Origin of the sequence: Streptomyces sp. NPDC058001 (assembly GCF_042886315.1) — a bacterium.
GTDB lineage: Bacteria > Actinomycetota > Actinomycetes > Streptomycetales > Streptomycetaceae > Streptomyces.
In genome coordinates this window covers 627,471-684,212 of record NZ_JBHVQT010000002.1, presented here as the reverse complement: position 1 = coordinate 684,212, position 56,742 = coordinate 627,471, and the positions used below count along the sequence as shown (strand labels likewise).

Annotated in this window: 50 protein-coding genes and 3 tRNA genes (2 of these 53 running past the window's edge); 34 read left to right on the top strand and 19 right to left on the bottom strand. The window is 71.4% G+C overall.

The features are described from left to right. Together ACFVT5_RS06465 and ACFVT5_RS06460 are read left to right on the top strand one after the other, a co-directional pair. Window positions 1–370, top strand: partial view of an alpha/beta hydrolase gene (locus tag ACFVT5_RS06465; RefSeq protein WP_389882136.1) — the 3' portion only. The gene continues 785 nt to the left of window position 1, outside the view; 370 of the gene's 1,155 nt are visible here — the last part of the coding sequence; its start codon lies beyond the left edge, outside the window; its stop codon occupies window positions 368–370. Continuing rightward, a complete protein-coding gene (locus tag ACFVT5_RS06460; protein ID WP_389881986.1) occupies window positions 367–1,608 on the top strand; it encodes an acyltransferase in 1,242 nt (413 codons plus the stop codon). The genes ACFVT5_RS06465 and ACFVT5_RS06460 overlap by 4 nt, the downstream gene beginning before the upstream one ends. Window positions 1,609–1,654: 46 nt before the next feature. On the opposite strand, the gene ACFVT5_RS06455 is transcribed toward ACFVT5_RS06460, so the two are convergent. Next, on the bottom strand, window positions 1,655–2,665 hold the full coding sequence (locus ACFVT5_RS06455) for an aldo/keto reductase (RefSeq protein ID WP_389881984.1): 1,011 nt from the start codon (window positions 2,663–2,665) through the stop codon (window positions 1,655–1,657). Then, entirely contained in the window at window positions 2,665–3,189 is a 525-nt protein-coding gene (locus tag ACFVT5_RS06450) for a MerR family transcriptional regulator (protein ID WP_389881982.1), read from the bottom strand. The genes ACFVT5_RS06455 and ACFVT5_RS06450 overlap by 1 nt, the downstream gene beginning before the upstream one ends. A gap of 97 nt (window positions 3,190–3,286) precedes the next feature. Between ACFVT5_RS06450 and ACFVT5_RS06445 the strand changes: the two genes are divergently transcribed. Continuing rightward, the gene (locus tag ACFVT5_RS06445) at window positions 3,287–3,772 is read left to right on the top strand and encodes a GNAT family N-acetyltransferase (RefSeq protein ID WP_389881980.1); all 486 of its coding nucleotides are present in this window, start codon (window positions 3,287–3,289) and stop codon (window positions 3,770–3,772) included. Between the two features lie 99 nt (window positions 3,773–3,871). Next, window positions 3,872–4,711 (top strand): serine hydrolase domain-containing protein, encoded by an 840-nt coding sequence (locus ACFVT5_RS06440; RefSeq protein WP_389881978.1) that lies wholly within the window; start codon window positions 3,872–3,874, stop codon window positions 4,709–4,711. A gap of 37 nt (window positions 4,712–4,748) precedes the next feature. On the opposite strand, the gene ACFVT5_RS06435 is transcribed toward ACFVT5_RS06440, so the two are convergent. Beyond that, window positions 4,749–5,528, bottom strand: coding sequence for a pirin family protein (locus ACFVT5_RS06435; protein WP_389882134.1), 780 nt, complete (start codon window positions 5,526–5,528; stop codon window positions 4,749–4,751). Between the two features lie 105 nt (window positions 5,529–5,633). On the opposite strand from ACFVT5_RS06435, the gene fasR reads away from it, so the two are divergent. The 5 genes from fasR (at window position 5,634) to fabF (ending at window position 10,610) form a co-directional block, all read left to right on the top strand. After that, window positions 5,634–6,839, top strand: a complete 1,206-nt coding sequence (fasR, locus tag ACFVT5_RS06430) for a fatty acid biosynthesis transcriptional regulator FasR (RefSeq protein WP_389881976.1) — start codon at window positions 5,634–5,636, stop codon at window positions 6,837–6,839. 89 nt (window positions 6,840–6,928) lie between these two features. Next, window positions 6,929–7,933 carry an ACP S-malonyltransferase gene (locus ACFVT5_RS06425; RefSeq protein WP_389882132.1) on the top strand — a complete coding sequence of 335 codons (1,005 nt, stop codon included), beginning with the start codon at window positions 6,929–6,931 and terminating at the stop codon, window positions 7,931–7,933. Between the two features lie 16 nt (window positions 7,934–7,949). Next, a complete protein-coding gene (locus ACFVT5_RS06420; protein ID WP_389881974.1) occupies window positions 7,950–8,951 on the top strand; it encodes a ketoacyl-ACP synthase III in 1,002 nt (333 codons plus the stop codon). Window positions 8,952–9,023: 72 nt separating this feature from the next. Beyond that, the gene (locus ACFVT5_RS06415) at window positions 9,024–9,272 is read left to right on the top strand and encodes an acyl carrier protein (protein WP_389881972.1); all 249 of its coding nucleotides are present in this window, start codon (window positions 9,024–9,026) and stop codon (window positions 9,270–9,272) included. A 75-nt stretch (window positions 9,273–9,347) separates the two neighbouring features. After that, a complete protein-coding gene (gene fabF, locus ACFVT5_RS06410; RefSeq protein ID WP_389881970.1) occupies window positions 9,348–10,610 on the top strand; it encodes a beta-ketoacyl-ACP synthase II in 1,263 nt (420 codons plus the stop codon). 133 nt (window positions 10,611–10,743) lie between these two features. On the opposite strand, the gene ACFVT5_RS06405 is transcribed toward fabF, so the two are convergent. Further along, window positions 10,744–11,241, bottom strand: a complete 498-nt coding sequence (locus ACFVT5_RS06405) for a DUF3145 domain-containing protein (RefSeq protein ID WP_389881968.1) — start codon at window positions 11,239–11,241, stop codon at window positions 10,744–10,746. A 419-nt stretch (window positions 11,242–11,660) separates the two neighbouring features. Here ACFVT5_RS06405 and ACFVT5_RS06400 point away from each other — a divergent pair, with 419 nt between their 5' ends. After that, entirely contained in the window at window positions 11,661–12,569 is a 909-nt protein-coding gene (locus ACFVT5_RS06400) for an SGNH/GDSL hydrolase family protein (protein WP_389881966.1), read from the top strand. Between the two features lie 72 nt (window positions 12,570–12,641). Next, entirely contained in the window at window positions 12,642–13,625 is a 984-nt protein-coding gene (locus ACFVT5_RS06395) for an aldose epimerase family protein (protein WP_389881964.1), read from the top strand. 61 nt (window positions 13,626–13,686) lie between these two features. Here ACFVT5_RS06395 and ACFVT5_RS06390 read toward each other — a convergent pair whose 3' ends face one another. Beyond that, on the bottom strand, window positions 13,687–16,320 hold the full coding sequence (locus ACFVT5_RS06390; protein ID WP_389881963.1) for a glycoside hydrolase family 3 protein: 2,634 nt from the start codon (window positions 16,318–16,320) through the stop codon (window positions 13,687–13,689). Between the two features lie 181 nt (window positions 16,321–16,501). Here ACFVT5_RS06390 and ACFVT5_RS06385 point away from each other — a divergent pair, with 181 nt between their 5' ends. Together ACFVT5_RS06385 and ACFVT5_RS06380 are read left to right on the top strand one after the other, a co-directional pair. Beyond that, on the top strand, window positions 16,502–17,077 hold the full coding sequence (locus ACFVT5_RS06385; protein ID WP_389881962.1) for a TetR/AcrR family transcriptional regulator: 576 nt from the start codon (window positions 16,502–16,504) through the stop codon (window positions 17,075–17,077). A 202-nt stretch (window positions 17,078–17,279) separates the two neighbouring features. Further along, window positions 17,280–18,515: a pyroglutamyl peptidase gene (locus tag ACFVT5_RS06380; RefSeq protein ID WP_389882130.1), complete on the top strand. Its 1,236-nt coding sequence runs from the start codon at window positions 17,280–17,282 to the stop codon at window positions 18,513–18,515. Here the strand turns inward: ACFVT5_RS06380 and ACFVT5_RS06375 are convergent. The 3 genes from ACFVT5_RS06375 to ACFVT5_RS06365 form a co-directional block, all read right to left on the bottom strand. Continuing rightward, window positions 18,495–19,364 (bottom strand): EI24 domain-containing protein, encoded by an 870-nt coding sequence (locus ACFVT5_RS06375; protein WP_389881961.1) that lies wholly within the window; start codon window positions 19,362–19,364, stop codon window positions 18,495–18,497. The two genes, ACFVT5_RS06380 and ACFVT5_RS06375, sit on opposite strands and share 21 nt — an antisense overlap. 100 nt (window positions 19,365–19,464) lie before the next feature. Further along, window positions 19,465–19,890, bottom strand: a complete 426-nt coding sequence (locus ACFVT5_RS06370) for an organic hydroperoxide resistance protein (RefSeq protein ID WP_389881960.1) — start codon at window positions 19,888–19,890, stop codon at window positions 19,465–19,467. 188 nt (window positions 19,891–20,078) lie between these two features. Then, window positions 20,079–21,116 (bottom strand): NADP-dependent oxidoreductase, encoded by a 1,038-nt coding sequence (locus tag ACFVT5_RS06365; protein ID WP_389881959.1) that lies wholly within the window; start codon window positions 21,114–21,116, stop codon window positions 20,079–20,081. 104 nt (window positions 21,117–21,220) lie between these two features. On the opposite strand from ACFVT5_RS06365, the gene ACFVT5_RS06360 reads away from it, so the two are divergent. Continuing rightward, a complete protein-coding gene (locus tag ACFVT5_RS06360; RefSeq protein ID WP_389881958.1) occupies window positions 21,221–21,661 on the top strand; it encodes a MarR family winged helix-turn-helix transcriptional regulator in 441 nt (146 codons plus the stop codon). Between the two features lie 78 nt (window positions 21,662–21,739). Here ACFVT5_RS06360 and ACFVT5_RS06355 read toward each other — a convergent pair whose 3' ends face one another. Both ACFVT5_RS06355 and ACFVT5_RS06350 read right to left on the bottom strand, forming a co-directional pair. Continuing rightward, complete coding sequence (locus ACFVT5_RS06355) at window positions 21,740–22,171, bottom strand: hypothetical protein (protein WP_389881956.1); 432 nt, start codon at window positions 22,169–22,171, stop codon at window positions 21,740–21,742. 491 nt (window positions 22,172–22,662) lie between these two features. Next, window positions 22,663–24,081 carry a pyridoxal phosphate-dependent aminotransferase gene (locus ACFVT5_RS06350; RefSeq protein WP_389881954.1) on the bottom strand — a complete coding sequence of 473 codons (1,419 nt, stop codon included), beginning with the start codon at window positions 24,079–24,081 and terminating at the stop codon, window positions 22,663–22,665. 242 nt (window positions 24,082–24,323) lie between these two features. Here ACFVT5_RS06350 and ACFVT5_RS06345 point away from each other — a divergent pair, with 242 nt between their 5' ends. From ACFVT5_RS06345 to ACFVT5_RS06335, 3 genes are all read left to right on the top strand, one after another. Continuing rightward, the gene (locus ACFVT5_RS06345) at window positions 24,324–25,361 is read left to right on the top strand and encodes a hypothetical protein (protein WP_389881952.1); all 1,038 of its coding nucleotides are present in this window, start codon (window positions 24,324–24,326) and stop codon (window positions 25,359–25,361) included. Between the two features lie 46 nt (window positions 25,362–25,407). Beyond that, window positions 25,408–25,650, top strand: a complete 243-nt coding sequence (locus tag ACFVT5_RS06340) for a Trm112 family protein (RefSeq protein WP_389881950.1) — start codon at window positions 25,408–25,410, stop codon at window positions 25,648–25,650. 74 nt (window positions 25,651–25,724) lie between these two features. After that, a complete protein-coding gene (locus ACFVT5_RS06335; RefSeq protein WP_389881949.1) occupies window positions 25,725–26,351 on the top strand; it encodes a hypothetical protein in 627 nt (208 codons plus the stop codon). A gap of 6 nt (window positions 26,352–26,357) precedes the next feature. Here the strand turns inward: ACFVT5_RS06335 and ACFVT5_RS06330 are convergent, their stop codons facing one another. After that, on the bottom strand, window positions 26,358–27,275 hold the full coding sequence (locus ACFVT5_RS06330) for a RimK family alpha-L-glutamate ligase (RefSeq protein WP_389881948.1): 918 nt from the start codon (window positions 27,273–27,275) through the stop codon (window positions 26,358–26,360). Window positions 27,276–27,501: 226 nt separating this feature from the next. Between ACFVT5_RS06330 and ACFVT5_RS06325 the strand changes: the two genes are divergently transcribed. From ACFVT5_RS06325 to ACFVT5_RS06315, 3 genes are all read left to right on the top strand, one after another. After that, complete coding sequence (locus ACFVT5_RS06325) at window positions 27,502–28,683, top strand: MerR family transcriptional regulator (RefSeq protein ID WP_389882128.1); 1,182 nt, start codon at window positions 27,502–27,504, stop codon at window positions 28,681–28,683. Between the two features lie 86 nt (window positions 28,684–28,769). Then, the gene (locus ACFVT5_RS06320) at window positions 28,770–30,275 is read left to right on the top strand and encodes an acyl-CoA synthetase (RefSeq protein ID WP_389881946.1); all 1,506 of its coding nucleotides are present in this window, start codon (window positions 28,770–28,772) and stop codon (window positions 30,273–30,275) included. Between the two features lie 4 nt (window positions 30,276–30,279). Continuing rightward, complete coding sequence (locus tag ACFVT5_RS06315) at window positions 30,280–31,662, top strand: carboxyl transferase domain-containing protein (RefSeq protein ID WP_389882126.1); 1,383 nt, start codon at window positions 30,280–30,282, stop codon at window positions 31,660–31,662. Window positions 31,663–32,074: 412 nt separating this feature from the next. Here the strand turns inward: ACFVT5_RS06315 and ACFVT5_RS06310 are convergent, their stop codons facing one another. Beyond that, on the bottom strand, window positions 32,075–35,797 hold the full coding sequence (locus ACFVT5_RS06310) for a S8 family serine peptidase (protein WP_389881945.1): 3,723 nt from the start codon (window positions 35,795–35,797) through the stop codon (window positions 32,075–32,077). A gap of 215 nt (window positions 35,798–36,012) precedes the next feature. Here ACFVT5_RS06310 and ACFVT5_RS06305 point away from each other — a divergent pair, with 215 nt between their 5' ends. The 4 genes from ACFVT5_RS06305 to ACFVT5_RS06290 all read left to right on the top strand — a co-directional run bounded on the left by ACFVT5_RS06305 (window position 36,013) and on the right by ACFVT5_RS06290 (window position 44,494). Next, on the top strand, window positions 36,013–36,441 hold the full coding sequence (locus tag ACFVT5_RS06305; protein WP_389881943.1) for a CU044_2847 family protein: 429 nt from the start codon (window positions 36,013–36,015) through the stop codon (window positions 36,439–36,441). Beyond that, complete coding sequence (locus ACFVT5_RS06300) at window positions 36,438–38,336, top strand: trypsin-like peptidase domain-containing protein (protein WP_389881941.1); 1,899 nt, start codon at window positions 36,438–36,440, stop codon at window positions 38,334–38,336. The genes ACFVT5_RS06305 and ACFVT5_RS06300 overlap by 4 nt, the downstream gene beginning before the upstream one ends. Window positions 38,337–38,412: 76 nt before the next feature. Next, the gene (locus ACFVT5_RS06295; RefSeq protein WP_389881939.1) at window positions 38,413–39,456 is read left to right on the top strand and encodes an AAA family ATPase; all 1,044 of its coding nucleotides are present in this window, start codon (window positions 38,413–38,415) and stop codon (window positions 39,454–39,456) included. Next, entirely contained in the window at window positions 39,446–44,494 is a 5,049-nt protein-coding gene (locus ACFVT5_RS06290; RefSeq protein ID WP_389881937.1) for an SAV_2336 N-terminal domain-related protein, read from the top strand. Before ACFVT5_RS06295 ends, ACFVT5_RS06290 begins: the two co-directional genes overlap by 11 nt. A gap of 16 nt (window positions 44,495–44,510) precedes the next feature. Here the strand turns inward: ACFVT5_RS06290 and ACFVT5_RS06285 are convergent, their stop codons facing one another. After that, on the bottom strand, window positions 44,511–45,734 hold the full coding sequence (locus ACFVT5_RS06285) for an MFS transporter (RefSeq protein WP_389882124.1): 1,224 nt from the start codon (window positions 45,732–45,734) through the stop codon (window positions 44,511–44,513). Between the two features lie 419 nt (window positions 45,735–46,153). Between ACFVT5_RS06285 and ACFVT5_RS06280 the strand changes: the two genes are divergently transcribed. Both ACFVT5_RS06280 and ACFVT5_RS06275 read left to right on the top strand, forming a co-directional pair. After that, entirely contained in the window at window positions 46,154–47,197 is a 1,044-nt protein-coding gene (locus tag ACFVT5_RS06280) for a rod shape-determining protein (protein ID WP_389881935.1), read from the top strand. Between the two features lie 150 nt (window positions 47,198–47,347). After that, on the top strand, window positions 47,348–48,991 hold the full coding sequence (locus ACFVT5_RS06275; RefSeq protein WP_389881933.1) for a GMC oxidoreductase: 1,644 nt from the start codon (window positions 47,348–47,350) through the stop codon (window positions 48,989–48,991). Between the two features lie 79 nt (window positions 48,992–49,070). Here the strand turns inward: ACFVT5_RS06275 and ACFVT5_RS06270 are convergent, their stop codons facing one another. Continuing rightward, a complete protein-coding gene (locus tag ACFVT5_RS06270) occupies window positions 49,071–49,496 on the bottom strand; it encodes a carboxymuconolactone decarboxylase family protein (protein ID WP_389882122.1) in 426 nt (141 codons plus the stop codon). A 50-nt stretch (window positions 49,497–49,546) separates the two neighbouring features. After that, a complete protein-coding gene (locus tag ACFVT5_RS06265) occupies window positions 49,547–50,626 on the bottom strand; it encodes a dihydrodipicolinate reductase (protein ID WP_389881931.1) in 1,080 nt (359 codons plus the stop codon). Between the two features lie 154 nt (window positions 50,627–50,780). On the opposite strand from ACFVT5_RS06265, the gene cutA (ACFVT5_RS06260) reads away from it, so the two are divergent. Next, window positions 50,781–51,092: a divalent-cation tolerance protein CutA gene (gene cutA / locus ACFVT5_RS06260; RefSeq protein WP_389881929.1), complete on the top strand. Its 312-nt coding sequence runs from the start codon at window positions 50,781–50,783 to the stop codon at window positions 51,090–51,092. Between the two features lie 140 nt (window positions 51,093–51,232). Next, on the top strand, window positions 51,233–51,559 hold the full coding sequence (gene cutA, locus ACFVT5_RS06255) for a divalent-cation tolerance protein CutA (protein WP_389881927.1): 327 nt from the start codon (window positions 51,233–51,235) through the stop codon (window positions 51,557–51,559). A 41-nt stretch (window positions 51,560–51,600) separates the two neighbouring features. On the opposite strand, the gene ACFVT5_RS06250 is transcribed toward cutA (ACFVT5_RS06255), so the two are convergent. Then, complete coding sequence (locus tag ACFVT5_RS06250; RefSeq protein WP_389881926.1) at window positions 51,601–52,557, bottom strand: transcriptional regulator; 957 nt, start codon at window positions 52,555–52,557, stop codon at window positions 51,601–51,603. 478 nt (window positions 52,558–53,035) lie between these two features. Here ACFVT5_RS06250 and ACFVT5_RS06245 point away from each other — a divergent pair, with 478 nt between their 5' ends. From ACFVT5_RS06245 to ACFVT5_RS06230, 4 genes are read left to right on the top strand one after another with little or no spacing between them, the layout of a single operon-like run. Then, complete coding sequence (locus ACFVT5_RS06245; protein ID WP_389881924.1) at window positions 53,036–53,455, top strand: hypothetical protein; 420 nt, start codon at window positions 53,036–53,038, stop codon at window positions 53,453–53,455. Continuing rightward, window positions 53,452–53,634, top strand: a complete 183-nt coding sequence (locus tag ACFVT5_RS06240) for a hypothetical protein (protein ID WP_389881922.1) — start codon at window positions 53,452–53,454, stop codon at window positions 53,632–53,634. The genes ACFVT5_RS06245 and ACFVT5_RS06240 overlap by 4 nt, the downstream gene beginning before the upstream one ends. Continuing rightward, entirely contained in the window at window positions 53,631–54,125 is a 495-nt protein-coding gene (locus tag ACFVT5_RS06235; protein WP_389881920.1) for a hypothetical protein, read from the top strand. Before ACFVT5_RS06240 ends, ACFVT5_RS06235 begins: the two co-directional genes overlap by 4 nt. A 28-nt stretch (window positions 54,126–54,153) precedes the next feature. Continuing rightward, the gene (locus ACFVT5_RS06230) at window positions 54,154–54,555 is read left to right on the top strand and encodes a hypothetical protein (RefSeq protein WP_389881918.1); all 402 of its coding nucleotides are present in this window, start codon (window positions 54,154–54,156) and stop codon (window positions 54,553–54,555) included. A gap of 314 nt (window positions 54,556–54,869) precedes the next feature. Here ACFVT5_RS06230 and ACFVT5_RS06225 read toward each other — a convergent pair. From ACFVT5_RS06225 to ACFVT5_RS06215, 3 genes are all read right to left on the bottom strand, one after another. Next, window positions 54,870–54,943 (bottom strand) — tRNA-Ile (locus ACFVT5_RS06225). A 167-nt stretch (window positions 54,944–55,110) separates the two neighbouring features. Continuing rightward, window positions 55,111–55,183: transfer RNA gene (locus tag ACFVT5_RS06220), tRNA-Asn, on the bottom strand. 5 nt (window positions 55,184–55,188) lie between these two features. Next, window positions 55,189–55,261: transfer RNA gene (locus ACFVT5_RS06215), tRNA-Asn, on the bottom strand. Window positions 55,262–55,420: 159 nt separating this feature from the next. Between ACFVT5_RS06215 and ACFVT5_RS06210 the strand changes: the two genes are divergently transcribed. Further along, the gene (locus ACFVT5_RS06210) at window positions 55,421–55,720 is read left to right on the top strand and encodes a YtxH domain-containing protein (RefSeq protein ID WP_389881916.1); all 300 of its coding nucleotides are present in this window, start codon (window positions 55,421–55,423) and stop codon (window positions 55,718–55,720) included. A gap of 96 nt (window positions 55,721–55,816) precedes the next feature. Beyond that, window positions 55,817–56,742, top strand: partial view of an FGGY-family carbohydrate kinase gene (locus ACFVT5_RS06205; RefSeq protein ID WP_389881914.1) — the 5' portion only. The gene runs 535 nt beyond the window's last position; only the first 926 of its 1,461 coding nucleotides appear in the window; the start codon lies at window positions 55,817–55,819; its stop codon lies off the right edge, out of view.

Genomic DNA, 56,742 nt, shown 5'->3' with positions numbered 1-56,742 from the left:
CTACGGATCGGTGGTCTGCGGTCGCGCGGCCTCGCGGATGCCCGCGTCCGACCTGGTCGTCCTCGCGTCGCCGGGCATGCGTGCGGACACGGTCGCCGATCTGCACACGGCCGCGCGGGTCTGGGCGGCGAAGGACGACAGCGACTGGATCAGCAAGGTGCCGAACGTCGAGTTGTTCGGACTCGGTCACGGCGCCGATCCGACGACCCCGGAGTTCGGTGCCCGCCTGGTCCCGGCGAAGAACGCCAGAGGTCACTCGGGGTACTTCGCGCCGGGCACGGACTCACTGCGGACCTTCGCCGACATAGCGACAGGCTCCGCCGTGCGGCACAGCGCCGGTACCGGGGTCCGCGAGGGGGTGCTGTCATGACGGCCACCGGCGCCCTGCGACGCGGCCTTCGCAAGGCGTCGTCCGCCGCGGACACCATCAACGCCAGGACGCCCGCCCACCGGGACCGTGCAATAGACGGCCTGCGAGCACTCGCCCTGCTGGCCGTGCCGACCGGACACTGGCTGCTCGGCGGCTTCACTCTCGGCCCGGAGGGTGCCCTGCACAACGCGAGCCCGCTGTCGGCCTTCGGCTTCCTCGCGCCGGTCAGCTGGATCCTCCAAATGCTCGGTGTCTTCTTCCTGGTCGGCGGCTATGCCTCCGCGCTGTCCTACCGCCGATCGAGGAATCGCGGTGAATCGACGGGGAGTTGGCTGCGCGGGCGGGTGGCCCGGCTGGGGCGGCCGGTGCTGGGGGTGACGGCGGTATGGGCCGCGCTGATACCCGTGCTGTACGCGGCGGGAGTGCCCGGCACGACCCTGCGAACCGGCTCGACACTGGTGATACAGCCGTTGTGGTTCGTGGGCGTCTACACGGTGATCACGGCACTCACCCCGGTGTGCCTCCGTGCGGCGGAACGGCTGGGGGCATGGGCGGCGGCACCGCTCCTCGGGTCCGTGGCCGTGGTCGACCTGCTGCGGTACGGCCCGTCGGGCGACGCCATGCCGTCCTGGCTGAGCCTGCTGAATGTGCTGCCCGGATGGATGTTCGCCTATCAGCTCGGGGTGTGCTGGTCGGAGCGGAAGCTGGGACGGCGGGGCGCCGCAGTACTTCTCGCCGGAGGGGCGGCCCTGTTCGCGGCGCTGCTGCTGGTCTTTCACTACCCGGCGTCGATGGTCGGCGTCCCGGGTGAGGTGCGGACCAACTCGCATCCGCCGTCCCTGCTCGTGCTGGCCCTGGCCGCAGTGCAGTGCGGCGCGGCGATCCTGCTGCGGGACCGTTTGGGCCGGTTGCTGCGCCGACCCGCCCTGTGGGCCCCGGTCGTGGTGATCAACCTGTCTGCGATGACGATCCTGTGCTGGCATCAGACGGCGATGCTCACGGCGGCGGTCCCGGCGTCCCTGGCCGGTTCGGTCCCCGGACTGGTGGGGGCGCCGGACAGCCTCGGCTGGATAGCGGCGCGACTCGCCTGGCTGCCGGTGTTCGCCTTGGTGCTGGTCGTCATAGGCCGGTGGGCCAGGGGGTTCGAGTCGCCGTGGACCAGGGCGACCGGGGCCGTGCGGGCGCTGGCGGGGCTGCTGGCGGCGGGGTTCGCGGTCTTCGCCCTGGGTCTGGCGTGACCGGTCCCTTGGCCCGGCGTGGCCGGCCGGGTCCAGGGTGGCGGGTCTACTCCCGGCCGGCCGAGGTGAACCGCATGTCGGTGTACCGGTCGCCCTTGACCTGGTCGGCGATTCGGTTCAACCGGGCCAGTTCGTCGTCGGTGAGGACGATGCCGGTGGCGGCGGCGTTCTCCTCGACGCGGGTGCGCTTGCGGGTGCCGGGGATGGGGACGACGGGCAGTCCGTGGATCCGGGACTGCTGCTGGACCCAGGCGAGGGCGATCTGGCCGAGGGTCGCGTCATGGGCGGCGGCGACGGCTCGGACGGGCTCCAGGAGGGAGGCGTTGGCGGCGGCGTTGTCGCCGGTGAAGCGGGGCTGTTGACGGCGGAAGTCGTCGGCGGCGAGTTCCTTGTCGGCGCTGACGAACGAGCCGGTGAGAAAGCCTCGGCCGAGGGGCGAGTAGGCGACGAGGGCGACACCGAGGTCGGCGGCGGCGGGCACGACGCCCTGTTCGATGTCCCGGCTGAACAGGGACCACTCGGACTGGACGGCGGCGATGGGGTGCACGGCGTGCGCGGCGCGCAGTTCGGAGCCGGTGACCTCGCTGAGGCCGAGGTGCTTGACCTTGCCGGCCCGGACCAGTTCGGACATGACGCCGACGGTCTCCTCGATCGGGACGTCGAGGGCGCGGCGGTGCATGTAGTAGAGGTCGATGGTGTCGACGCCGAGACGCTGGAGGCTGCCGTCGATGGAGGACCGGATGTAGTCCGGGTCGTTGTTGATGATCCGCCGGGTCGGGTCGGCCGGGTCGGTGGCGAGGGCGAACTTCGTGGCGAGGACGATCTCGTCGCGGTGCACCTTGACAAATGAAGAGAGAAAGCGTTCGTTCTCGCCGGCACCGTAGGCGTCCGCGGTGTCGTAGAGGGTGATGCCGAGATCGAGGGCGTGGTCCAGGGTGGCGCGGGCCTCGTCGGTGTCGGTGGGTCCGTAAGCCCAGCTCATGCCCATGCAGCCGAGCCCTTGGACGCCGACCTCGGGGCCGTCCGTGCCGAGTTGGACGGTGGTGATGCGGCTCATCAGGTGCGGGTCCTCTCGGTGGAGCTGTCGGCGTAGAACGTGATCTTGTGGTCGAGGACGGCGAGGGTGTCCTGAAGCTCGGCGATACGGCCCAGGACATCGCGGCGGGTGGCTTCGAGGAGGTCGCGGCGTTCGGCGAAGGTGCCTTCTCCGGCACGGACGAGTTCGGCGTAGCGAACCATGTCGGCGACCGGCATGCCGGTGAGGCGCAGCTTGCCGACAAAGTCGAGCCAGTCGAGGTCGCGGTTGGTGTAACGGCGCTGACCGGTGTGCGAGCGGTCGATGTGGGGCATCAGCCCGATCCGCTCGTACCAACGCAGGGTGTGCGCGGTCAGGCCCGTGAAGGCGACGGCCTCGCTGATCGTGTAGTGGTCCTGCCCTTGGGGGCGGGGGTGCGGGGCCGGTCCCGCGGCGCAGACATTCTGCGCGGGCTGGTTCTGTCCGGGCCTCGGTCGCGTCCCGGGGCCGGTCCCGGTCCCCGCCGGTGCGGCCTTGGTCTGTGTCGCCGTCTCCATCACCGTCATGACCTCAACGCTAGAACCCTGGAGTGCACTCCAAGCAAGCGCAACCAGGAAGGAAATCGAGGCGACGGGCCTACGGCGGCTCGATAGCGTGCGGATCATGACTGTGGTACGCCGGGCGACATCGCGGGACGCGGACGAGTTGGTACGGCTGCGGAAGGTGATGCTGGACTCGATGACGCCGAGCGACGATGTCGAGTGGCAGGCGTTCGCGGCGGAGGATCTGAGGGCGCGACTGGCCGAGCCGGACGGGGACCTCGGGGTGTTCGTCGTCGATCATCCCGACCGGGAGGGCGCGCTGGCGGCGTGTGTCACGGGCACGGTCGAGCGGCGGCTCGCCGGGCCGGGCAATCTCCGGGGTCTGACCGGACATGTGTTCAATGTGGCGACGGATCCGGGGATGCGACGGCGGGGGTATTCGCGGGCGTGCATGACGGCGTTGCTGGCGTGGTTCCGGGAGCGGGGCGTGGGCAAGATCGATCTGCACGCGTCCGAGGAAGGGGAGCCGTTGTACGCGTCGCTGGGGTTCGCGCGGACACCGGCACCGGCGATGCGGCTCACGATCCGACCGTTCGAGTCCGGCTGACAACTCGGCGACGTCCACCCGCCGACCGGATCCCGGCCCTCGACCCACCCGGTCCGGGCCCCGGAATCCGGGCGGCGGGTGGACGTTAGGCTCGTCGGTATGCAGAGCCTGGCGTTGATCGAGAACTGGCCCGTGCCGACCGCCGCGGCAGCCATCGTCCGTGCGGACGGAACCGTCGCCGGAACACGGGGACCCACCTCGCACCGTTTCGAACTGGCCTCGGTGACGAAGCCGTTGGCGGCGTACGCGGCACTGGTGGCGTACGAGGAGGGCGCGATCGAGCTGGACGAGCCGGCCGGACCCGAGGGCTCGACCGTGCGGCATCTGCTGGCGCACACCAGCGGGCTGGCGTACGACGAGCACAGGGTGACCTCGCCGCCCGGCACGCGTCGGCTGTACTCGAACGCCGGTTTCGAGATGCTGGGTGACCATGTGGCGAAGGCGACGGACATCCCGTTCGGCGAGTATCTGCGGCAGGCGGTGCTCGAACCGCTCGGGATGAGCGGCACGGCGCTGGAGGGGGCCGGGTCGCCGGCGCGGGACGGGGTGTCCACGGTGGACGACCTGGTGAAGTTCGCCACCGAGGTGCAGGCACCGCGGCTCCTGGACCCGCGGACAGTGGCGGAGGCGATGACGGTGCAGTACCCGGGTACGAAGGGGGTGCTGCCGGGGTACGGGCATCAGAATCCGAACGACTGGGGGCTCGGGTTCGAGATCAGGGACTCGAAGTCGCCGCACTGGACAGGGAGTTCGTCGTCGCCGAGGACGTTCGGGCACTTCGGTCAGGCGGGAACGTTCCTGTGGATCGACCCGGAGGCCCGGTGGGCGGACGGGCGAGGTACGGGGGCCGCGTGTGTCGCGCTCACCGACCGGGTGTTCGGGCCGTGGGCGGCCGAGGTGTGGCCGCCGTTCACGGACGCGGTCCTCGCCGAGCTGTGAGCTGACGGGGCGACGGCGGAGGTGGTGACGGTGACGGTCAGCGGGGGCCCATCTCCCAGAGCAGCAGTTCCGCGGGAGTCCGTGCCACGGCCTCCAGCCCCTTCGCGTCACTGATCCGCACGGCGTCACCGGGACGGAGGCTCACCGTCACCGGACCGGCACCCCCGTCGCCCTCCTTGCCCCCCTTGCCCCCGGCGACCCCCTTGCTCGCCTTGGCCCCGGCACCTCCGTCGCCCCCCTCTGTCCCCTCTGTCCCGTCACCCTCGGCACCCCGTATGTCGACCTCCCCCCGCACGACATGCGCGTACACAAAGGCGGCGTCCGGTACGGCGGTGCGTTCGCCGGGGATCAGGCGCCGGACGTGGAGCATCGCGGTGGCCTCGGGGAGGGCGTAGGGCGTGGAGTCGGCGATGCCGTGGACGACCTCGTAGAACGGTTCGCCGCCGGGTTCGCGGGGGGCCAGCCACATCTGGACGAAGACCAGCGGGTCGGGGCCCTCGTTGCGTTCGATGTGGCGGACGCCGCCGCCGGAGCTGAGGCGCTGGACGTCGCCGGGGCGGACGACGGAGGTGTGGCCCGTGGAGTCGCGGTGGGTGAGTTCGCCCTCGACCACCCAGGTGACGATCTCGGTGTGGCTGTGCGGGTGTTCGTCGAAGCCGACGCCGGGCGGGAGCCGCTCCTCGTTGCAGGCGATGACCGCGCCGAAGCGGAGGTTGTCGGGGTCGTAGTGGGGCCCGAAGGAGAAGGCGTGCAGGGATTCGATCCCGACCGCCGGGTCGCCCCCCGGGTAGCGCTCGGCGGCGCGCCGTACATCCATCACGGCGTCCACGGTAGCCCGGCGAGGCGGCCGGAGGGGACGCGCGTGGCCAGCACGGTGGACCCGCCGATACGCATGCCCGTCCCGATAAGGCAGTCTTGTCCCGTGCCCGAACCCGAAGTCGGCAAGACCGAGCCCTCAGCCCGCGACATCCACGCGCACGCCGCGACCCTGAAGCGGCTGGAGAAGTCGTCCGGCAGTCTCGCCGCGCAGGCCATCCAGCGGATGGACGAGACCCTGCCGTGGTACCGGGCGATGCCCCCGGAGAACCGTTCGTGGATCGGGCTGGTGGCGCAGGCCGGGATCGCGGCATTCACCGAGTGGTTCCGGCATCCGGACGCGCCGCAGGCGATCTCCACGGATGTGTTCGGTACCGCGCCGCGTGAGCTGACCAGGGCGATCACGCTGCGGCAGACCGTGGAGATGGTGCGGACCACGATCGAGGTGATGGAGTCCGCGATCGAGGAGGTCGCGGCGCCGGGCGACGAGTCGGTGCTGCGCGAGGCGCTGCTGGTGTACGCGCGGGAGATCGCCTTCGCGACGGCGCAGGTATACGCGCAGGCGGCCGAGGCGCGTGGCGCGTGGGACGCCCGACTGGAATCGCTGGTCGTGAACGCGGTGCTGTCCGGGGAGGCCGACGAGGGCGCGGTAAGCAGGGCGGCGGCGCTGGGCTGGAACTCGCCCGAGCATGTGTGCGTGGTGCTGGGCACGGCGCCCGACGGTGACAGCGAGTTGACCGTGGAGGCGATCCGCCGGGCGGCCCGGCACGCGAAGCTCCAGGTGCTGACCGGGGTGCTCGGGGACCGGCTCGTCGTCATCGCCGGTGGCAGTGACAATCCGCTCCAGGTCGCGAAATCGCTGATCGGACCGTATGCGGCGGGGCCCGTGGTGGCCGGTCCGATCGTGCCCGACCTGCTCGCCGCGACCCGGTCCGCGCAGGCGGCGGCAGCGGGGCTGAAGGCGTGCGGGGCGTGGCAGGACGCGCCGAGGCCGGTACTCGCGGACGATCTCCTGCCGGAGCGCGCGATCGCGTCGGACCCGTCGGCGCGCGAGCAGTTGGTGGAGGAGATCTACAGACCGCTGGAAGAGGCGGGGTCGGCTCTGCTGGAGACGCTCAGCGTGTATCTCGAACAGGCGAGCAGTCTCGAAGGCGCCGCGCGGATGCTGTTCGTGCACCCGAACACCGTGCGCTACCGGCTCCGACGTGTGACAGACGTCACCGGGTGGTCACCCTCTGACGTAAGGTCGGCGTTCACGCTGCGGATCGCGCTGATTCTGGGGCGCTTGGCCGACGGGGACTCCCAGAGCTAGCGTTTTGTTGGGGCTCTACAATTCCCCCCGCTGTTCTTCGTCCCTGTCCCCACGGGCGGCCCGTGCCGTCCACAAGAGAGAGTGTGAGTGTGCTCGTACTCGTCGCTCCTGGCCAAGGCGCCCAGACGCCCGGCTTCCTGACTCCCTGGCTCGATCTCCCCGGCGCGGCCGACCGGATCGCCGCCTGGTCGGACGCCATGGGACTCGACCTCGCCCACTACGGCACGCGCGCCGACGCGGACGAGATCCGTGACACCGCCGTGGCGCAGCCGCTCCTTGTCGCGGCCGGAATCCTGTCCGCCATCGCGCTCGCGGAATCCGCACCGGGCACCGACACCCCGTCCGACCCCGGCACCCCGTCCGACCGCCCGGCCGCCCGTCTGGCCGCCCTCGGTATCGGCGCCGTTGCCGGTCACAGCGTCGGTGAGATCAGCGCCGCCACCTTCGCCGGTGTCCTCGACGCGCCCGCCGCGCTCCAACTGGTGCGCACCCGGGGCCTGGCGATGGCCGAGGCCGCGGCCGTCACCGAGACCGGGATGGCGGCTCTGCTCGGCGGCGACCCCGAGACGGTCGTGCCGCATCTGGAGAAGCTGGGCCTGACGCCCGCGAACGTGAACGGCGCGGGCCAGATCGTGGCCGCGGGAACGGTCGACGAACTCGCCGCGCTGGCGGCCGACAAGCCGGAGGGCGTGCGCCGGGTGGTGCCGCTGAAGGTGGCCGGAGCGTTCCACACCCGGCACATGGCTCCGGCCGTGGACACCCTCGCCGACGCGGCCAGGAAGCTGGCCCCGGTGGACCCGGCGATCACGTATGTGTCGAACAAGGACGGCCGGACGGTCGACACCGGCGCCGAGGTGCTGGCGCGACTGGTCGGACAGGTCGCCAATCCCGTCCGCTGGGACCTGTGCATGGAAACCTTCAAGGCGCTCGGCGTGACGGCGCTCGTCGAGGTGTGCCCAGGTGGGACCCTGACCGGTCTCGCCAAGCGCGCCCTGCCCGGCGTACCGACGCTCGCGCTGAAGACCCCCGACGACCTCGACGCCGCTCGCGCGCTCCTTACGGAGTACGCCGGGCACGCCGGGCAGACGGCCTGAGAAGGAGCCCGAGAGCATGTCGAAGATCAAGCCCAGCAAGGGTGCGCCGTACGCGCGCATCCTCGGTGTAGGCGGCTATCGGCCGACCCGGGTCGTACCGAACGAGGTGATCCTGGAGACGATCGACTCGTCCGACGAGTGGATCCGTTCCCGGTCCGGTATCGCGACCCGCCACTGGGCCAACGACCAGGAGACGGTCACGGCGATGTCCGTGGAGGCGTCGGGCAAGGCCATCGCGGACGCGGGTATCACGCCGGAGCAGATCGGCGCGGTCGTCGTGTCGACCGTGTCGCACTTCAAGCAGACCCCGGCGGTGGCGACCGAGATCGCGGACAAGATCGGTACCGCGAAGGCGGCGGCGTTCGACATCTCGGCGGGCTGCGCGGGCTTCGGTTACGGGCTGACGCTGGCGAAGGGCATGATCGTCGAGGGCAGCGCGGAGTACGTGCTCGTCATCGGTGTGGAGCGGCTGAGCGATCTGACGGACCTTGAGGACCGGGCGACGGCCTTTCTGTTCGGCGACGGCGCGGGCGCGGTCGTCGTCGGCCCCGCGAAGGAGCCGGCGATCGGCCCGACGGTGTGGGGCTCCGAGGGCGACAAGTCGGAGACGATCAAGCAGACCGTTCCGTGGACGGACTATCGCGACGGCACCGTCGACAAGTTCCCTGCGATCACGCAGGAGGGCCAGGCGGTGTTCCGCTGGGCCGTGTTCGAGATGGCGAAGGTCGCCCAGCAGGCGCTGGACGCGGCCGGAATCACCGCGGACGACCTGGACGTCTTCATTCCGCACCAGGCAAACATGCGGATCATCGACTCGATGGTGAAGACACTGAAACTGCCGGAGCATGTGACGGTCGCCCGTGACGTGGAGACCACCGGCAACACCTCGGCCGCCTCGATTCCGCTCGCGATGGAGCGGCTTCTGGCGACCGGAGAGGCGAAGAGCGGCGACACCGCGCTCGTCATCGGTTTCGGGGCGGGTCTCGTGTACGCCGCCACGGTCGTTACCCTCCCCTAGGCATCCCGTCCGGATCATCCGGTCCGTACGGAGTCCGCCACACCCTCTGGAAACATACGAAGGAGCGCCGACATGGCCGCCACTCAGGAAGAGATCGTCGAAGGTCTCGCCGAGATCGTGAACGAGATCGCCGGGATCCCCACCGAGGACGTCCAGCTGGACAAGTCCTTCACGGATGACCTGGACGTGGACTCGCTGTCCATGGTCGAGGTCGTCGTCGCCGCCGAAGAGCGCTTCGACGTCAAGATCCCGGACGACGACGTCAAGAACCTCAAGACGGTCGGCGACGCGACCGACTACATCCTCAAGCACCAGTCCTGATCCTCGGGTCTGAAGCCTGCCGCCACCTGGCGGTGGCGCCGCTCAATCCCCCGTAACCGTGGAGAAAGAATTCCTGTGAGCTCGACCAATCGCACCGTGGTCGTCACCGGTATCGGCGCAACCACACCGCTGGGTGGCGACGCAGCCTCGACCTGGGAGGGCCTGCTCGCGGGCCGGTCCGGGGTCCGGCTGCTCGAAGAGGAGTGGGCGGCGGACCTGCCGGTCCGTATCGCCGCCCGGGTCGCCGTCGAACCGGGTGAGACCATTCCGCGCCCGCAGGCCCGCAAGTTGGACCGGTCGGCGCAGTTCGCGCTGATCGCGGCCAAGGAAGCGTGGCAGGACGCCGGTTTCACCGCCAAGGCCGGCGAGGACACCAGCGTCAATCCCGACCGTCTGGGCGCGGTCATCGCCTCCGGCATCGGTGGCGTGACGACCCTGCTCGACCAGTACGACGTACTGAAGGAGAAGGGCGTCCGGCGGGTGTCGCCGCACACCGTGCCGATGCTGATGCCCAACTCCCCGGCGGCCAACGTCGGCATCGAGCTGGGTGCCCGCGCCGGAGTGCACACCCCCGTCTCGGCGTGCGCGTCGGGCGCGGAGGCCATCGGCTACGCCATCGAGATGATCCGTACGGGCCGTGCGGACATCGTGATCGCGGGCGGTACGGAGGCGGCGATCCATCCGCTGCCGATCGCCGCGTTCGGCAACATGATGGCGATGTCCAAGAGCAACGACGACCCGCAGGGCGCCTCGCGCCCCTACGACGTGGGCCGCAACGGCTTCGTGCTCGGTGAGGGCGCGGGCGTGGTCATCCTGGAGTCGGAGGAGCACGCCAAGGCCCGTGGCGCCCGTGTCTACGCGGAAGCGGTCGGCCAGGGCATCTCCGCGGACAGCCACCACATCACGCAGCCGGAGCCGTCCGGCAACGGCATCGCGCACGCCCTGCAGAACCTGCTGGACGCCACCGACCTGAAGCCCGCCGAGGTCGTGCATGTGAACGCGCACGCGACCTCGACCCCGCAGGGTGACGTCGCCGAGGTCAAGGCGCTGCGCAAGGTGTTCGGCGACGACGTCGACCACATGGCCATCTCCGGTACGAAGTCGATGACGGGCCATCTGCTCGGCGGCGCCGGCGGTGTCGAGACCGTGGCGTCGGTGCTCGCGCTGTACCACCGCATCGCCCCGCCGACGATCAACATCGAGACCCTCGACCCCGAGGTCAACGCGGATGTCGTCCGCGGTGAGCCCCGGGTGCTGCCCGAGGGCCGGATCTCCGCGCTGAACGACTCGTTCGGCTTCGGCGGCCACAATGTGGTGCTCGCCTTCCGCACGGTATGAGACACGCCACGGCACATGCCCCGGCATATATCAGGGCATACATAAGGGCCCTCACCGCAAGGTGAGGGCCCGCCTCCGTATTGACCGACGCCCCATCAGAAGGCCCTGCCGGAAGGCCCCATCAGCGGACTCGTCAGACCACCTGATGCAGCCACCGCACCGGCGCGCCCTCGCCCGCGTACCGGAAGGGCTCCAGTTCGTCGTCCCAGGGCTTGCCGAGGAGCTTGGCGAGTTCGGCCTCCAGGTCGGTCTCGCCACGCTGCGAGCGGGCGAGCGCGGCGCGCAGCCGGTCCTCGGGGATCAGGATGTCCCCGTGGATGCCGGTGACGGCGTGGAAGATGCCCAGGTCGGGGGTGGCGCTGTAGCGCTCGCCCTCGGCCGTGGCGCACGGTTCCGCGGTGACCTCGAAGCGCAGCATCTGCCAACCGCGCAGCGCGGAGGCCAGCTTGGACGCGGTGCCTGCCTCGCCCTTCCAGGAGAACTCGGATCTCCAGGTGCCCGGCGCCGCGGGCTGTCTGATCCAGTCGAGGTTCACGCGCGTACCGAGCACGCCCGCGACTGCCCACTCGACGTGCGGGCACAGCGCGCGCGGTGCGGAGTGCACGTACAGAACCCCACGTGTCGTCGTCACCGGGACCTCCAGTGTGGGACGAGGTGCGCCGCTGTCGGCGGCCCCGCGCCCGTGCCGAGCCATTCCTCAAGAACCAAAGAAACCAAACAAGTCAAATAAACCAAAGTAAATGGGACAGATGTGACGTGATGTAATTTAGCGGAACCGAATCAGCGAGGTGACACCGGGTCGGCCGGAGGCCCTGTCGCTGCCGTGCCGGCAGTGACGGGCGCCACAGGGCCGAGGCTACCGTGCGGCGGCGCAAGGAGTGTGACGTACCGTCGGTCCCGAGGCCCGGAAACACCGAGCTTTCACTCTCGGGGACGCCCTGCGGCACCCGGTCGGGGGTGCCGGGGCGGCCTTCCCGGGCACCAGTGTTCGGCGCGACTCAACCCTGGGCGCCGTCAGGACGTCGTGCACTACGACAGAGGGGAGCCGGTATGCGGAACGGCAGTCGCCGCTCAGATACCGCTGTGGCCACGGTGACGGCTGTGGTGCTCGGTGTCGCGGGGCTCAGCGCGTGCGACGCGTTCGGTGGCAACTCCTCCGACCCGGACGGCACAAAACGTTCGGCGACCGCGAAGCCCGCACCGGCCTGGGACCGCAGCCCCACATCGGTCGCGGCGGTCGGCGACTCGATCACCCGGGGTTTCGACGCGTGCACGGTCCTGTCGGACTGCCCCGAGGTGTCGTGGGCGACGGGCAGCGACGACTCGGTACGGAGTCTGGCGGTGCGGCTGCTCGGGAAGTCGGGGGCGGCCCAGCGCAGTTGGAACTACGCGGTGACCGGCGCCCGGATGGCGGACCTGCCCGGCCAGATGCAGCAGGCGGCGGAGCACCGGCCCGGTCTGGTGACGGTGATGGCCGGCGCGAACGACGCGTGCCGGGCGTCGGCGCGCGCGATGACACCGGTCTCCGAGTTCCAGGAGGACTTCGAGACGGCGATGCGCGGGCTGCGGAAGGTCTCGCCGAAGTCGCAGGTGTACGTGTCGAGCGTGCCGGACCTCAAACGGCTCTGGTCCGAGGGGCGCACCAATCCGCTGGGCAAGCAGGTGTGGAAGCTGGGGATCTGTCCCTCGATGCTGGGCGACGCGGACGCCCTGGACGCCAAGGCGACGGCCCGCCGGGACAAGGTGCACGACCGGGTGGTGGCGTACAACAAGGTGCTCAAGGACGTGTGTGCGAAGGACCGGCGATGCCGGTACGACGGCGGGGCGGTCTTCGACTACCGCTTCGGGGGCGATCAGTTGAGCCACTGGGACTGGTTCCACCCGAGCAAGGACGGGCAGTCGCGCCTCGCGGACATCGCGTACCGGACGGTGACCGCGAAGAAGGCACCGGTCGCCTGAGGCCGTAGCCGACCGGCACCGCAACCGCAACCGCCTGACACCGTTGCCATACGAGACCGTAGGCTCGGGATCATGACCAGTGAACTCTTCGGGACGCTTCCCGACGGCACGGACGTGCACCGCTGGACGCTGGAGCGCGGCGGGGTACGGGTGCGGGTGCTGACGTACGGCGGGACGGTGCAGTCGGTGGAACTGCCGACGGCCGACGGCGGGCGGGTGGGCGTGGCGCTCGGGTTCGGCACGCTCGACGGATATCTGTCACCCGCGGGGGCGTACGTGGGCTCGTTGGTGGGGCGGTACGCGAACCGGATCGCGGGCGGCCGTTTCCCCCTGGACGACCTGATCTACGCGCTGGCCCGCAATGACGGCCACAACAGCGTGCACGGCGGTGAGCGCGGCTTCGACCGGCGGGTGTGGGAGGCGGAGCCGGTGGCGCACGGGGTGCGGTTGTCCCGGGTGAGCCCGCACGGTGAGGAGGGCTTTCCCGGCCGGCTGGACGTGTCGGTGACGTACACGCTCGGGGATGGCGGGGCGCTGCGGATCGCGTACGAGGCGGTGACCGACGCGCCGACTGTCGTGAACCTCACCCAGCACTCGTATTGGAATCCGGCCGGGGTGGGTTCGGGGCCCGCGACCGGGCATGAGCTGCGGATCGCGGCGGCGCGGATGACGCCCACCGACGTGGACAAGATCCCGACCGGGGTGCTCGCGTCGGTGGAAGGGACCCGGTTCGACTTCCGGGAGCCGCGGAAGACCGGTGCCGGGTACGACCACAACTTCGTCCTGGACAAGGGGGTGACGTCCGTACCCGAGCCGGTCGCCGAGCTGCGGGATCCGGCGTCGGGGCGGGCGGTGACGGTGGCGACGACCGAGCCCGGGTTGCAGCTCTACACCGGCGATCACTTCGACGGGAACCCGTTCGGGCCGGGGGACGGAATCGCCCTGGAGACCCAGCACTTCCCGGACTCGCCGCACCACCCGGAGTTCCCGACGACGGAGCTGCGGCCGGGCGGGGTGTACCGGTCGGAGACGGTGTACGGCTTCGCGACCGGCTGAACCACGCAGGACCGCGCGGGGTGCGTCACCGGGGCGGAACCCGTGACGCACCCCGCCCGGTTCAGATCTTCACCGTCGCCGTGAGCCTGCGGTCCGCGACCGAGCGGCCCGCCTCGACGGCGTAACTCCCCGCGGCCAGGGCCCAGGCGCCCGCGTCCTCGTTCGCGCCCCCGCCCGCACCCTCGTCCCAGAACTCGAAGGCGCGGCGCGGCAGTCGGATCACGGCTTCGGCGGTCTCGCCCGGGGCCGCCTCGACGCCCGCGAATCCGGCGAGACGGCGAGCGGGCCGCTCCAGGACCGCGCCGGAACCGGGGTCCCGGGGGTCCGGGATGTCCGGCACCTCGGGCGCCGCGTAGACCTGGACGACCTCGCGGCCCGGCCGGTCCCCGGAGTTGCGGACCCGGACCGTGACGGTGACCTCGTCGGGGCCCGCGTCGCCGTCGACGGTGAGCGACTCATAGGTCCAGTCGGTGTAGCCGAGCCCGTGGCCGAAGGCGTACGACGGTGTCGCGCCGGACTTCTCCCAGGCCGGGTAGCCGATGAACACGCCCTCGGAGTAGGAGAGTTCGCCGTCCGTCGGGGTCACGTCGGTGACCGGGGCATCGGCCAGGGCGCCCCAGGTGGTGGGGAGGCGTCCGCCCGGTTCCGCCGTGCCGAGCAGGACGTCCGCGAGGGCCGCGCCGCCCTCCTGCCCGGGGAACCAGCCGAGCAGCACCGCGGCGACCTCGTCGCGCCACGGAAGCTCCACCGGGGAGCCGGAGTTGACGACCACGACGGTGTTCGGGTTGGCGGCGGCGACGGCCCGGACCAATTCGTCCTGGTGGCCGGGGAGCGCGAGGTCGGCGCGGTCGAAGCCCTCGGACTCGACGCGTTCGGTGGTGGCGACGACCACGACCGCGGTGTCCGCCGCGCGCGCCGCCTCGACCGCCTCGGCGATGAGCGCTTCGGGGTCGCGGCGCGGGCCGAGGTGTACGAGCGCGAAGACCACGCCGGGCAGCGGCGGGGTGAACCGCTGGTCGAGGGTGCAGCGCAGGGACACCTCGACGGGCTCGCCCGCCGTGAGCGCGACTTTGCCCCGCTCGGACGGGGACCCGAAGAACGCCTCGAACGGGTCGGACTCGTCGCCCAGGTCCTGAAAGCCGTCGAACAGGACCCGGTCGCCGACGGTGAGCGTGAAGGCGCCGAGGCCACGGGTTCCGAACGCGTGCTCACCGCTCTCGCGCGGCGTGAAGGTGCCCTTGATCTCGATGCTGTGCAGGGTCTCGTACGGGACGCCGTCCGGCAGGTCGTCGCCGAGCCACTGGAGGTGTCCGTTCGGCAGGGAGCGTTCCCCGGTGAGGGTGCCGGACGCGTCGCGGCACAGGGCACGCAGGGTGAACCCCTGGTCGGCGGGGGCGAGTTCGTCGCTCGGGTCGGCGCCGACGGCATAGCTGAGGGCGCCGTCCGGGAACGCGGCGGTGAGGCCGTCGAGCGGTGAGACCACGCGGGCCGGGAAGACGGTCGCGGAGCCGCCGCCGAGCACCCGGGCGTCGCGGGCCGCCGCGCCGATGAGGGCGACGCGTCCGGGGCGCGCGGGGTCCAGCGGGAGGATACGGCGCCCGTCGCGTACCGGCTCATTGCGTACCGGCTCCTGGCCCGGAGAACCGTCGCGTACCGGCTCATTGCGTACCAGGACGAAGGAGCGGCGGGCGATTTCGCGGGCCAGCGCCTCGCCGTCGACGGTCGCGGGCGGCTCCGGGACGACAGGGGCGGCGCCTTCGAGGATGCCGACGCGGGCGGCGAGCAGCAGGACCCGGCGGACCGCGTCGTCCACGGTGGCCTCGGCGACCCTGCCGTCCCGTACGGCGTCGGCGAGGAGGTCGCCGTACACGGTCAGGGGGCCGGGCATGGCCACGTCGAGGCCGCCCTCGATCGCGCCGGTGGTGGAGCGGGCGGCCATCCAGTCGGAGACGTTGAAGCCGTCGAAGCCCCATTCGTCGCGCAACACGCCCTGGACGAGGTGGCGGTGCTCGGTCATGGTCGTGCCGTTGACCGTGTTGTAGGCGGTCATGACGCCCCAGGGGTGGGCGCCGGCGACGATGGCCTCGAAGGGGGCAAGGTACAACTCCCGTAGGGCGCGGGCCGGGACGAGGTTGTTCACGGTGAAGCGTTCGGTCTCGGCGTCGTTCGCGACGAAGTGCTTCACGGTGGTGCCGACGCCGCCGGACTGGACGCCCCGCACATAGCCGGACCCGATGGCGCCGGTGAGATACGGGTCTTCGCTGTACGCCTCGAAGTGCCGGCCGCCGAGCGGGGAGCGGTGCAGATTGACGGTGGGCGCGAGCAGGACGTGAACGCCTTTGCGGCGGGCCTCCTGCGCGAGGAGGACTCCGGCTCGCCGGGCCAGGTCGGGGTCCCATGCGGCGGCGAGCGCGGTCGGTGACGGCAGCGCGATGGACGGGTCGTCGGCGGTCCAGCGGATCCCGCGAACGCCGATCGGGCCGTCCGACATCACCAGCGAGGCGAGGCCGATCTCGGGGAGCGCGGGCAGGGACCACATGTTCCGCCCGGCGAGCAGTCGGGTCTTGGCGTCCAGGTCCAGCGCGGCGAGCGCCGCCTCGACGACGGCCGCGCGGGCCTGGTCACCGGTGCCGTCGTCGCCGGCCTGAGCGCCCTGAGTCCCCTGAGTGCCCTGCGGGGTGACCTCCACCGCCATCGCGGTACCTCCTCATTGAGTACGGGTCCGAGTACGGGTCCGAGTAAGAGTCCGAGTACGGGTCCATGCGGGCTTTCGTCGTCCTCATCCTGCATCGGTTACCTGTAGATCGGTAGTTTTCGTTACGCTTCCGTGATTAAAGGATGCCGTACGGTCCTCAGAGGCGAAAGGGGTGCGGGACATGGCGGCCAGGGCCAGAAGTGAGGCGCGACGCGCGGAGATTCTGCGGGCGACCCTCGAAGTGATCGCCGAGCGCGGATACCGGGGCACGACGCTGGGGGCGGTCGCCGAGCGGGTGGGGCTCACCCAACAGGGGCTGCTGCACTACTTCCCCACCAAGGAGGCGCTGCTCGTCTCGGTCCTGGAAGAGCGCGACCAGTGGGACTCCGTGCCCGACTCGGCGTGGCGGCTCGATCTGCTCGCCACGCTCACCGAGTACAACGCGATGCGGCCGGGCATCGTGCAGACCTTCTCGGCGCTGCTCGGCGAGAGCGTCACGGAGGACCACCCGGCCCGCGAGTTCTTCACCCGCAGGTATGTCGCGGTGCGCGCGAACATGGCGCGGATGCTGCGCGCGGAGTACGGGGAGCGGCTGCCGAGCGGCCTGACGCCGGAACAGGCGGCGCCGCTGCTGGTCGCGGTGATGGACGGGCTCCAGTACCAGTGGCTGCTCGATCCGGAGACGGTGGACATGCCGGCGGCGTTCCGGGCGTTCCTCACGCTGCTGGGCGACAGCGACGGCGACAGCGACCACTGACCGTACTGTCCGTGGCCGCCCGTACGGCCCGACGCGGTCTGGCGGTGGTCCCACGCGTCCCGCGATACTGCGGTCACCCCCCACGCACCGGAGGACCCACGTGACATCTTCGGCCCCGCTCCGCGCGACCTCTTCGACTCCGGTACGCGCGCTGCTCGCCGTCACCGGTGCGGCCCTGCTCGTCGGACTCGCCGGTGTCCCGGTGGCGTCCGCGGCACCCACCGCTTCCGCATCGGCGACCGGGACCGGAACCGGAATCGGGACCGTCGAGGAGGCACGACTCGACCGGGCCGCGCCCCAGGAGATTCTTCGGCGCAGCGGATTCGACTCCGTGGCACCGTCGTTCGTAGGGGCGCTCGGGACGGCGCGTTCGTACGCGGGTGCTGAGCGGGTCGTCCAGCGGCAGGGGGCCCGGCTGTGGGAGCGGGCGGTCGACCGGGCGCAGGGGCGCGGTCCCGCCGGCGGTGATCTGAGCCGGGACGACGACCGTCCGCTGTACTGGGCCCGGCTCGCGATGAGCCGCGAACTGCGCCAGTGGGAGCCGGAGTTCGGGCTGTCCGACGCACGCCGTGAGCGGTTGCTCGACACCCTGGAGACGGCGTCGCGCGGTCAGGACGCGATCCGGTTCCCGCAGGGCAAGTCGCAGAGCAAGGGGATCAAGCGGATTCTGGTGACCGGGTTCGACCCGTTCACGCTGGACCGGGATGTACGGATCAGCAATCCGTCGGGGGCTTCGGCGCTCGCGCTCGACGGCACCGTGATCCGTACGGCGCACGGTCCGGCGCGGATCGAGACGGCCGTGTTCCCGGTGCGCTGGCAGGACTTCGCCGACGGGGAGGTCGAGCGCACGCTGCGGCCGTATCTCGGGAAGGTCGATCTGTTCACGACGATCAGTCAGGGGCGGGTCGGCCGGTTCGACGTGGAGCGGACCAACGGGGCCTGGCGCGGCGGCTTCCCGGACAACGAGACCGTGTCGCGCCGCGAGACCGTGCCGGTCACCGACCCGGCGACGCAGCCTCAGTGGACGACGACCACGCTGCCGTACGCGCGGATGGTGGCGGCGGCGACCGGGCCGTTCCCGGTGTACGACAACACGTCGGTGACGGAGATCCCGGCGGGCGGCAGCACAGCGGTCGTACGTCCGGACGGTCCGACCGAGGGGTCGACGGCACGGGCCGGCGGCGGCGGTGACTATCTGTCGAACGAGATCGCCTACCGCGCGACGCTGCTGCGGGACCGGCTCGGTCTGACGGACCGGCTGCCGGGCGGGCATCTGCACACACCGGTCCTGGAGTTCGGCGCGGGCAACACGGATCCGGCCACGGGGACGGTCACCGATCCCGGGTTCGTACGGAATCGGCTCGACATCATCGCTCAGGTACGGGCGATTCTCACCGCGGCGGCTGATGCGGGGATGTCAGCGGGTACGGGTTCCTGACGGCGGGTTCGCGGGGCCGGCGGGGTCTCGCGCGCCGTCCTGACCGTTCCCTCGGCCGTCTGCGTCATCGCTGTCATCGGCGTCATCGGTGTCGTCGTCCGCCGTGTCCTCGCCGACGAGGTCGCGGGCCATCAGGGTGGCGCCCGCGACCGCGCCCGGCATCAGGAACACCGCGACGAACGGGACCAGGAACGCCAGCGCGAGCGGGGTACCGAAGCCCCAGGCCAGGGACTTGCGGGCGCGCAACAGGGCGAGGCGGGCGCGGAGTTCGACGGAGCGGCGTTGCAGGGCGACGGCGGTGAGTTCCTCGGTGAGAAAGAAACCGGTGACGAGGAAGCCGATGGCCGGGACGACCGTCTGGCCGAGCACCGGGATGAAGCCGAGCGCGAAGAGCAGGATGCCCCAGAGGACGGCGCGGACGACGATACGGAGGCTGTCGCGGCCCGAGATCCACAGGTCACGCCAGAGCGGAAGCCCGGACTCGGGCGCGGTGCCGTCCGGGGACACGTCACGGTCGACCTGCTCGGAGAGGCTCTCGTAGAAGGGCTGGCCGATGAGGAGGGTGACGGCGGTGAAGGTGATCACCGCGAGGAGCAGGGAGAGGGCGAAGAGGACCGCCGTCAGGAACCCGCGGAACAGGCCGCCCCAGGGGGACGACCAGTCGTCGGCGAACGGGGTCGCCCAGCTCACGAAGTCGGCGCCCCACAGGGCCAGTGAGATCAGCGCCGCGCTGTACAGGACCAGGGTGATCAGGCCGGGGATGAGCCCGAACCCGAAGCTCCTGCCGTGTCCGGCGACCCAACGCTGGCCTTTTGCCAGGTACTTGAACCCCACCACGAGATCGCGCATACGGTCACCTTATCCGGCGAGGGCGTGGTGCCGAACCCGTCGGCCCACCAGGGGGTCCGCGGGTCCGGCACCACCGGGATGCCCCGTCGCGGGAGTTGGTTCAGGACACCTTCAGGGTCACCGTGATGTTGCCGCGCGTCGCCTTCGAGTACGGGCATACCTGGTGGGCCTGCTCCAGGAGCGCCTTGGCGGCCGGTTCCTCCAGGTGGGGGAGGGTGGCCGAGATCTCCACGATGATGCCGAAACCGTCGTCGTTCTTCCCGATCCCCACCTTCGCGGTCACGGTCGAGCCGGAGATGTCCGCCCCCGCCCGGCGGGCGACGACTCCGAGTGCGCCCTGGAAGCAGGCGCTGTACCCGGCGGCGAACAGCTGCTCCGGATTCGTACCGACGCCGCTGCCGCCCATCTCCTTCGGCGGGTTCACGACGACGTCGATCTTGCCGTCGTCCGTGGCGACATGGCCGTCACGGCCGTTCTCGGCGGTGGCGACGGCGGTGTAGAGCACTTCGGACTGCTGGATGGCCATGGCTGCGCATTCCTCCTGTGATCCGGTGATCCGTGGTCCGGTGATCCGCCGCGACTCGCGCCCACGTATCGCGTACGTCTTCGTTTCGGAAAGACTTTACCGGATCGCGGAATCCGACCCCAGTGTCATGCCGGCAAAGCCAGGTGCCATGCCAGCAATGCCAGTGCCACGGGAGCACCAAGCACCAGCTAGTCGCCGAGCGCGACGATCATCTTGCCCGTGTTGTCGCCGCGCAGGACGCCGAGGAATGCCTCCAGGGTGTTCTCGATGCCCTGGACCACCGTCTCGCGGTACTTGAGCGCACCGGAGGCGACCCAGGCACCGACCTCCTGGACGAACTGCGGCTGAAGGTCGTAGTGGTCGCTGACGAGGAAGCCCTCGATGCGGCCACGGGTCTGGATGAGGCGGGAGAGGTTGCGGGGACCGGGCACCGGCTCCGTGCTGTTGTAGATCGAGATCATTCCGCAGACAGCGATCCGGCCGCCCTGGTTGAGCTGCCCGATCGCGGCCTCCAGTTGGTCACCGCCGACATTGTCGAAGTAGACGTCGATGCCGTCGGGCGCCGCCGCCTTGAGCTGCTCGTGGACGGAGCCGTTCTTGTAGTTGAACGCCGCGTCGAACCCGTACTCCTCGATGAGCAGCTTGACCTTCTCGTCCGAGCCCGCCGAGCCGATGACCCGCGCCGCGCCCTTCAGCCGGGCGATCTGCCCGACCTGCCCGCCGACCGCGCCGGCCGCGCCGGACACGAAGACCGTCTCGCCCTCCTGGAACTCGGCGATCCGCAGCAGACCCACGTACGCGGTCAGACCGGTCATGCCGAGGACACCGAGGTACGTGCTCAGCGGGGCGAGGTCGGGGTCGACCTTGACCGCCGCCTTGGCGTCGACCAGGGCGTACTCGCGCCAGCCGAGGAAGTGCAGGACGTGGTCGCCCACCTCGACACCCTCGTCGTTCGACGCCACGACACGGCCGACCGCGCCGCCCTGCATCGGCTCCCCCAGCTCATACGGCGCGGCATACGACTTCGCCGCGCTCATGCGGCCCCGCATATAGGGGTCGACGGAGACATACAGATTCCGGACCAGGACCTGGCCGGGGCCCGGCTGCGGCACCTCGACCTCGCGGAGGGCGAAGTCGGACGGTACGGGCCAGCCGTGCGGGCGGCTGATCAGATGCCAGGCCCGTGCGGTGGGCGGAATCGCGGGGGTTCGGGGGGTGGCGGACATGGGGGTTCTTCCTTCTCCTGATGCTTCACCTAATGCTTCACTATATGAAACAACCATGCGCCTGAATATTTCATGTTGTCAAGCAAAGGAGTAGCCTGCTCGGCATGGCCACACGGACGTCACGCACAGACCCGCTCACCCTTGAGGTGGTCGACCTCATCGGCACAGTGGTGGCGCGGTACCACGACGAGTACGAGCGGGCTGCCGCACGGCATGCGCTGACCGGGGTGCAGGCGCGGGTGCTGGGATTGTTGTCACTCGAACCGTTGCCCATGCGGCGGATCGCGCAGACGCTGAAGTGCGAGCCGTCCAATATCACCGGGATCGTGGATCGGCTGGAGAGCCGGGGGCTGGTGGAGCGGCGGCCCGATCCGGGGGATCGGCGGGTGAAGCTCGCGGCGCCCACCGAGGAGGGGGTGCGGCTCGCCCGCGCGTTGCGGGAGTCGCTCGACTTCGCGCGGGAGCCGCTCGGCGGGTTGTCGCCCGGGGAGAGGCTGGTACTGCGGGATCTGCTGGTACGGATGTTGGGCACCGGGCCCGGCTGAAGCCAACTTGCTGAAGCTGACTTGTTCAAGCCAACTCGCTGAAGCCGACTCGCGGGTGACCCGGCGCGGAGCATCGCGCTACGTGCACCACCACAGGAATCGGTCGCAGGTTTGGGTGGGGGTCGGGTCCGGTGCGGGTGGGGTGGGGTCCGAGGCGGGGGGTGGGGTGTCGTTCGACGGGGGTGGGGTGGGGTCCGACGAGGGTGGGGTCGAGGTGTCGGAGGGGGTTTCGCCGTCAGCCGATGGGGACTCCGACGGGGATTCCTTGTCCTTCTTGTCGCCCTTCGCCGACTTCGACGGTGACGCGGAGGACGACGTACCGGAAGGTGCCGGGGGCGACGACGAGCCCGCGCCCGCTCGTTCCGCTTCCGTGCTGCCCGTGGGCGACGGGGTGATCTCGTCCTTCGCTCCCCCGTCCGGCGCCGCCGCGGTGGGGAGTTGGAACGGTGCGTCAATGCCGAGTTCCGCGAGGCTCAGTCCGCCCGCCGCGAGCATGATGCCCGTCGTCACGAAGATGACCCTGCGCCGCTTACGGCGATGCGCCGCCCGGCGACCGGCCCGTGACTTGCGCTCACGGCGTTCTCTGCGCGTAGAACTCGGCCCGTCGGAAGCGTCGGATGCGCCGGAACCATCGCGGTCGTCCGTATCGTCCGCGTCGCCCCTGTCATCCGTATCGTCCGCGTCATCGGACTCGTCGGCCGCGTCTTCCGGGTGCCCGAACTCGCCCCCGTCGCGGGCACGTTGGGATGCGCGGCGCCCGCGCTCACGTTCCGGGCGGGCGTTCGCGGGGGTTCCGCACCCAGGGCAGGCGAGGGCGCCGTTGAGGTGCCTGCGGCACGGGTGGCAGTAGTCCATGAGGCTGGCAGGCTAGGCGCGACGCCGGTCACAGATAAACCCGGAGCTGTGAAAGTTCTGTGTGGGAGTGGCCATTTCGGCGCGGCGCGGGTGCGACGGCGGACAATTGATCCCTTACGTCGCTCATGCGCGGCGCCCGGCCCGGCTCACACCTGACGGACGAGCCGGTCCACGGCCGCCGTACCGGAGCTGTACGCCGCCGTCGCGCCGGAGTGGAATCCGGCGGTCAGGCCGGGGGTGTACGCGGCTGCCGGGCGGGCGGTCGGTCCGGGCCCGTACCCGGGGTTACCTCCGGGGCCGTATCCGGAGTGTTCTCCGGGGCCGTACCCGGAGTGCTGTATCGCCGCCGGCGCCGAGGCGTGATCCGCCACCGGGCCCGAGCCGTACCGCAAGTACGGTTCGGGCCCGGCGGCTTCCCTCCTGGGTCCGTGGAGCACCTGGCCCAGGCCGTTCACCAGGCGCAGGACATCCGGCTGGGGGCGCACCACGAGCCGCAGGAAGCGGCTGGAACTACCGATCTTGTTGCCGCATTCGCGGACCAGAATGCCGTGCTCGTCGAGGAGCCGGTCCCGTACGGTGACGCCGTCGGCGCCGACGGGGAGCCGGACGAAGAGGAAGTTTCCCTGCGAGGGATAGACGGTCAGACCGGGCAGGGCGGAGAGCGTGCGGGTCATCTCCAGACGGTCACGGCGGACGATGTGCAGGCTCTCCAGATACTCGTGGGCGTGCTCACGGAGCATGAACACCACGGTCTCCGCGAAGGAGTTGAGGTTCCACTTGGGCAGCGCGGTCCTGACCTTCCCGGCGACCGCCGGATTGGCAACGAGATAGCCGAAGCGGACACCGTGCAGCCCGAAGTTCTTGCCGAGGCTGCGCAGCACGATCACATTGGGCCGCAGGACGGCCTCGTCGGCGACGCTCGCGTCGGCCTCCGCGTCGGCGAACTCCAGGAAGGACTCGTCGACCACGACCAGGTCCAGATCGGTGAGCGCGTCGAGTAGCGCGAGCACCGAACGCCGCGGCAGCAGCCCGCCGTCCGGGTTGTTGGGGTTGCAGATGACGGCGGTACGGGAGCCACGGGCGCGGATGAACGAGACGAACGCGTGCGGGTCGAGGGCGAATCCGTCGGCCTCGGGCAGCGGGAACATGTCGACGCGCTTGCCGGTCTCCATCGGCTGATCGGTCCACCGGCCGAAGGTGGGCACCGGCACGGCGAGCGAGTCACGGACCAGCAAGTGGTCGATCCAGGTGATGAGTTCGGTGGAGCCGTTGCCCATGGCGACGGTCTGCCGGTTCAGCCCGAGGACCGCGCAGAGTTCGGCGGTCACCGTGTCGGCGTCGCTCGGGTAGTACGTGAGGATGTCCCGCAGCCGTCCGGCCAGGGACTCGAACATGGCGGGCGTCGGGAAGTACGGGTTGCACGGGATACAGAAGTCGATGGGGCCCCGGCTCCCGTCACCCGCCCGTTCCAGCGCGAAGTACGACGGGGTGTGCGCGCCGGTGGTACGGAACAGTGCCGTGACATTGCCGCCGCCGGCGCCGCCGCCCATGCCGTGACCTCCCATGGGGCCTGCCCTTCGTCCGTGGATGGCCCGCTTCGGGAGACCCGGGCCGCCCTTTCATACGGGCCCGGACGACTCCGCGTTCAACGGGTGGGGCGCACGGGGTGGTTGGGCTGTCCGGTGCGGGGTGGGTCGGCGGCTCGCGGTCGGCGGTACCCTGCACGCGACATACGCGATAGGGGACCGTACGGGCTCCTCCGTCCCGACGTTGCACCGCGACCGCCGACGACGGCTGGAAGGTCACCTTGAACGGACACGAGCTGACCGCCTGGCGGTACGACACCGGGCAGCACGGCTGGCTGATCGTCGGCGGGGTCGCCGTCGCGGGACTCGTGGGCCTGGTGCTGTTCCTGCGCCGCCCGGAAATACCGGACAGAGGCACGCGAATACCCTCGACGCTCGGACCGGTCCTGGGAGTCGTGGCGCTGACGCTGGTCGCAGGCGTACTCGCGGGGCGTCTGGCCCTGCTGATCCCGGTGCTGGCGCTGCTCGCCGGGTGGCGGCGCGCGCTGCTCGTACCGATCGCGTTCGTGGCGATGGCATCGGCGGGGTTCGCGGGGGCGATGGCGGCGGGGAGTTCACCCTCGCTGGGCGGGTTCGAGTTCGGTCCGGTGTCCCAACTCCTCACACTGATCGCGCTGTTCGCGGCGCTGCTGGTGGTGGGGCGGGGTGGGGCGTCCTGGGGGCGGGAGCGGGTGGTGCCGGCCGGGGGCGACAGCGCCGAGGGGGCCGGGGCGGGCGACAGTGCCGGGGAGGCCGGGGCGGGCAAGGTGAACGAGGGGGCCGAAGGGGCTTCGGGGGCTTCGGGGGCTTCGGGGGCTTCGGGCTCCGGCGTATCCGGTACGCCTCCGGGCGGCGATCCCGGGTCGGCGCCGCGCACCCAACCATCACGCACCCCACCGTCACGCACCCAACGGTCACGCTCGCAACCATCGCGCCTCGAACCATCGCGCACCCAACCTCCTTATGCCGCACCGTCGTTCGAAGCCGCGCCCCGGGCCGACGCGGGACCGAGTTCCGCGCGCCCCACCGTCGCGAGACCCACCCCGACGCCGACGAGAACCGAGCCGCCCGACCCCGTCACCCCGCCCACCGCCGAACCCACCACTCCCGAACCCGCCACCCCCGAACCCATCGCCTCCGGCCCCACCGTCTCCGCCCGTGCGCCCGGGTCCACGCACCGGGTGCCCGCGCCGTCCGGGTTGACGGGGACCCCGCGAAAGCCGTCGTTCGGGCTCAGTTCGCTGCGGCGGTCGCGGGGGCGCGAGGGAGACAGCCGATGACCACCGGGCACCGACCCCCGTACCGGTGTGAAGGAGCTGACCTCGGGTGAATCCCGACGATCCGCTGCTGGACATCCTCGTGTGCCCGCTCGACAAGGGGCCGCTGCACCTGCTGGTACCGGGCGACGACGCCACCGATCCGGCGGTCCCGGACGTGTCGCTGTACAACCCTCGGCTGCGGCGCCGGTACCCGGTGCTCGACGGCGTACCGCAGTTGCTTCCCTCATCGGGCGTACCGGTGACGGAGGCGGAGCACGAGCGGCTGATGGGTCTGTTGCCACCCCTGTGACGGGTGGTCCGTATGTGGCTCACGGCGACACGTCTCACGGCGACACGGGCGTCCCGTACGCGACGATGGACCCCATGCCCCGTCCCGCACCCGAACCGCCCCGCCGCCCCTTCACCCCCCTGGACTTCCAACTGGTGCTGCTGCGCCGGATGGCCGATCACAACCCGGAACTGGTCGAGAGCGCCCGGCACACGCTCGGTGTCTCCGTCGCCGACATGCGCGAGGCCAACCGCCGTTGGCAGGCCATGGTCCGCTCACCGCGCGCCCGTGGCTCCGCGTCCCGGTACCGCTCGGTCCTCGGGCCGCCCGAGTCGACCGCCGCCCGACGAATCGGGGACCTCGACTGCGAGGCGCTGCTGTGGCCCGTACCGCTCTGGCCCGACCTACGGTTCGAGGTGCTGCTCGGTCCGAACCGTGCCGTGTGGAACGAGTGGCTGGTCCGCGCGCCCGGCGCGCCCGCGCCCGCCCCACGCACCCTGGCCGACCTGGCGCCCTGGTCGTGCACCGTGGACGAGCTGGCCCGCGCCTTCGCCCCGGCCCGCCCGTTGGAGGGCTCGGCGCCCACCCGCTGGGGCCTCGCGTTCACGGCCCTGGACGAGGCGGGGGTACGGCGGCGGTGCGCGGCCGAGTTCACCTGGGGGCTGCTCCAGCGGGTCGCCGTGGACGACGGTCCGGCCCCCGAACCGGACGCGTCACCCTGACGCCCTTCAGCGGCCGGCCGCCCGCAGGATCGCGTCCGCCACGGTCGACGGGGAGCCCGGGTGCAGGTCCAGGAAGAGATTCGGCTCCACGAGTTCGAGTTCCATGACGCGCGGGGTGCCGTCGTCGCCGTCGACCAGGTCCACGCGCGCGTACAGCAGCTCGGGGGCGGGCGCACCGGAGGTATCGGGCGTACCGGGTACGGCGGCCAACGCGTTCGCGGCGACGGCGAGTTCGGCCTCCGTCGGGTCCCAGACGCGGACGCCGGGGTGGGCGACCTTGCGCTCGTCGTAGGCGGTGCCGGGGGCCAGCACGGCACCCTTGCGTATCGCGTGCAGGAAGCGTCCGCCGAAGAACAGCAAGGCCCGCTCGCCGGTGGTGTCGATGCCCCGCATGTACGGCTGCGCCATCGCGGTGAGCCCTTCGGCGTGCATCCGCTCGATGTGCCGCCGCGCGGTGGCCTCGTCGCCGGGTCCGTACCGTGCGGCGAACCGGGCACCGGCCCCGGTGGTCGGCTTGATCACGTACTCGCCGCCGGCGTCCGCCTCGGGGAGGTCCACGGAGGCGCCGGGCGGGAGATAGCGGGTCGGCACCATGGGGATGCCCCGGGCGGCCAGGTCGCCGAGGTAGCGCTTGTCGGTGTTCCAGCGCACGACGGGCGCCGGGTTGGCGAGCCGGGTGAGCGCACCGCACCGCTCGGCCCACGCCACGAACTCGGCGGCGTGCAGGACGTAGTCCCAGGTGGAGCGGATGACCACGAGATCGAATCCGGCCCAGTCGACCTCGGGATCGTCCCAGTACACGATCGCGCTGTCGGCACCCGCCGCGTCCACGGCAGCCGCCAGGACCGGCAGCTCCCGGTCCGCGCTGATCTCCGGATGCGGCCGGCAGGTGGCCAGGGCGATCCGGCGGGGGGCGGGTGCCACGGGGACTCCTCGGGTCGGGGGCGTACGCGGGGTACGGGCGGGTGTACGGGGCGCAGGCTAACAACCCGCGCGCCCCCGGAGCCACGCTTGACCTTGACCTTCGGTGAACCCTCAGCATCGGTGGGGCCGGGCACCCGCCCGGTACGACGGGGAAGCACGGCACGGTACGGCGGACGGCACGTCACAGCGGACGGCACGGTACGGCGGGCGGCACGGGAGGTTCCGGGTGGCGGGGACGGGCGGCGCGCGATGGCTGACGATCGGGGTATTCGCGAAGGCGACCCGGCTGTCCCCGAAGGCGCTGCGCCTCTACGACGACCTCGGCCTGCTGCGTCCCGCCCGTGTCGACCCGGACTCCGGCTACCGCTACTACACGCCCGAGCAGGTGGAGCGGGCGCGCCTGGTGGCGTGGCTGCGCCGCCTGGGCATGCCGCTGACCGGCATCCGCGAGGTGTGCGCGCTGGACGGTCCGGCGGCGGCGGGCGCGGTGCGGGCGTACTGGGCGCGGGTGGAGGCGGAGACCTCGGCCCGCCGCGATCTGGCGGCCTTCCTGGTCGACACGTTGTCGAGAGAGGACACCGACATGACGTCCCCAGCACTGGAACTGCGGTACGCGGCCCTGTCCGACCGGGGCCTGATCCGCGCGAGCAACCAGGACACGGCATACGCGGGCGCCCGGATACTCGCCGTCGCGGACGGCTTCGGACCGGACGGGGCACCGGCGAGCGCGGCGGCGGTCGAAGCGCTCCGGTCCCTGGAGCGGTCCCCGGATTCCGAGCCCGGCACAGGCGCCGACACCGGCACCGGCACCCAGACCGGCACGGGAACAGGCCCCTTCGCGGCCGGGCACATCCTCAACGCCCTTCAGGACGCGGTCGACGCGGCGGTACGGGCGGTCCGTGACACAGCGCACCGACCGAGCGACACGGAGAGCGACACGGAAAGCGACCCGGAAAGCGGCACCACCCTCACCGCCCTGCTGTGGGCCGGCTCCCGCATCGCCCTCGTCCACATCGGGGACACCCGCGCCCATGTCCTGCGCGACGGGCAACTGTTCCGGATCACCGACGACCACACCCTCGTCCAGTCACTGATCGACGAGGGCCGGCTGACCCCGGACGAGGCCGCGTCGCACCCGCAGCGCACCCTGCTCCTCAGGGCCCTGACCAGCGGCGCCACCGGGGCCACCCCTGACCTGCGGCTGCACGAGGCCCGTCCGGGGGACCGTTATCTCCTCTGCTCGGACGGCCTGTCCACGGTCGTCCCACCGGACGGGCTGCGCCGCGTCCTCACGACGGCCCCCGACCCGGACACGGCGGTCCGTTCCCTGATCGAGGAGGCCCACAGGGCGGGTGCCCCGGACAATGTGAGCTGCGCGGTGGCGGATGTCGTGACGCCTACGGTGTGAAGGCACCCGGGTCCGTACCGCGGACAGGAAGCGGCCCCAGTGACATCCCTGAGAACCGGGTGTCCCCCGAGACAGGAGTACGACACGTGTCTTCTCTCTTTCCCGCTCTGGTCGGCGGCTCCACGGACCCCGCGCGGCCCGCACTGCGGTTCGGTGAGCGGGCCCTCGACTACGGAGGGCTCGGTGTCGCCGCCGGACGGGTCACCGCGCAGCTCGCCGGTGCCGGTCGGGGACGGGTCGCCGTCTGGGCCACACCCTCGCTGGAGACCGCCGTCGCCGTGGTCGGCGGTCTGCTCGCCGGAGTGCCCGTAGTGCCGCTGAACCCCAAGTCCGGCGGCGGCGAACTCGCGCACATCGTGTCCGACAGCGCCCCCGACCGGATCCTGGTGGCACCGGGGGTCGAACTCCCGGACGCCCTGGCCGGGTTGGAGCGGCTGGACGTAGAGGTCGAGGTAGACGCCGAGGCCGATGTAAACGCTGAGGCCGATGTCGATGTCACCGGCCGGCCGGCCGAGCGGTTCGCGGGTGAGCCCGACGACGACTCCGCGCCCGCCCTCGTCGTCTACACCTCCGGCACCACCGGACCCCCCAAGGGCGCCGTCATCCCGCGCCGCGCGGTCGCCGCGACGCTCGACGCGGTCGCGGACGCCTGGCAGTGGACCGGCGACGACGTCCTCGTGCACGGGCTCCCCCTCTTCCATGTGCACGGGCTGATCCTCGGCATCCTGGGTCCGCTGCGGCGCGGTGGCTCCGTACGGCATCTGGGCCGGTTCGACACGGACGGCGTGGCAAGGGAGTTGACGTCGGGCGCGACGATGCTGTTCGGGGTGCCGACGATGTATCACCGCGTCGCGGAGGCGCTGCCCAGCCATCCGACGCTGGTGAAGGCGCTGTCAGGGGCGCGGCTGCTGGTGTCCGGGTCGGCCGCGCTTCCGCTGCACGACCACGCGCGCATCACGACCGCGACCGGGCGCCCGGTCCTGGAGCGGTACGGCATGACGGAGACCCTGATGAACACGAGTGTGCGCGCGGACGGTGAACCACGGCCCGGGACGGTCGGCGTACCGCTGCCGGGCGTCGACCTGCGACTGGTCGACGAGTCCGGCGCCGAGATCACCGAGCACGGCCCCGAGGCGGTCGGCGAGATCCAGGTGCGCGGCCCGAATCTGTTCACGGAGTATCTGAACCGCCCTGACGCGACGGCGGCAGCGTTCGACGGCGGCTGGTTCCGCACCGGCGACATGGCCGTGCTCGACGCCGACGGCTATGTCCGGATCGTGGGCCGTAAGGCCACCGACCTGATCAAGAGCGGTGGTTACAAGATCGGCGCCGGGGAGATCGAGAACACGCTTCTGGAGCACCCGGGCGTCCGTGAGGCGGCCGTGACCGGGGAACCGGACGCCGACCTCGGCGAACGGATCGTGGCCTGGGTGGTGCCCGCAGACCCCGAAGCGCCGCCGTCCCTCGCCGAGTTGGCCGCCTATGTCGCCGACCGGCTCGCCCCGCACAAGCGGCCCCGGGTCGTGCACTATCTGGCGGCGCTGCCCCGCAACGACATGGGCAAGATCATGAAGCGGGCCCTCGGTGACTGACGCCGTGTCCCGCAGGGTCTCCGCGCGCGCCGCCGTCGCCCTCGTCGCCGACCCGGGCGGCTTCCACGAACTGCCGGTGCCCGACGGCACGTACGCGCCCGACGGGCCGCTGTCCTGGGAGGGGTACGACGACGCGCGTGCCCGTGCCACGGCCCGTACCGGTGAGAGCGAGTCGGTGGTGTGCGGGACGGCGGTGCTCGGCGGGACGCGGGCCGTGCTGATCTCCTTCGAGTTCGGTTTCCTCGGTGGTTCGCTCGGGGAGCGGACCGGTGACCGTCTTGAGGCCGCGCACGCGTATGCCCGGGAGCGGCGGCTGCCGGTGGTGGCGCTGGTCGCGACGGGCGGCAGCCGGATGCAGGAGGGCATGCGCGCGCTGACCCAACTTCAGCGGGTCGCCCGCGAGTCGGCGCTCACCCGGGCCGCGGGGCTGCCGCAGCTCGCGGTGGTACGGGATCCGGTGACGGGCGGCGGCTGGGCGACGCTCGGCGCGGGCGCGGACGTGATCCTCGCACTGCCGTCGGCGCAGATCGGCTTCGCGGGCTCCCGGGTCCGGCCGCCCGACGCGGACCCGTCGGCGTACACGGCCGAGGCCCAGTTCGCGGTGGGCGCGATCGACGCGGTGGTCCCGGAGCCGGACCTCCGGGAGACACTGGCCGACTGGCTCGCGCTGCTCACGGACGGCGTAGGGGTGGCCGAATCCGGCACGACCGCCCCTGGAGAAGGGGGCGTTGGGCTCCCCGCCCCTCCCCCGCACGCCCTCGGCCGTACCGACCTTCCCGGCACCGGCTGGGACGCCGTCGTACGGGCCCGCGCCGCCGAACGTCCGCGCGCCACCGCCTATCTCGACGCCTACTTCACACGGCGCGTGACGGTGAGCGGGGACCGGGCGGGCGGGACGGACGACGGGATGCTGTGCGGGTTCGGTACGCACGACGGGCGGACGGTCGCGTTCGCCGCCCAGTGCGGTACGGCGACCCGGCCCGCCGGATACCGGACGGCCGCCCGCCTGATCCGGCTCGCGGGGCGGCTGAACCTGCCGGTCCTGACGCTGGTGGACACCCCGGGCGCCGCCAACGACGCGGCGGCGGAACGCTCCGGTGCGGGCGCCGCGATCGCCGATCTGTTCGCGGCGGTGGCCGAGTGCCCGGTGCCTGTGACCACGTTGGTCATCGGCGAGGGCGGCTCGGGCGGCGCTCTCGCGCTGGCCGCGCCCGGCAACACCTGGGCCACACCGGACAGTTACTTCTCCGTGATCGCGCCCGAACCGGCGGCGGCGATCCTCAAGCGCCCGTCAGAGGATGTCCGCCGCACCGCCGACCAACTCCGCCCGCGCCCCCAGGACTTGGTGGACCTGGGCGTCGTACGCGGCATCGTGCCGGGGAGCTGAAGGGGCGGCCCTATGCCCCCCGGACGCCGGGGCGTCCGAACAGAACACCCGAACACGGGCGCAGTTGTTCCCTGGAACAGGTGATCGTCGCTCGGGAGATTGCATGCGTCCCGCGTGAAGCACGATGCTTACGGTGCGCGAGCGACGGGATGCATACCGTTACCGCGACGACTCCCGTCCCCTTGTCCCAAGCGGCGTACGGGAGTTGGTCCCCCTCAGAAAATGTCCCAAGGAGAAGCACCACCATGAACGTCATCACCGATATCCTCGCCGGCCTCATCCACTTCGTCGGCCGGCTGATCTGACGTCACCCGAACCACCCGGGTCCACCGGACCCGAACGGCGGCGCCGTCTCCCCCGGTCCCACGGGGAGGCGGCGCCGCCTGTCGTATCAACAGGGGTTCGGCCAGGGCTACTTCACGCCCACGGCCCGGATGATCTCCTGCGTCACCTTCCCGCCCCGGTCGTCACGGGCCGACGCGCGCAGGGAGACGAACTTGGCGGACGAGGGCACCTTGAGACTCCCCCGCCAGGCCGCCCCTCGCCCGTCGCGGTCCAGGTCGACGGAGGTCCAGGTCCGGCCGTCGTCGTAGGACACGTCGAGCGTGCCGCCGCCGATGGTGCCGGTGCCGGGCGCGCCCTTCACATACTCGGCGTACAGGCCGATGGGCAGCCTGCGCCCGGCGCGTATGTCACCCGAGAGGTCCGTGTCGACGTCGAAGCCGAGGTTGAGCAGCGGCAGGAACGTCCAGCGGTCGTCGGGGGTCGCCGACGAACGGAAGGTCCACTCAGCGTGCCCCTTCGTGGACAGTTTCCAGCGTGCCGGGTCGAGCGTCGTGTCGGTGACCAGCTTGTACGTGCGCTCGGCCGGGTCGGCGTCCCACACGTACGCGCCGGAGCTGATCCGCCGGTCGACCCGCACCCCGTCCACGTACACCTCGGTGACCTGCGTCATCGACGGTTCGCCCCACACATCGCCGAAGCCGGTGTGGTCGGGGCCCGCGTCGCCCCAGCCGGGGGCGTTGAACTGGAGTGTGGCGCCCGAGCGTTGCTGGCCCCAGCCGAGTCCGGTGCCGAGCCAGGGGTGCAGGACCGGCTTGAACCAGTTGAGTTCCGGGTGGCTGCCGCCCCGGTAGGTGACCTGGCCGCTGCGCTCCTCCAGGGCACCGGGGCCGGTGGTCACGGACTCGTGCCAGCGCTGTCCTGGACCGGTGGAGACGTAGTCGGTGCGTTCGGCGGGGAGATCGATCCGCTCCTGGAAGCCGATGCCGATACGGAAGGTGTCGGTGATCGAGTACCGGAACTCGCTGCCGTCGGCGGGCCTCACCGCGTGGAACTTGGTGTCGAGCGCGGCGAGTTGGGACTTCTTCGGCCGGTACGTGAGGTCACCGCGCGGAATGGCTCCCTGGTGGCCGTCGGACAGGTCGTACATGTAGGGCGTGTGGGGGGTGCCGGTGGTGTCGACGCGGCCGTGGGCCCGTGCGGCGGCGATGAGCCGGGCGCCGTCGGCGGCGTTGACGGTGGCGATCTGGAGCGGCCGGTCCTCGCCGGCGTCGGTGCCCCACCAGGCCATCAGCCGGCCGGGCGTGTCATCGGTGACGAACAGGGCCTTGGCGCCCGCGTCCTGCGCTGCCTGGGCCAGATCGGCCTGCTCGGACGCGTCGGTACGGCGCACGACGACCGCCTTGCCCCGGACGTTCCTGCCCTGGTACTGAGCAGGTGTGCCGTCGCCCGCGTCGATGAGGGAGAGTCGGGCGCGGCCCTCGATCAGGGTGCCGCCGGGCTGGACGGTGGCCTCGCCGAGGCGTCGGCCGCCGATTTCGGTGTCCAGGAGCGGCTTGCCGAGCCGCCAGACCGTGCGGTACTCGAAGCTGCCGTCGGTGACCTTGGGGGTGGGCGCGGCGAAAATGCTGTCGTAGGTGAGGGGGACCTGGACGGCGCTGAACAGGTCGGCTCCCCGGGCCTTGCGGTCGTACTCCATGAGGAGTTGGCGGGTCTCGGTGCGGCGGTCCACGTCGGCCGCGATCTCGCGGAGCCCGCGCCCGTCGAGGGTGATCTCACGGTCCCGGTCGAGAACGGTCTCGGGAGCGGCGAGCAGTCCGAGGCCGAGGGAGTCCGTGCCGTGGCTGCCCCGGACATCGAGGAAGGACGCCACGCTGTACGTGCCCGGCTTCAGCCGCAGTTCCAGGGTGCCGGAATCGCCGACCTGGACGGGGAACGGGTCAGTGCCCTGGGCGAGTTGCTGTACGACCAGGCGGGCCGGGGTGCGGGCGCCGTCCCGGTCCTTGACGTGGACGGTGAGCGTGTACCGCTCCTCCTCCTTGACCAGGCCGAACGCGGTGTGCGCGACCGGCTTGCCGCCCGCGCTCGCGACGATACGGCCGCTGGTCGCGCCGACCGGTGCCTTCGCGCCGTCCCCGGTGACGGTGGTGGACGCGGTGCCGTGCGCCGGGACGGTCAGTGTGGAGTCGGCGAGGGTCGCGACACCGTCGGCCGCGCCCTCGGCCCTCAGGCTCAACTCGACCGGTGTGTCAGCCGTGTTGGAGTAGGTGAGGGTGCGGGTGACGGGCTTGTTGTCGGCGTAGGGCCAGGTGTAGGCGCCGAAGTCGGCGCTGCCGGTCGCGGTGACCGTGGCGCCGACCGCGTCGGGAACGCTGACCCGGCCGGCACCCAACGCATAGACGGAATCGGCGAGTTGCCTGGACGTCGACATCAGGGCGTCCTTGAGCATGGCGCCCGTCCAGTCGGGGTGCTTCTCGGCGAGGAGCGCGGCAACGCCCGCGACATGCGGGGTGGCCATCGACGTACCGCTCATCGTGGTGTAGTCGCCGGTGCCCTCGGCCAGGCGGGAGCGGGCGGCGAGGATGTCCACGCCCGGTGCGGACAGGTCGGGTTTGAGGGCGCTGTCGCCGAAGCGGGGGCCCTGGCTGGTGAAGTAGGCGGCCTCGTCGGCGGAGTCGACGGCGCCGATGGTCAGCGCGGAGTCGGCGGCGCCGGGCGAGCCGATGGAGCCGGGCGCGCCGGTGTTGCCGGCCGCCACGACGAACAGCGCGCCGGTCTCGGCCGACAGGGTGTTCACGGCCTGCGCCATCGGGTCGGTGCCGTCGCTCGCCTCCTGCGAACCGAGGCTCATCGACACGACCTTGGCGTGGATGTCCCGCGCTGCCCACTCCATCCCGGCGATGATCTGCGACTCGGAGCCCGAGCCCTCGTCGCTCAGGACCTTGCCGACGGCGAGCGTGGCACCGGGCGCGACACCCTTCTCCTTGCCGTCGGACGCGGCGCCGCTGCCGCCGACCGTGGAGGCGACATGGGTGCCGTGGCCGTTGCGGTCGGCGACCTCCTCGCCCTCGATGAAGCTCTTGGTCTCGCTCACCCGGTCCGTGAGGTCCGGGTGCCCGGTGTCGGCGCCGGTGTCGAGCACGGCGACCTTGACGCCCTTGCCGGTGAGGCCGGCCTCCCATGCGGCGGGGGTGCCGATCTGCGCGTTGCTCTCGGCGAGGTCGGCGGTGACGCGGGCGTCCAGCCAGATGCGGTCGATGCCGGCAGCGAAGCGTGAAGTTCCCTCGGCCCGTGTGCTGTTGGACGTGTCGCTGGTGACCGTGGACCAGAACGTCCGGTCGCGGTCAGCCCGCAGCGCGGTGCCGTCGACGCTGGGCAGCGGCCGTACGCGCTCGGCGCCATGGGGGACGGTACGGGATTCGCGGGGCGTGTTCTCGCGGTAGGTGACGATGAGGGGGAGGCCGCCGGAGGTGTAGCCCTGGCGGATCAGCGCGGTCACCTCGAACAGCCGCCGGTCGAGGGTGCCGGCGTCCAGATACGGCAGGGCCTCGTCCGGTACGACGGTGACGGTGCCGCCGGAGACCTGGGTACGGACCGCGCCGGTGGCACCCTTGGGGCGGTCGACGGTGACCGCCTTTCGGCCGCCACCGAGTTCCGTGACGGTGACCTTGTCGCCGGTGACGAGGGTGACGGTGTGCGTGGCCTGGGCGGCGGGGGTGGCCGCCGGCCGTGCGGGGGCGGGGGTGGCCTCTGCGGTGGCCGTGTTCGCCGGGAGCAGGACGAGCGCGAGTCCGGCCGACAGCAGCCCGGTCGACAGAAGTCCGGCCCCGCGTCTCGCGGAAGCTCGTGTCATGGGTCCCTCTCTTCGTCCGGCCCGGGAGGGAGTGCTCCCGGGTGCTGCGACTGAGTGTCGGGTGGCCCGTGTTGCGGGAGTGTTGACGGGGACTGGCGGGAAGGTGCCCTGGCGGCTTCCCGCCAGTCCCGGTTCCGCGGACATGCGCAAGCGCCGCCTGGGACAATACGGTTGACTTCGCGAGGACCTTGCGACGGGTGCGGTACGGGGGATGCATGGACGAGTTGGTGGAGTTCAGGACCGACGACGGGGCGAGGATCGTGGTCGCGGCCCCCGATGACGGCTCGGGCTCCCGCCTGGTCTCACGTGACGACGGCCCGGCGCGCGCGACCCGCACCTTCGAGGCGTCGCTCGCCGGAGCGCGGGCCGCGGCGGAGGCGGCGCTACGGGTGTTCCGCGACGGGGTACTGAAACCGGACACCGTGGAGATCGAGTTCGGCGTCCGTATGACGGCCGAAACGGGAGCGGTGTTGGTGAAGGGCTCGGCGGAGGGCCACTTGGTGGTCAAGCTCGCGTGGTCACCAAGAACGCCTGACCGAGCCGATACGGCTCCGCCTCGGACACCGGAACCCGACACCACAGGACCGGACACCACGGGACCGGACACCACCGGGCAGCCCCCGGAGGCAGCGGCAACTCCATGACCCGCGAGGAAGCCTTCCGGCCCGACGACGGCCCCCGAGGCAAAGGCGGTCCCGACCTCGAAGACGCACCGCGCATCCCGGCGGTGGGCACCCCCGCGGCGGGCGTCGGTGGTGCGGGGGCCCGGGGGGCGGCAGCCCCTGAATATCCGGTCAGGCCCCACGCCCAGTGGCACGCTCGGGTGGACTGTGGCCGTGAGGTGGGCGCCGGGTTCCTCGTGTCCGCCCGGGAGGTCGTGACCTGCGCGCATGTCGTTCAGGGCGCCGAGGAGGCCGGGGTCACCGTGACCTTTCCGCAGGCCGCCGGGCTCGGTCCGCTCACCGCGACCGTTGTCGCACGCGGCGACTGGGGTGGCGGCGACACCGACTCCGGCGACCTGGCCGTCCTGGAACTGGAGCGTGACGTACCGCTGGAGCACGCCGAGTTCGCGCCGCCGGACCACGGCTACGGCGATCCGCCCCGCAAACTCCTGGTCTACGGCTTCCCCGCCCGCTACGACGAGGGCACCCTCGCCGAGTACCGCACCACCGGCGCGCAGCGCATCGCGGGCGAGTGGATCCAGCTCGAAGCCTGGAACGCGCACGGGCAGCCGCTCGCCCCGGGATTCAGCGGCGCCGCCGCCGTGCTCGCCGACACCGGCCATGTCGTCGGCATGGTGTCCGCCGCCGCGGGTGACAGGGCCGTGCGCAACGGCCGGATGCTGCCCGCCGCCGTGATGGCCCGCTCCTGGTCCCGGCTCGGCGAACTCATCCCCACACACGGCTTCGACCGCGCCGCCAAGGAGTCCCTGCGTGAGCTGGTCAGCGCGGCCGAGACCGCGGGCGTCGAGTGCACCCCCGACCAGTTGTTCACGGAGTCGGTCGACCCGGTCAGCGGACCGCCGCTCCCGCCGAACGGGTTCCCCTCGCTGTGGGCCGCCGCCTGGTACCTGTTCTGGGAGGTGGACGACGCCCAGGCCCCGAACCGGTTCGCCGCCCGGCTCGCGGACTTCGTGGAGGACACGACGACCCGGCACGCCCTGCAACGCTGGCCGGCGCGCGAGGGCCACGTACCGCCGCACCGGCACCCCGCGCCGCCCGCCACCGCCACCGCCACCTGGTCCCCGATCGTCGTGGAGCTGGAACGCAGCGGCGCGGGCCGGGGCCATCTCCTGGTCGAGGTGTCCGCGTACCGCGACGGACAGCGCCGTGTCATCGGCAACCGGAGTCTGCCCAAGGCCCGGGTGCGCGGGTACGTCGCCCAGCGTGTGGACGAGGCGTTCCATGAACTCCCGCACGGCGCAGAGGTGTTGATCGCGTTCGTGCTGCCCAGGGAGTTGCTCAGCCAGCCCGTGGAACAGTGGCCGCGCGGCGAGGACGACCCCAGCCCGATCGGCTGTCTGTACCCGCTGGTCGTGATGGACCGGGACCGACGCCGCAAGGGCGGGCTGCAACACGGGCTGCTGCGCAAGTGGGAGTCCCTGGACGGGCGGACGGCGGCCGATCTGTACCGGGTGGAGTGCGGCAGCAGCGAGGACCAGGGCCGGCTGACCGTACGGCTGTGGGAGGACGGCCAGATGATGGGGTTCACGGCGCCCCCGAAGTCGGCCCGGATGAAACGGCTGTTCTCGGCCGGGCTGAACGGCTCGGTACCGGTGATGCTGTGGCCCCGTACCGGCTGCGGCGGCGACCACGACGACGGGGAGCCCTGCACCGGGGGCGCGTTCCTCGACTCGCTCGTGGACTACGTACAGCGACTGCCACCGGCCGAACTCCCCCTGCACATAAGGACGTTGCGCAAGGCCGTGTATCTGTCGCCCGAGCCGGACGAGCACTGGGCGCGGGACCTCACACTGCTGTGGGAGGACCCCCGGTGCTTCCCGGAGACGCCGGGACACGCACGCTCACCGGTCGGCTGACCGGGTCGGGCGCCCCACCGAATCCGACTGAACCCGACTGAATCGCATCGAATCCGACCGAGGAGAAGCGGAACCCATGTCCCTGTGGCCCGTCTACACCGGCACCAGCGAGCCGCACGACGGCATCGAGCGGCTGCCCGAGCCGCCGCCCTGGCGCGCCTTCAACGGCGGGCCCGAGCTGGAGACCCCGGCGGAGGAGAGCGACGAGGCGGCGTCGTCGCCGGACCGCGCGCACCGGGCCCGCACCTACCGTGCGACGCAGCAGAGCGTCGACCTGGTCAACGCCGCGCTGTATCTGCGCCGCCCGCTCCTGGTGACCGGGCCGCCGGGCAGCGGCAAGTCGTCCCTCGCCTACGCGGTCGCCCGCGAGCTGCGGCTCGGCCCTGTCCTGCGCTGGAACATCACCAGCCGCTCGACGCTCCACGACGGCCTCTACCAGTACGACCCGCTGTCCCGGCTGTACGCGGCCAGGGACGCGGCGGCCCGGGACAGAAAGGGAGTGAGGGCGCGGGACACGGCCCGGGATCCGGCGGCGAACCTCCAGGACCATCTGCGCCTCGGCCCGCTCGGCACCGCCCTGCTCCCCTACCGGCGCCCCCGCGTCCTGCTCATCGACGAGGTCGACAAGAGTGACCTGGACCTGCCCAACGACCTCCTGAACGTCCTGGAGGAAGGGCAGTACGAGATCCCCGAGCTGGTACGGACGGCGCGGCACACCGCCGAGGCCGAGGTGATGGTGGACGGCACGGACGACCGGGTGCCGGTGGCGCGGGGGCGGGTGCGCTGCCGGGCGTTCCCCTTCGTCGTGATGACGAGCAACGGCGAGCGGGAGTTCCCGCCCGCGTTCCTGCGCCGCTGTGTGTCGCTGCGGCTGCGCCGGCCCCGGGACGCGCACCTCGAAGAGATCGTCCGCGCGCATCTGGGCGAGCCCGACGACTACGCCCGCTCGCTGATCGGCCACTTCGTCAGCCGCGGCTCGGGCGGTGAACTCGCCACCGACCAGCTTCTGAACGCGATCTACCTCACCGGCGCCGCGGGCCTGACCGGCGCGTCCCGGGACGACCTGGCGGACCATCTGATGCCGTATCTCGGCCACGGCCCGGACGACGATGCCCTCTAGCCCGGACACCCCGCCGCCCACCGCCCAGTTGGTGGACCTCCTCGCCCGCGCTGGCGACGGGACCCGGATGGGCGCCATCGAGCTGGCCGAACTCCTCTGGCTGGCCCGGCACATCCAGGCCCCGGCGGACCCGGAGCCGCCGCCCGTAGCGGACCCGGATCCGGATCCGGTCGCTCCGCTCACCTCGCCGCCCGCCGGTCCTTCCGTGACCGCACCGAGCCCGACGTCCCCCACATCCCCGCCCCCGCCCGCACTCCCCCACGACGAGGGCCGCGTACCGCTCCATCTCCCGGCCCCCGCACCCGGGGCCGAGGGCGCGGGCTTGGGCGGGACCGTGGCGCGGGCGTCGCTGCTGGCGCCCGCGCCGCCGATGCTGGCGCGTCCGCTGGCTCTTCAGCGGGCGTTGCGTCCGCTGGCGCGGCGCGTACCGTCGCCCCTCGGCCGGGAGTTGGACGAGGAGGCCACGGCGGACCGTATCGCGCGGCTGGGCGCCGGGCCCGAGTGGTGGCTGCCGGTCCTGCGCCCCACCCGGGAACGCTGGCTGCGCCTGCATCTGGTGTACGACGCCGGACCGACGATGCCCGTCTGGCGCCCCCTCGTCCGCGAACTGCACACGGCCTTCGCCCAGTCGGGGGCCTTCCGCACGGTCGAGCTGTACCGCGCCGACGCCGACGGCACCGTACGCGGACCGCTCGGCGCGCCCGCCCCGGTCCCGGCCGACGGCCGCACCGTCACCCTGCTGATCAGCGACTGCATGGGCCCCCAGTGGTGGGACGGGCCGGCCGGCGCCCGCTGGTACGGGACCCTGCGCCGCTGGGCGGCCCGGCTGCCGCTCGCCGTGCTCCAGCCGCTGCCCGAGCGGCTGTGGCGCGGCACCGCGCTGCCGACCGAGGCGGGCCTGCTGACCGCGCCGGGACCCGCCGCCCCGTCCGCCGCGCTGACCTTCACGCCGTACGATCCGGTGCCGACCGATACCACCGGGCCGGGCAGTCCGGCAGCGAGGACCGACGGAACCCTCCCGCTCCCCGTCCTGGAACCGTCCCCCGTCTGGCTCGCCCACTGGTCGGCACTGATCGCCGACCCGGGTGGCGCCCAACTGCCGGGCGCCGTGGCCCGATTGCCGCGCCGTCCCCTACCCTTCGCGGCGGACGACCCGACCCGCGAGGACGTGACGGCGCTGTCGGCGACCGAGCTGGTGGGCCGGTTCCGTGCCACGGCCTCGCCCGAGGCGTTCCGGCTGGCCGGCCATCTCGCCCTGGGAGTACCCCGGTTGCCGGTCATGCGGCTGGTGCACGCGGCGATCGAACCCCGCCCGCGCCCGCAGCACCTGGCCGAGGTGATCCTCAGCGGCATGCTCACCAGCGAGGCACCGCACGGCTCGTACGCCTTCCGGCCCGGGGTGCGCGGCCTGCTGAAACGCTCGCTGCCGCGCAGCAGCCGGGACCGTACGGCCGCGCTGCTCGCGGAGGTCGGCGCGCTGATCGACGCGCGGGCGGGCACGGCGGCGGGCGACTTCCGCGCCGAGGCGCCCGCCGTGGGCGGTACGCCGGGGAACCTGGCGGGGGCGCCGATCGCGACGGTGGACCCGGAGAGCGTCCGGGAGATGGCGGGTACGGGTGCGGGGGCCCGGCCGCCCGGTGAACTGATCGGCGGGCGTTACCGGTTGGAGCAGCGGCTGCGGCCCAGCGGCACGCTGTGGCTGGCCCGGGACACGGAAGCGGAGGAGGACACGGACCGGACGGTCGTGGTGCGGCTGCACACACGGTTCGGGCCCGAGCGGACCGAGAGGTTCCGGCGCGCGGCAACCGCGCTCACCCGCCTGCGGCACCCGAATGTGGTCACCGTCCTCGACCACGGCGTACACGGCGATGTGCCGTATGTCGTGATGGAGCACGTGACCGGAATTCCCCTCAACGCCCTTGCGGCGCCCAGCGGTTACCTCCTCCCGCCCCGCCTTCTCGTCTCGGTCGCGAGCGGCCTGGCGCGGGCCGTCGAAGCCGTTCACGCGCGCGGCGTCACCCACGGCAGCATCGGCATGACCCGCGTGATCCTGCTGCCCGACGGCACGGCGAAGCTCACGCACTTCGACGTGGGGCACACGACCGGTACGGCGGGGCGGGCCGAGGACGAACGCGCGCTCGGGCAACTGCTGATGTCCCTGGCGTCGGGCGGCGCGAGAAGGGACCTCTCCGTAGGGGACTCCCGGCCCTCCGCCCTGCCGCCCCACCTGTTTGAGCCCTTCATCCGCGCGATCGCCGCCGCCCACGACGGCGAGCCCGAGGGTCTGGCCCGCCTCCAGGACCCCGAACTTCCGCGTCTCGCCGAGGAGTCACCCAGCCTGTGGTACTCGCTTCTCGGCCCTGTCCGGGTGTGGCGGTCGGGGCCGGAGCCGGAGCCCGCGGTCCTGGACCGTCACACGGCCACCGAACTCAGGCCCCTCATGTGCCAGTTGCTGCTCCGCCACGGCACCCCGGTCACACAGCGGGAACTCCTCGACGGCATCTGGGGCTCCCAGCGCCCCCCGCACGCCGAGGCCGAACTCGGCCGGCTGGCGTCCCGGCTCCGTACCGCCCTCGGCCCCGGCACCGTGGCCACCCTCCCGGACGGGTACGCGCTGCATGCCAGTACCGCCGAGGTGGACGTGGTCGCCTGTGACGTCCTGGTGGCGCGGGCGAAGGAGGCACGGGAGCGGGAGGAGCCCGCGGAGGCACGGGAGTTGATCGGCTCCGCGCTGGACCTGTGGCGGGGCGAGCCCCTGGACGGCGTATCGGGCCCGGCCGCCCAGTCCGCCCGCACCCGACTCCGCCAACTACGCCTCTGGCTGCTGCGTACCCGAGCCGAACTCGACCTGGAGCTGGGCCGGTTGGAGGAGGCCGCGTCGGACCTCGTCGGCCTCCTGGCGGACCACCCGTCCCGCGAGGACTTCTGGCGCCTGCGCATGGTCGCCCTCCAACGCCTCGGCCGAATCGCCGAAGCGCTGGACGCGTACGAGGAGTTCCAGCTACTCGGCGGCCCCACGGTCCCGGCCATCGAGGAACTCCACCGCGAACTGCTGGAAACCCTGGAAGCCGAGGAGGCGACAAGAGCGGCGGAGTCCAGAACGACGGGCCATTCCCCGCCACTTCCCGAGACCACCGACCCCGACGAAGACTCGGCTTCCCCGGCAAACTTCGCATGGGGCGAGACCACCCCGCCCAGCGAAACCCCCGAGCCCAACGAAAGCGCCGCGCCCCCCGGAGACACGACACCCCCGGAATCCACCGACCCCGGCGAGGTCACCGACCCCAGCGCTTTCCGCGAAGGCACCGCACCTGACGAAGGCATCGAGCCAAGCGAAGGCACCACAACCAGCCAGGCCACCAGCCCCAACGAAAGCACCACACCCCCCGAAAGCACCACTCCCCGCGAGGCCACCGAGCCCACCGAGCCCACCGAAAGCACCGCCTCCCCCGAAGGCGCCGCGCCCAGCAACCCCACCCGCACCCGCGCCTCCGTAGTCTTCGAATTCGCCGACGAAGAACCAGAATTCACCCTCGGCGAAGAGGCCGCGGCGGAACTCGCCCACGCCCTGGGCCGTGTCGTAGCCCGCCTGATAGAGGAAAGCGGCGTCGACCCGAACGCCGTGGAGCGCATTTCCCGCCTCTCCGGATTCGCCCTGTTCACCGAGGTGGACGTCGATGTGCTGCCCCTCCTCAGGACCGTACTGGCGCGCCTCACCGATCTCCTGGCCGAGGAAGAACTGCCCCGGCTGCGGGTCACCTTCTGGCACACCGTCCGGCTCACCGACACGAACCTGCCGGGCTACCGCACCCTCCAGAGCCGCCTCGAATCCGCCCTGGCCGGCGCGCTGGTCGGGATCTCGCGCCCCTTCCACGAACAGCTCATGGCATCGGGCGACGACACCGCCGCCGAGTTCCAGCCGCTGTACCGCCAGCCGGACGACCCCGAACCCACCTGCTGGTACGCCCTGCTCGGCCACGAGCGGCCGGGACAGGCTCACGCACCCGTCCACTGGGCCGAGGTCCAACTCTCGCTCCGGGCGGGCGGCCCCAAGGCGTTCACCTGTTACGCCAAGCTGGACTGGCGTTTCAACGATCCGGACGCCCACACGCCGTTCGAACCGGTGGAGTTGCCCCAGCTACTGATCCACCGGCTGCGCAGGGAAGCCCTCGACGTCACGCGCCGGCTGCCGTCCGAGCGGGTCGGCGAGGCGCAGGGCAGGCTCCGCGACCGGCTGCTGCGGCTGGCCCCGCCGGGAGTCTCGCTCCGGGGCCGCACCAGCCTGACCCCGGGGCTCACCACCCCCACACGGCCCTGGACCCCGGGCAGCCCCGTCGCGGACGCGCTGACGGCCGTCGACTCGCTGATCCTCGGCTTCGACGGTCCGGTGACCCAGCTGTACTCACGCGACCAGGCCATGTCGGCGGCACGGGAACTCGCCGCGATCCTCGTGGAGTACCGCGACCCGTCCGCCGCGCTGGACGGCGTACCGCTGATCGATCCGGGCATCGAGGGGACGGAGGGGTCCGTGCATCCCCTGGACGTGTTGCGCCGGTTCGCAGAGCACGCGACAGCCGAGGACCTGCGACGGCGCCTCGACGCGATCGAGGCGAGGGCCACCCGCAACACCCGCCCCTCCGTCCGCCTCCGCGAACTGCTCGGGGTTCTCAACGGTCAGGGCATCCAGGTCGCGGTGGTGGGAGACACTTCGCAAGAGGCGATGAACCAGGTCCTGGGCCACCGCGACACGGCCCTGGCCCTGCGCGCGGGCGGAATCCACGGGCGCACGGACGATCTGGGGCTGCTGATGCCCGACCCCGACTGTCTGCGCCGCGCCCTGAGCCGGCTCGGGACCCGGCCCGACCGCTGTGTCATGGTCGCCGGTTCGGTCGCCGAGGCCACCGCGGCCCGCTCGATCGGCCTGCCGTTCGTCGGTCTGGCCCGGTTCGAGGCCGACCGGCAGCGGCTCATGGCGGCCGGCGCCATGGACACGGTCAACTCCCTGGACCCGCTGGTGAAGGCGGCCAGCACGTACTGACCGCCTGCACTGACGTCTACGCCTCCGGGTTCCGCGCGTCGTACCGGGCGAACCGGCGCCACACCAACCCCAGTACCGCCACCGCGACCACGCACGCGATGCCGCCGCCCGTGACGGCCACCGTCGGGTTCGCGAGGTCGCCGACCGTACCGGCGAGGAAGTCGCCGAGCCGGGGGCCGCCCGCGACGACCACGATGAACACGCCCTGCAACCGGCCCAGCATCTCGTCCGGGGTCGCCGCCTGGAGCATCGTCGAACGGAACACCATCGAGATGGTGTCGGCGCATCCGGCGAGCGCCAGGAACAGCAGCCCCAGCCAGAGGTTCCGGGTCAGTCCGAAGACGGCGACGGCCGTACCCCAGGACGCGACGGCGATCAGGATCGCGAGGCCGTGCCGGCGGATCCGCCCGAGCCAGCCCGAGAACACGCCGCCGAGCAGCGCGCCGACGGCGGGCGCGGCGACCAGCAGCCCCGTCGTCTTCGCGTCGCCGCCGTACCAGAGGACGGCGACCGCGGGGAAGAGCGCCCGGGGGTGGGCGAGCACCATCGCGCACATGTCGGTGAAGAACGTCATCCGGATGTTCGGCCGGGTGGCCAGAAACCGCAGCCCGTCCAGGACGGAGGCCCGCTTGCCGCGCTCGGCGGCGCCGTCCGGCTTCATCGACGGCAGCCGCCACATCGCGTAGAGCGCGGCAGTGAAGGCGATCGCGTCGATGGTGTACGTGACCTGGTAGCCCCAGAGTCCGACGACGAGGCCGCCGAGCATGGGGCCGACCATCGCGCCGGACGTGGTGGTGATGGAGGAGAGGGCGTTCGCGGCGGGGAGGTGCTCGGGGGCCAGGAGGCGGGGGATCATCGAGGACCTGGCGGGCAGGTTGAGGGCCCCGCAGACGGCTTGCAGCGCCACGATCCCGTACAGGAACGGCACATGGTGGAACCCGGCGAACGCCGCCACGGCCAGCGCGACGGACAGGGCGCAGGACCCGGCGGCCGAGTAGAGGCCCAGCTTGCGGCGGTCGACGGTGTCCGCGACGGCTCCCCCGTAGAGGCCGAAGACGACGAGCGGAACCAGCGAGAACAGGCCGACCAGGCCGACCGAGAAGCTGGAGCCGGTGATGTCGTACACCTGGAGGGAGACCGCGAGCGCGGTCATCGCCTGCCCGGTCCAGGAAATGGTGTTGCCGAACCAGAGGCGCCGGTAGTCCGTCGAGATCCGCAGGGGCGTGAGGTCGGCGAGGATACGGCGCCGGGGCGGGCGGGGCGGCGATTCGGGGGTGGCGCCAGAGCCGGTGTCGGCGGCGGCGCCGGAGCCGGTATCGGGGGCGGCGCCGGATATCGGACCGCCGTCGTCCGACCCGCCCTTGCCTTCGTCTGCGTCTTCGGAGGTCGTCCTGGTCACAGGGGATGCTAACAACGCCCTCCCGAACACCCCGCGCCGGTCGCGCGGGCACCACCACACGCCGGTCGCGCGCGCCATCTCCCCCGCCTTAGTTCCCCTCCCCTTCACTCGCCCTCGCCCCGAACACCACCCACTCAGCGGCACACGGCCCCCCGCCCGGCGCATCCCATGGTGCGGCGACACGCCGAGCACCGCACGATCGGAGTCAGGGCCCGCCGACCGGGGGCCCCGCACGATCCGTGCTCTCGGGAGGTTCCGCCATGACCACCAACGCCAGCCTGGAGCAGTTGCGCCGGTGCCATCTCGCGGTGGACCTGGGCGCCGCGCGGACCCGGGTGTTCGTGAAGGGCGCCGGTCTCGTCGTGGACCAGCCGAGCGCCGCCGCCGTCAACACCCGCACCGGCGCGCTGATCGCGGTCGGCGAGTTCGCCGAGCGCATGACCGGCCGGACACCCGCGTACATCCGGGTGGTGCGTCCCGTGTCGGGCGGCTCGGTGGTGCACATCGAGATGGCGCAGCGGATGCTGCGGCATCTGATCGGCGAGAAGCTGCGCCGTGCCCTGCGCCGCAAGCCGTGGCTGCGGGCCGCCGCCTGCACCCCGCACGACGCGGACCCGCTGGCGCAGCGCGCGACCGTCGAGACGCTGGTGGGGCTCGGCGCGCGCCGCGTGGAGCAGGTGGACACCCTGATCGCGGCGGCCGTCGGCTGCGGAATGCCCGTGGAACGCCCCGAGGCGACGATGATCCTGATGTGCGGCGCGGCCACCACGCAGGTCGCGGTCCTGTCGCTCGGTTCGATCGTGACGGCGCAGCGGATCCCGGTGGGCGGCGAGGCGATCGACCACGCGATCGTCCAGCACCTGCGTCACCACCACGAACTGATGCTCCCGTCGCAGTCGGTACGGCCCCTTCAGGTCGCCCTGTCCGGCAACGGCCTGACCGAGCACGGTCCGACGTCCACCGAGATCCACGGCCGCGATGTCGCCACGGGGCTCGCGCGGTCGGTCCGGGTGGACACGGCGGCGGTGCGCGACGCGATCCACACCCCGCTGACGGCGGTCCTCGACGGCATCGGCAAGGTGCTGCGCGACTGCCCGCCGGATCTGGTCGCCGACCTTGTCGACCGAGGCATCATGATGGTCGGCGGCAGCGCGCTGCTCCCTGGCCTGGACGAGATGCTGCGAGAGGCGACGGGCATGCCGGTGGCCATCGCGGAGCGGCCCGACGTGTGCGCGATCCTCGGCATCGGCGCGATGCTGGAGGGCAAGGTCCAGCCGATGGTCCTCAACCCCATGACTGTCTGACCCAGACCTCCCCCGGGCCTCCCCCGAACCGCCCCACCTTGCCGCACCCCGCCGCACTCTGCCGCCGAAGTTACCTCCAGGTATGTAGTGACTTCACATGCGAGTAACAGTAGAACATGTTCCCATTCTGTCGAGAGTGAGGAACCTCGCATGAGTACGGATTCCGTGCACGGAAAGGGACATCAGGGAGTTTCACGCAGACGTTTCATCACAGGAACGGGTTCCATTCTGGGGGCCACCGCACTGGCCGGTTACGCGGGCGCGGGCCAGGCGGTGGCCGCTCCCGTACGGGCCGCGATCGGTGACGGGGCCCGGGTCGCGGCGCTGGTGATCGGCACCGGGTACGGCGGTTCCGTGGCCGCGCTGCGGCTCGCACAGGCCGGCGTCGACGTGCACATGGTCGAGATGGGCATGGCGTGGGACACACCGGGTTCGGACGGCAAGATCTTCGCCAACACGACGACGCCGGACTACCGGTCGTTCTGGCTGCGCACCCGGACCAAGCAGCCCCTCAGCAACTTCCTCGGCTTCCCCATCGACAAGGACGTCCCCCGGTACACCGGGATCCTGGACGCCGAGGAGTTCAGCGGCATCACCGTCTACCAGGGCCGGGGCGTCGGCGGCGGTTCCCTGGTCAACGGCGGCATGGCCGTCACCCCCAAGCGGGAGAACTTCGGCGCGATCCTCCCGTCGGTGAACGCCGACGAGATGTACGGCACCTACTACCCGCGCGCCAACTCCGGGCTCGGCGTCAACGTGATCGACCCGAACTGGTTCGAGACCGCCGAGTGCTACCAGTACGCGCGGGTCGGCCGTAAGCACGCGGGGCGCTCCAACTTCCCGTTCGTCTTCGTGCCCGATGTGTACGACTGGGAGTACATGAAGAAGGAGGCGGCCGGTACCGTCCCCAAGTCGGCGCTCGCGGGCGAGATCCTCTACGGCAACAACTACGGCAAGAAGTCGCTGCCCAAGACGTATCTCGCCCAGGCCGCGGCGACCGGGCGGGTCACCGTCTCGCCGCAGCACAAGGTCACCTCGGTCGCCCCCGCGTCCGGCGGCGGCTACACGGTCCTCATCGACCAGATCAACACCAACGGGGACACCACGGCGACCAAGTCCGTGACGGCGGACCGGGTGTTCTTCGCGGCCGGCAGCGTCGGCACCAGCAAGCTGCTGGTGAAGCTGAAGGCCGGTGGCGCGCTGCCGGGCCTGAACGGCGAGATCGGCAAGGGCTGGGGCGACAACGGCAACGTCATGTGCGGCCGGGCCAACCATCTGTGGGACCCGACCGGGCCGCTCCAGTCGTCCATCCCGACGGCCGGTATCGACAACTGGGCGGCGGGCGGCGCCTTCGCGGAGGTCGCACCGCTGCCCACCGGCATCGAGACGTTCGCGTCGTTCTATCTGTCGATCACCAAGAACCCGAACCGTGCCGAGTTCACCTGGAACCCGGCCACCGGCAAGGTCGATCTGAACTGGCAGACCGCCTGGAAGCAGCCGGGCATCGACGCGGCGAAGACGATCTTCGACAAGATCAACGCGAAGGAGGGCACGATCTACCGCACCGACCTCTTCGGTGTCTACAAGATCTGGGGCGACCACCTCACGTACCACCCGCTGGGCGGCGCGATCCTGAACAAGGCCACCGACAACTACGGCCGACTGCACGGCTATACGGGCCTCTACGTCATCGACGGCGCGCTGATCCCGGGCAACACCAGCGTCAATCCGTTCGTCACCATCACGGCGCTCGCGGAACGGAACATCGAGAAGATCATCGCCATCGACCTGTGACCTCGTACCGTCACCAGGGCTCGTGACGACGGCCTGGGGCCGACCGGACGCACCGACGACCGGCCCCGGACCACCTGGTTCAACCCGTGGGCAACACGCACTGCGCGTCGAGGCCCAGCACATGGTTGAGCCGTCCGAACGCCAGCCACGACCCGATGCTCATGCTCAGTTCCACGATCTCGGCCTGGCTGTACCGCGCGGACATCCGCGTCCAGAACTCCTCGTCAAGGCCGTGATGATCGAGGGCGTAACGCTCGGCGTACTCGGCGGCCAGCCGCGTCCGCTCGTCGAAGGCTTCCGTGGTGCGCCACTCGGTGACGGCGTCGGCGAACTCCTCCTCGACCTTCTCCCCGTCCCGGTCGGTACGCCAGTCGAGGCAGAACAGACACCCGTTGATCTGCGCGATCCGCAACCGCGCGGCCTCGAACTCCCTTAGCCCCAGCGTCGTATGGGCATAGACGGCGAGCGAGAACTCCGCGGCGGCCGTCCCGATACCCGGGACCATGTCGCCCCACACGTACTCGATCGGATGCTTGCCCTCGGGGATGTCGATGTTCACGGCTGTCTCCTTCCGAGCCGGCCCACTGCCGGGCGCAGCGGGATGTCGAGCGCGTCGTAGAGTCCGGGTGCCGCGTCCACCAGCCAGTCGACGGCGCCGACCAGGCGGCCCACGGCGGTCGCGTTGCCGCCCGCCGACCGGTTCTCGCCCTCGTCGGTCGCCTCGACGGTGACCTCGATCCGCGGCCGGCCCTCGATGATCACCCGGTGCGCCCCGGCACCGTCGGGCGGCGACGGCCAGTCCGGCGCGCACGAGGGATGGATACGGGTGATGTGCTCGATGATGATCCGGGGCTCGCCGCCGACGATGCCCTGCACCTCGAACCGGACGGCACCCTGGGTGCCCGCGTCGAAGTCGCCCATGGTCCGGGTGGACACGGTGGTCTCCAGGGGGCGCCGGGCGAGGGTCTCGCGGATCTCGTCGAGTTCCACGCCGAGCGCCCTCGCCATGAGCCGTATCTGCCCGCCCCACACCATGGTCGGCACGGTGGACATCAGCATCGGCGGCTCGTAGTCCATCGGCTGGCCCATGCCGACGAGATAGCGGACGGAGTCTGGCTGCTCATAGGTGGAGTAGTCGAAGATCTCCTGACAGCGAATGACTTCGACAGTGGTGCCGAGTCCGCTGATCAGCAGCGGCAGGACGTCGTTGCCCCAGCCCGGGTCGACACCGGAGACGAACAGCGAGCCACCACCGTCCGCGATGGCCGCCAGGACCGGGTCCCGCAGTTCGGGCGGTGCGCTGCGGTGGTCGTAGAGGGCGTAGAGCGCGGGGGTGACGACGACGGCTCCGGTACGGATCGCCCGGACGATGTCGGCGAGGGCGTCATCGGGACGGATGTCGCCGGACGCCGCGTAGACGACGGCGCGGGGGTTGGTGGCGAGCACAGCCTCGACGTCATCGGTGGCATCGACCCCCAGTAGGTGGTCGAGCCCGCCGAGTTGGCCGGCATCCCGCCCGACCTTCTCCGGATCATGCACAAGAACACCGGTGAGCTTCAGCCCCGGATGGGCGTCCACGGCACGGATGGCCGCACGCCCGACGTTCCCGGTACCCCAGACAACCGTGGAAATCATGCGCCGGAGCGTAACCTGACGCCCCATCAGTTCCTAGACCTAGGACGGGACGGAATCCCGTAGGGTCGGTGGAGGGGACGCTTCGATCGGGGTGCCGGTGGGTTCCTCGTGGTAGTACGCGCGGTCCCTTCGTCATGCCCGGGGATAGGGTCGCGTGTCGACAGCGACGGAGACCCGCGAGCAGGCGGTCGAGCTGGCCCGGTCCGTGGTGTCCGGGCGTCTCGCGACCGGAGCGCAGATCATCGGGCCGATGACCTCCGCCTTCTGGCACGAGGGGGAATTCGGCACCGGCGAGGAGTGGCAGCTCCTGATGAAGACCTCGGCAGCCGGGTACGCGGCGCTGGAGGCGCACCTCCTGGAACAACACCCGTGGACCAACCCGGAGGTCGTCGCGGTACCGATCGTGGCCGGTTCGGCAGCGTGCCTCCGGTGGGTGGAGGCGAGTGTGGCGACAGCGTCCGACTGATGGTCAGGAGGCCCGTGCCTTCTCCATCACGTCCGCGACAGCGGGCAACGCCTCGTGCGCACCGAGCCGCGAGGACGGGGGCTGCTAGTGGGGCACGTGGCGGTGGGTAGTGTCACGGGCATCCGAGCGAGGGAGCCGTCGTGCCCGACATTGTGATTGCACAGACCACGACCGACGACGAGGCCAAGGCGGGAGAACTGGCCCGGGGTGCCGTGGAGAAGCGGCTCGCGGCGTGCGCCCATATCGACGCGCCCATCACCGCTGTCTACCGGTGGAAGAACGACATCGTCCGGGACAAGGAGTGGCGGATCTCGTACAAGACCACCCGGGAGACTCTGCCGGCACTGGAGGAGTGGGTCAGGACGACGCACTCGTACGAGGTGCCGGAATGGATCGTCCTGACGGTGGACGGCGGCTCCGAGGCATACCTGTCCTGGGTGGTCGAGCAGAGTACGTCAGAGGTGTAGGCCGGAATCCGGCCGCGTGGCCCATGCGCGAACCTCCCGAACTACGCGGCGAGTTGGTGGAGATACTCGGCCAAGTCACGTTGAGTGTCCGGTAGTAGAGCTGCAATGGACTCCGCTCGATCCCGGCCCATCGTGTTGGGCCGGGCAGTCGCCGCGGCGGTGAATTCGCGGGCGACGTGCACGCCTTGGTCAGCGTCGCCTCCTCGCAGTAGAGCGGTGGCGATATCACCGAGGATGACCACTCCGACGTCGGACAGCTCACGGCCGAGACGACGGGTCGCGGCTTCGGCGGTGTCGGTCAGGTCCGGGTGAGCCAGATGCCCGTACACGGAAAGGATCAGCGAGTCGAGGCGGGCCGGGGTCATGAACCTCACCCACGCCTGTTCTGAGGTGTGCTCGGCGTAGTCGTACACCACCCGGGCGCGGTCGAGGGCCCTCAGCGCGCCGCTCTGGCCTGCCTGGGCGGATGCTTCCGCGTGGCGGGCGTGAATCCAGGCAGCTGCGGTGGCGTTGCCAGGTCCGCGCACGTCGCGGGCGGCCTGGGTGAGCATGTCGATGGCGCGGGTGGGGTCATTCGTGCCGTAGCTGGCGTAGGTCAGGGCGAGGCTACGGAGCGGGGGATGCCCGGCGGCCTCGGCGCAGTCGGCGGTGACGCGGTAGTAGGCGCCGGCGGCCTGGTGGTCGCCGAGGTCCCACGCCAGCCACCCGGCGAGAGCCGCGGTCTCCCCGGCCGTGATGGTGAGTGCGCGTTCGTGGTCGCCCGACTGGCCGAGGACTGCGGTGATCGCGTCCAAGTGGTTTTCGACCTGCCTGCGGAGTTGTTGAGCACTCAGGCTCAGTTCGCTGATGTGCAGCGCCTCGGTGCGCTGGGTAAGGGCGGTTGCGGTGTCGACGTCGATACGGCTGCCCCGGCGAAGGGCGTGGGCCAGGCGGCCCCACGGTTCCGCCGCTGTCGCGACGCCGATGACCGCCGCCCCCATCAGAGTTCGTCGTTTCACGTCGGAGTACCCCTCCTCGCGACAGCCCTCTCTCCGGTGCCGCCGGGCGGCGGCGGCCTCCGTCTGGAGCAGTTCCGGCGGAAGACCGCAGGCAACCGCGATGTGCGCGACGGTGTGAGGTGTCGGGATGTTCTGGTCGGTCTCGTAACGGCTGATCTCCCTACGAGTGACCGTGTCCCTGCCGGAGACCGCGTTGATTGCGTCGGCCTGCTACTCCTGCGTGCGCCCTGCCTCTTTCCGCAGTCGTAACAGCAGTTGGCCGAAGGTCTCCTCGGCTGCTGGCATGTGTGACCCCTCGTCCGTGGACGTGGCTCCATCATGGCCCTGGATTCCTCCCGTGTTTCCCCCTTGACACGTTTTCCCCCTCTCTCTTCCCCTGGCCACGGACTCCGAAGGTCGCTTCGCTGAGAACACGACAGACCCCGGCGATCGCGCGAACGGCCCCGGGGCGTGGCCGACGCCGCGAAGGAGCGCCGACATGGGGAACCGTACAGTCGAGGTCCCGCCCCCCGAAACCGCAACTCCCGCACCACTTCTCAGCGACCGGCTCACCGCGTGGGCCAGGGACCAACCTCCTTGCGAGCAGGTGGCCGTGGCCGCGCTCATCGAGGAGGACGAACTGCTGGCGCGGGAGTGGGTGCGCGGACTTCTGGTCGCCGAGCACGACGACGGCACGGTCTCGTGCGACTGGTTGGCGTTCGAGGCGCGGTACACCCGGGCCCCGGGACGGACTCCGGCGGACAAAGCGTTCCTCACCCTGATCGTCGCGGTCCGTTTCCCCCGTAACGTCTCGCTGGGAAACCTGGAACGGCTGGACACCCGGCGCCTGTGCATCGTGCTGCGTGCCCTGGCGAAACTTGCCGGGTCGGACACGGTCGCGGTCGGGACACGGGTATGACCGGGCCTCAGCTCATGTACGTCACCGAGGACGGCCGCATCGAGTTCCATCCGGAGGCCGCCGTCGCGTACGAAGCCCTGATCGAGCACACGATCACCTGCGCGCAGTGCAACGCCGACCAGAGGAAGTGCGTGCCCGGTACCGCTCTGCGCCACGCACTCAGGGAGACCCGCCGGTGAGCGCCCCCGAAGACCACGATCTCGCCGATGTCCAGTTCTTCGAGATCCCGCCCATGCACCAGCTCACCGCCGAACAGAACTCAGGCGCCGCCTGCGTCTGGTGCGCCGATCACCTCGCACCCGGTACGGGGGTCGACCTCCAGTCCAGTATCGGCTGGGCACCGTACTCCTGCCTCGCCTGCTACCCGATCCGCACCGCAGTGGTCAGCACGTACCGCGACCTCTACCGCCACTGGACCTCCTGCCCGCCCTGCGAAGACGCCGCCCTCATCGGGGAACCACTCTGCGCCGAAGCCCAAACACAACAGACCGCACTCCTGCGGGCCCGCACAGCCGCCCACAAGGGCCAGCCCATCTGCGTCTCCTGCCACGAACCCATCACCCAGCACGAGTTGGAGGCCGGAGCGTTCGCACCCCTCATCTGGATGGGCTACAGCTCACCCCACCGAGGCTTCCTCCACACCGGCGCCTGCATGTGGCACGGCTCATAACTGTCGGCGCCCCTACGAGAGGCCCCCCATGCGACCTGACGTCTTTCGGGACTACCTCATCGACGTGGCGAAGAACGCGCCCGGTGTGCAGCGCGTGCAGCCGCTCCAGGAGGTGGGCGAGGAGCGGTATCCCTACGGGGTGGCCGTCACGGCGGCCGGCCGCGAGACCAGGTGGCAGATCACCGGACAGCTCGCGGACGGCGAGAAGTCCGAGAACCCCGCAGCGGACATCGAAGGGCAGCCCGCCGCCTTCACGCCCGGCGACCCGGGCACGCCGGACGCCTGGCTGGCCGGAGTCATCGGGGCCGCCGAGTCCCCCCAGATCGCCAAGCTCGATGTCTGGTCGCAGCGCGAGGCGAACCGCGCCGACCACATCGGCTGCACCGTCTTCTTCCACAACACCGCGCGGGCCTTCGTACGGAAGATCTGAGACCTCCCCGCGGGCCCCCGGCCGCGCGATTCGTCCCAGGGGGTCTGCCGTGGCGCCTGCCCGGCCTCCCGAGCCGGGACCGGCGCCGATCCGGGCGAGCCGACCACCGCCCAACGGGACTACAGCCCCGACCGGTACGACCCGGCCGGTGTGGCGGCGAGTGCTCGACCAGGTGTTCCCCAAGGCGTGATCGTCAGCCTTCGGGCCGACAGGGGGCCCGCGAGTGATCTCCGGCGTGTCGTTACAGGTGCCCGGCTGCGGGGCATAGACACTGGCGTCCCAGGTCGAATCGTTCCTGCATGGGGAACGCGAGGTGGGGCGGGTGGGACTCGAACCCACGGCCGACGGATTATGAGTCCGCTGCTCTAACCGGCTGAGCTACCGCCCCTTTACGGCGCGTCGCGTACATATGTACGCGCCGTCTGCCGCAGCATAGCCGCTCATACGATCTCCTGCTTCGGATGGTCGACTTCACCTGACCATGAGGACTTCCGGCCTGTCCGCATGGTTCCCTCGGACATGAAAAAGGACCCCCAGGGGGGTCCCTCTCGGCTGCTCCCCCGACTGGACTCGAACCAGTAACCTGCCGGTTAACAGCCGGCTGCTCTGCCAATTGAGCTACGGAGGATCGAGCTCCCCCGACTGGACTCGAACCAGTAACCTGCCGGTTAACAGCCGGCTGCTCTGCCAATTGAGCTACGGAGGATTGCCTCGGTTGCATCGAACGCACCTACCTGGGTATTCGCCAGGGGGCGCGCGCTCGCTGCGACACATACATTAGCGCAAGCAGGGGGGTGCTCCGCCAATCGATACTCCGCTCGGCACTCCGCGCGATCCACGCCGACGCAAGGGAAGGGTGGCCGTCATGCGCTACCGGCTCACATTCGCCGCAGGACTGGTTCTGGGTTACGTCCTCGGGACCCGTGCCGGGCGGGAGCGGTACGAGCAGCTGAAGAAGTCCGCGCGGGAGTTCGCGCAGAACCCAGCGGTCCGCAACGCCGCCGAGACCGCCGCGCAGCAGGGCCGTGACGCGGCGGGCAAAGCCCTGCACACCGTGACGGACCGGGTCGGCGACCGCGTCCCGGACTCGGTGGCCGCCCGCGTCCGCTCCCTGCGCGAGCGCAGCAGGAACGGCGAGGACGACTGGGGCACCACCAATACCTAGCCGTCACCCACGCCCAGCCATCGATCACCAAGGTCTCCCGATCACCGAGGTCTCCCGATGCTCCCCTCACCTCCCGAGTACGGCAATATTCGGGGTATGGGGATAGTCGCCGGGTTGGACAGTTCGCCCGATTTCACTCGTATCGTCGTCTGCGACGCGGACTCGGGTGCCGTACTCCGGCAGGGGTACGCACCGCATCCGGTCGAGGCCGGGGACGGGTCGCGGCCGTCGGACGTCGATCCGCAGGCGTGGCTGCTGAGCCTCGGGGAGGCCGCCGGGGGCGGGCTGCTCGAAGGAGTGCGGGCCATCGGCGTGTCCGCGCAGCAGAACGCGCTGGTCCCGCTCGACTCCCAGGGCAACACCGTGCGCCCGGCGCTCGTCGGCAACGACCGGCGCGCCCAGGTCGCCGCCGCCGATCTGATCGACGCGCTCGGCGGCCGGGAGGCATGGGCACAGGCCGTGGGCTGTGTGCCGACGGCCGCGCAGCCCGTCACCAAGCTGCGGTGGCTCGCGAAGAGCGAGCCCGAGTCGGCCCAGCGCATCGGCGTCGCCCTCCAGGCCCACGACTGGCTGGTGTGGCAGCTCCTCGGCAGGCCCCTGCGGCGGACCACCGACCGGGGCGGCGCGTCCGGCACCGGGTACTGGTCGGCGGCGACCGGCACGTACCGGCCCGACCTGGTGGAGCTGGCGCTCGGCCGGCAGGCCGCGCTGCCCGAGGTGCTCGGCCCGGCGGAGCCCGCGGGGACCACACCAGAGGGGCTGCTGATCTCGGCCGGCACCGGCGAGACGATGGCCGCCGCGCTCGGCCTCGGCATCGGGCAGGGCGACGCGGTGGTGTCACTCGGCGCATCCGGTTCCGTGATGGCCGTGCACCACGAGGCGCTGGCCGACCCGAGCGGCATGATCACCTCGCTGGCCGACGCGACCGGGCTGCATCTGCCGGTCGTGCACACGCTCAACGCGGTCCGTACCCTGCGCGGCGCCGCCGAACTGCTCGGGGCCCCGGATCTCGATGCCCTGTC

Bases quoted from the DNA above. Each gene is read 5' to 3' on its own strand.
- ACFVT5_RS06395 (WP_389881964.1), top strand. From the start codon at position 12,642: ATGACCAGTGAACTCTTCGGGACGCTTCCCGACGGCACGGACGTGCAC.
- ACFVT5_RS06460 (WP_389881986.1), top strand. From the start codon at position 367: ATGACGGCCACCGGCGCCCTGCGACGCGGCCTTCGCAAGGCGTCGTCC.
- ACFVT5_RS06375 (WP_389881961.1), bottom strand. From the start codon at position 19,364: ATGCGCGATCTCGTGGTGGGGTTCAAGTACCTGGCAAAAGGCCAGCGT.
- ACFVT5_RS06290 (WP_389881937.1), top strand. From the start codon at position 39,446: ATGCCCTCTAGCCCGGACACCCCGCCGCCCACCGCCCAGTTGGTGGAC.
- ACFVT5_RS06350 (WP_389881954.1), bottom strand. From the start codon at position 24,081: ATGGGAGGTCACGGCATGGGCGGCGGCGCCGGCGGCGGCAATGTCACG.
- ACFVT5_RS06305 (WP_389881943.1), top strand. From the start codon at position 36,013: ATGGACGAGTTGGTGGAGTTCAGGACCGACGACGGGGCGAGGATCGTG.
- ACFVT5_RS06295 (WP_389881939.1), top strand. From the start codon at position 38,413: ATGTCCCTGTGGCCCGTCTACACCGGCACCAGCGAGCCGCACGACGGC.
- ACFVT5_RS06280 (WP_389881935.1), top strand. From the start codon at position 46,154: ATGACCACCAACGCCAGCCTGGAGCAGTTGCGCCGGTGCCATCTCGCG.
- ACFVT5_RS06445 (WP_389881980.1), top strand. From the start codon at position 3,287: ATGACTGTGGTACGCCGGGCGACATCGCGGGACGCGGACGAGTTGGTA.
- ACFVT5_RS06370 (WP_389881960.1), bottom strand. From the start codon at position 19,890: ATGGCCATCCAGCAGTCCGAAGTGCTCTACACCGCCGTCGCCACCGCC.
- ACFVT5_RS06335 (WP_389881949.1), top strand. From the start codon at position 25,725: ATGCCCCGTCCCGCACCCGAACCGCCCCGCCGCCCCTTCACCCCCCTG.
- ACFVT5_RS06435 (WP_389882134.1), bottom strand. From the start codon at position 5,528: ATGGATGTACGGCGCGCCGCCGAGCGCTACCCGGGGGGCGACCCGGCG.
- ACFVT5_RS06365 (WP_389881959.1), bottom strand. From the start codon at position 21,116: ATGTCCGCCACCCCCCGAACCCCCGCGATTCCGCCCACCGCACGGGCC.
- ACFVT5_RS06440 (WP_389881978.1), top strand. From the start codon at position 3,872: ATGCAGAGCCTGGCGTTGATCGAGAACTGGCCCGTGCCGACCGCCGCG.
- ACFVT5_RS06300 (WP_389881941.1), top strand. From the start codon at position 36,438: ATGACCCGCGAGGAAGCCTTCCGGCCCGACGACGGCCCCCGAGGCAAA.
- ACFVT5_RS06420 (WP_389881974.1), top strand. From the start codon at position 7,950: ATGTCGAAGATCAAGCCCAGCAAGGGTGCGCCGTACGCGCGCATCCTC.
- ACFVT5_RS06415 (WP_389881972.1), top strand. From the start codon at position 9,024: ATGGCCGCCACTCAGGAAGAGATCGTCGAAGGTCTCGCCGAGATCGTG.
- ACFVT5_RS06245 (WP_389881924.1), top strand. From the start codon at position 53,036: ATGGGGAACCGTACAGTCGAGGTCCCGCCCCCCGAAACCGCAACTCCC.
- ACFVT5_RS06390 (WP_389881963.1), bottom strand. From the start codon at position 16,320: ATGGCGGTGGAGGTCACCCCGCAGGGCACTCAGGGGACTCAGGGCGCT.
- ACFVT5_RS06230 (WP_389881918.1), top strand. From the start codon at position 54,154: ATGCGACCTGACGTCTTTCGGGACTACCTCATCGACGTGGCGAAGAAC.
- ACFVT5_RS06275 (WP_389881933.1), top strand. From the start codon at position 47,348: ATGAGTACGGATTCCGTGCACGGAAAGGGACATCAGGGAGTTTCACGC.
- ACFVT5_RS06265 (WP_389881931.1), bottom strand. From the start codon at position 50,626: ATGATTTCCACGGTTGTCTGGGGTACCGGGAACGTCGGGCGTGCGGCC.
- ACFVT5_RS06270 (WP_389882122.1), bottom strand. From the start codon at position 49,496: ATGGTCCCGGGTATCGGGACGGCCGCCGCGGAGTTCTCGCTCGCCGTC.
- ACFVT5_RS06360 (WP_389881958.1), top strand. From the start codon at position 21,221: ATGGCCACACGGACGTCACGCACAGACCCGCTCACCCTTGAGGTGGTC.
- ACFVT5_RS06455 (WP_389881984.1), bottom strand. From the start codon at position 2,665: ATGAGCCGCATCACCACCGTCCAACTCGGCACGGACGGCCCCGAGGTC.
- ACFVT5_RS06400 (WP_389881966.1), top strand. From the start codon at position 11,661: ATGCGGAACGGCAGTCGCCGCTCAGATACCGCTGTGGCCACGGTGACG.
- ACFVT5_RS06240 (WP_389881922.1), top strand. From the start codon at position 53,452: ATGACCGGGCCTCAGCTCATGTACGTCACCGAGGACGGCCGCATCGAG.
- ACFVT5_RS06210 (WP_389881916.1), top strand. From the start codon at position 55,421: ATGCGCTACCGGCTCACATTCGCCGCAGGACTGGTTCTGGGTTACGTC.
- ACFVT5_RS06385 (WP_389881962.1), top strand. From the start codon at position 16,502: ATGGCGGCCAGGGCCAGAAGTGAGGCGCGACGCGCGGAGATTCTGCGG.
- ACFVT5_RS06450 (WP_389881982.1), bottom strand. From the start codon at position 3,189: ATGACGGTGATGGAGACGGCGACACAGACCAAGGCCGCACCGGCGGGG.
- ACFVT5_RS06310 (WP_389881945.1), bottom strand. From the start codon at position 35,797: ATGACACGAGCTTCCGCGAGACGCGGGGCCGGACTTCTGTCGACCGGG.